The organism is Natronocalculus amylovorans, assembly GCF_023638035.1.
Taxonomy (GTDB): Archaea; Halobacteriota; Halobacteria; order Halobacteriales; family Haloferacaceae; genus Natronocalculus; species Natronocalculus amylovorans.
In genome coordinates this window covers 1-54,676 of the sequence record NZ_JAKRVX010000001.1, presented here as the reverse complement: position 1 = coordinate 54,676, position 54,676 = coordinate 1, and the positions used below count along the sequence as shown (strand labels likewise).

The window sequence follows — 54,676 nt, the reverse complement described above, 5'->3', positions numbered from 1 at the left end:
CCATATCGATACTGCACAAATATACGGGAACGAGACGGAGGTTGGCGCAGGAATTGAACAGGCAGCAGTCGATCGCGAAGACGTATTCCTTGCAACGAAAGTCTGGATCGACAATCTAAGCTACGAGGACACGCTGAAAACAACCCAAGAGAGCCTTGATCGACTTGGCGTTGATACTGTTGATCTACTCTATATCCACTGGCCTGCTCGTGCGTACGATCCAGAAGAAACGTTCCGTGCATTCAATGAACTGTATGATGATGGCGTCATCGATCGAATTGGGATCAGTAACTTCGAACCAACAGACATTGAGACGGCGGTTGAGGCGAGTGACGCGCCGATCTTTGCAAATCAGATTGAGTGTCATCCGCTCCTGCAGCAAGATGCAGTTCGAGAAACATGCGCCGCACACAATATCGAGATTGTCGCATACTCGCCACTTGCCCGAGGTGAGGTGTTCAATGTTCCTGAACTTACCAAGATCGCGGACAAACACGACGTCTCAGAAGCGCAAGTCAGTCTTGCATGGCTCAGAGACAAGGGCATTACGGCAATTCCAAAAGCAACCGGTGAAACACACATTCGTGACAACTGGGAGTCGCTTGCGTTAGAATTAAACGATGCAGATATCAGTACAATTGACGCGATCGATCGGACCGATCGGCGCGTTGATCCTAGCTTTGGCCCGTGGAACCAGTAATTAACAACTAATATACATCCAGTAATATGACCATATACTGACACGGTACGAGTCACAAAGTTCACGTCCCCCCGCACGACAGTATTCATCAATGTCACGTGGGTCACCAGGATTGATAGGGGCAATCCGTATCGATATCATCCGTCTGTATGAGACGTGGATGGAGGTGTTGTTCCCGCGCCAGTTGAATCCGAGCCAAGTGCTCGGCAAGTGGAAGCCGGAAACTGCACCACAAAAAGCAGGTTACTATGGTTGGGGTGCATTGGGCCTCCCGCTCGTTCTAGTTGGCTATCCACTCTTGCTGGTCGGGTTTGCAACACGATTTTACGCCGCAAAATTCAATACTGCCGCGACGCGGCTTGGTATCTTAGGCGTCATCCTTGTCTCGGTGATTGTATGGGGGGCGTTGTCAGCCGTTGCACACCTCCAACTCTCATCAGCCGGATTCATTGCTGTGTTTGCAGCCAGCGTTGTTGCAACGTTTGCATCCGGCTTGGCAGTCTTTTTCAGCCGAGTTGGTGGACGGATTACCACGGTTGTATTGGCGTATCCAGCAGCAATGACTGCGTTATTCTTACCACCTGTTGTTGCTGCAATATCGTATCCACCGCTTGGAGATATTATCCTTCCCGCAAGCTATGACTTTGCTGCATGGATGCTTTCGAATCCACTTTCGATTGGTGGTCTGAATGAAATCCTGCGTGGGGCTGGCGACCTCGACACATTTGGTGAGGAGTATGGGCTACCGGGACTTGGCTACGTTCTCATGTGGCTTTCAATTGCCGTGCCACTTGGATGGGGGCTCGGACTGCTTGTCGCGCTTGCAAATCTAATCCGGCCAAAAAACAGCTAAATTAGGCTCAAGCCAATCACGTCCAATTTCCATACCCTTACTATTTTACAGCCCTTACAATCGCGTATGGAGTTCAATACTGTAACAACAGCAATTGCCTTCCTCGGGCTCATTGGAGTTGGTGCCGCAGGGATGATTGGTTCGAACATGATGGTTACCTCGACCATACTAACGATGGTTGTTCCATCAATGGCAGTCTTTGGTGTGATTATGCTCGCACTTGGTGTCAAACACGGTGAGTACCGCGCAGTAAACTGACGAACTAACAGGACACGTACTGCTATTTTTTAGTGTCCATCTCATTCTCTGCCGGCAGCTCAACCGAATCATCGAGATACATTACCGCTCGGACACCAACAAGACTGATAACAATCCCTAAAACAATAAATAGCGCAAGACGTTGGCTTGCCGTTGCGGCGATCGTTCCCATCTCGATGCTGTGGCCAAGAAAGTATCCAGAAAATCCACGGATGACGATTCCAACCGCGATGATCGCAATCGGGAGGTTTAGATACGGTGTTTTGTTTCCACCAGAACCGAGGATCTCATCTAATACACGGCCCGCACTTGCAGTGACACCTGCGACGGCAATCCATGGGACGCTGCTGTGAACAAACTGAATCGCAGGGAGAAACACCGCATCTTGACCGATCGGCTCCGTAACCGCAAGAGCACCAAAAAAGAGCCCAACCAGCCCAAGTCCCGTTGCAACTACGTACGTCACAACCGATACCTGCCCTGAGTATAGGGCGTCTTGTGTTCGCTCAGGGATCGACTCGATGAACGTGTCTATCCCAAGTCCTTTATATAATAGTGCAGCGCCCAACAACGCTGCAAATCCTGCAAGCGCAACTGTGATAGAGAACTGGATGAGCAACGCAGGAAGCAACAGCAAGCTAATCCCGAGCGGGACGAGGACAGTTGATCGGAGCTCTTCATCCGCGAGGAACTGTTTAAGCAGGTAGTATGTAGACTCAATATCTCGTGCTTGGCGGACAACAACGCGGTCAACACCATCGACCGGAAGCCGGCTCTCGATGACCGGAATCACACGCTCGTCTTGAGCGCTATCGGTTACAATGATTGCACTCGTCGGCTCATATTGTGCGATTAGCTGATCGATCTGTGATGCGAGCGAGACGTCCTTACCAACAAGCGAGTCTGACTGTCCAGAGACAACCGCAACCACCGCCGCCTCATTCGCATCTCTCAGTTCACGGGTGACTCGTAATGCCTCAAGGAGACAATTAACTGCGGAATCCTCCGGATCAGCTAATCCAACATCAGTCACAAGCGATCGAACCGCCTCCCATCCAGCAATCGGCGGCTTGATCCCGGTCTTGCGTCCGATATCATTTGCTCGATCAACACACAAAACGAGCGTAGTCACATGCGCTCGAAGTACGCGTGATCATAAAAATCCATCAGGTCTCTCTCCATGTGTTACGGTGTGTGCACTCAGGGAGTGTTGACTAGCGGTCGTGGCCGTTGTAAAAACAAAAGACGACAAATAGGAGCGGTGTCGTTTAGAGCAGACCTGTTTTTTGGAGTTTCATCAGGTCTTCGGTGTCGAGGGTTTCGCCTTCCTTGAACTTCTGGTAGATCTCCTCGGCTTCTGCCTTCTCCTCTTCGCGTTTCTCTGCGCGTTCGTCCTTGCGCTCTTTCTCTTCCTGTTTATCGAGTTCACGGAGGCGTTTTTGGACGCGGACGAAGTCTTCGTGGTGACGATCAGCTGCTTCCTGTGCTTCCACAAAGAGTTCGTGCATCTCGTCCGCACTGTCACGGATGTCATCCGCTTTGCGGTAGGCTTCGATCATCTGGTTGTGATGCTCTTGTGCCTGGTCTGCGAGTTCAGTTACCTCTTGGTGGTGTTGGGATGCTTCCGATCGGACCTCTTCTGCCTCTGCGATGAGTTCTTCGAGTTCACCGCTGTCTTGGACTTTTCCCGTTTTGTCCGAAAGCTCCTCGCGTTTACCCTCGATTTTCTCGATGAGTTCGCGCTCATCTTCTGCAGACAACACTTCAGTCTGTTGTCGGAACTCAAGCTTTTGAATCTCCTCTTTGAGTTCCTCGATTGATTTTCCATCGTCAAGCTCAAGATCCTGTTTCATGGACTCAACCTTGTCGAACAACTTGTTGGCTTTCGCGTTGAGCTCGTTTCGGCTCTCTTTGTGCGACTGAACCTGCTCGTTCAGTGAGTCCCGCTCTTGGCGGTGCTCTTGTGCTTTATCAACCTGCTCGCGTGTTTTTGCGTTCAGATCGTCACGTTTGGACGCTCGCTCGGATGCCATCTGGTTGAGATCGTTCCGCCGATCTCGAAGTTGGCCGGCAAGTTTGATAAGCTGGCCTTTTGAGCCGCTTTCTAGTTGTTCGTCTGTCAGGTCTACGTTGTTTGATTCCTCAAGCTCTTCGATGTTGAATTCCTCAGCAATACTCATAGTTTGAACCTCGATACCATCACCGCTCCGAACGTGGCGGTGGCTTTAGAAGACGCGATCGACCGATGATAATAGTTTCCGATCATTCTGCGTGCGATGCCACCAGCGCCGGAGGCGCTCTGGTACCTACACATATTTGCCAACAGCATATAAAAGTACCGGTGGCGAATTGGCTGGGTAGAGCTATCATACTGCTTGATTTCGGGGTGTGTGACCATAACACACGGCCAGTGCTGAATATATAAACCACAACTACTTTCACTTTCACCGAGCGGTTGGCTTGTATTGATATGTTTCTCGCTTGTACCACTGCCTAATGCTTGAGCAACTGGAGATTGTGTGTGATGCAGATTGCTGTCAGAACCGCCTCGGAGAGGACACATATCGGCTCTCTATGACTACTGTCGGTGGGACACAACAGGTACATGAGTGTTCGTGCGGCGCACTCACGATCACGATCACAAAACAATAAATCGTGAGATCGTTACCCCTTTCCGGTCGGATTGCTCACCGCAGTATATGAGCAACCGATCAGCCGCAGACACATCGTCGCGGACGGTCACAATCCGTGCGTGCGGCCACGAGAATGTCTCCGCTAAGCATTCAAGTACACTCGAAGTAACGAGCGACGATTGGCTAACACCTGCTGGTGACTGTATTCTTGCTGTTGACGCAGATACAACGCCAACGGCGTTTGGTAATGAGTTTACCGCCGCCTGCGCGGATGCTAATGCAACAATCTCAATGACGATCGAAGCCGCAGGCCACTCGGACACAGTCACCGGAGCGGGTCACCCCAATCTAACACACACCGACACACGGAGTCTTGTGAGCCGGACAAGCACCTACATTGACGATCGGACACTGATGATCAATGCAGATAAGGCCGCCGTAGATATCGACCGCGAACTGGTCGATGCACTCAAAACAGGTGCTGCCGTAACCGTGACATTAACCGTCGAACCATAGCGACGCTCTTGTTTTTTAGGTGGTCCAGTTCCTACAACATGTATGCCTGAAGACCCTACGGAGCCTACAGAGAATATTAGCGGTGGCGGTAGTGGCGGTGGTGTTGCAGCAACGTTTGACCCTGCGGCCGCTGGGACCCGTGCAGAAGCCATCATCGATTCGCTTGGTGAACGATACTGGCAGAAAGCATACGGCGGTCAAGATGCATTCGAGTGTCTCGTCCGAACGATCCTCTCACAAAACACAAGCGACACCGTGAGCCAACCTGCGCATGACGCGCTTATGGAAAAATATGGTAATCAAGAGGAGGATTTGCCAACGACACTGATGGCTGTGCCACAAGATGAACTGGCAGAAACAATCGCCTCTGCGGGCCTGTACAATCAGAAGTCTCGGATGATTATCGATGCCGCCAAGGAAATCATCGATTCGTTCGGATCGGAAGCAGCATTTGACACGTACGTGCGTGAAGACGATTCATCTGTAGTTCGCGATCGCTTGCTTGAAATTCACGGTGTTGGGCCAAAAACTGCGGACTGTGTACTCCTGTTTGCTGGTGGGAGGGGAGGTGTCTTTCCAGTAGATACACATGTGCATCGGATTGCTCGACGAATGGGGATTGCAGAGCCTGCTGCTGACCACGAACAGGTTCGGGAGGCAATCGAGGCAGCTGTCCCACCGGAAAAATGTGGGTTTGGGCATACAGCAATGATTCAATTCGGTAGAGAGTACTGTTCGGCCCGAAAGCCAGCCTGTCTTGATGGCCCAGAAGCATGTCCGCTCTATGCACTCTGCGATCGAGTTGGCATTGACGAAGTCACAGAAACAGTGGCCGATCCCAGTGGTAGTGTGCAGAAATAAAACCGTGTTTGCGATCTCTGTTATGCGAAGATCGATCCAAGGTACGGCGTAAAGAGGAACTGAAGCCCGTAGTACAGCGCGTAGATGAGAACGATTGACGACGCAGCGATCGAGCTTTTTGGCCACTCAACGGTCATCTTGTTCCGAACCTCGACTTTTCGTGCTTCAAATTCGAAGATGTCGGCAATGAAGAGACCAACGATTGGAATCGCCATGATTGCACCGCTGACAGGCCGGTAAAGCATAAATGCAAATACCAAAAAGACGAGTGCAAAGTTCGTGATCACGTGTGGCAGAAACCGTTCTATTTGTTCATCGTCGCCATCTTGTGCTTGTTTTTGATGGGTACGGTGACTCAAAAACCGTGTCAGCATATTCGCAAGTACAACAACGAGGATTGCGATCGGGATGATATCCCCAATAGCATCAATCCACTCGAGCGGGACGAGAAACTGCAATGGGTCCATATGTACCTTTGAGAGTAGGACTCATTAGAGTTTTTCCAATCGCGGCGAGCAAGAACACCACTGTTAGTTTGATGCAACAACAAACGCAGGGCCGCTGTCGATGGTGAGAACGTCGGATTCTCCGACTGTTGCGACCGTTTTTCCATCTGCAACGACGTATATCTCATCATCTCGCTCCACTGTCAGCGTTAGTGGTGGGGAAAGAACCCAGCTTGTGGTGTCTGTGGTGAATGGTGAGATCGGGACAACCGCAACTCCCGCGGTTGGGTGTAGTACCGCGCCCCCTGCTGCATGGGCGTATCCGTCACTTCCAAGTGGGGTTGCAAGAACAACACCATCAGCTCTGAATGAATCCCGAATGGACTGTTTTGGTGAGACACGGTACTCGGAGATATGTGCCGGCTCCGTCGTTACAAGCGTCAAATCATGGGAGATACGCGCTAGCGAGGTATCGTTTTGTTGAACCGTAAGCAGCGTATGGACCGTTTCTGTATGCTCGTCGCGATCGATTCGATCCAATAGTTCACAGAGCTGTGTTGTGTTCACAGCCGGCGCTGATGAGACAGGAACAACAAGCGGTGTATCGTTGAAATCGTCGAGTTCCGCAGGGTTGTCCGTCACAACAACGGTTGCATCAACATCCTCTTGACAGATGCGGTGTTCGGCCTCTGTAATCGCCGCACAGATCTCTGATTGGTCACTCCGTGTGCTCACCGAAACGTCCATTTTCCCTCCATTCGCCCGTCTTGCATACTCATGCTGTGCTGTTGCATCATCAAAAATCCAGCCGTCTCGATCGAGTGCGCGCGATTCGACAGCTACACTCGATCGTATGGCCAGTCTCCAGTGATTTTCATTCCCTGTGCAGCGTCTTCTTTTTCCAGTGTGGCAGCAATCTCTGCTGGCGGCTTATGCGTCGTCGAGAGATCGGCATCGGCAAGTGAGACAACAAGCTCTGTTAGTAGAATCGCTTGCTCCCTGAGATTTCGCGGTTCGAGCTTCTCGATCGTGTCTGCAAAGGTATGGCCCCATCCACGGCCTCGGTCCTCAGTTTCTCCTGCGATCATATATCCAGGAACACCCCACTTCACGAACGGCCAGTGATCGCTGTGTGGCGCAAGTTCGCTCGACAACGAGATGGGATGGTCAAACTGTTCACCAACCGACTCAGCCGCGGTTTCAAGCGACGAGAATCCATGGTGCCATAGCTTGAGTGTTCTACCATACACGTTGCTGTCGATGTTGACGATCGCTTTGATTTTGTCGTGGTCAGCCTTCTCTGCCTCGTATGATGACCCTACGAGACCAACCTCTTCGGACCCATAACAGATAAATCGAATACGGGTGTCGAGTTCGTCTGCTCGCATACTGAGCGCGTGTGCAACCTCAACGACAGTTGCGGTTCCCGCACCGTTATCCATTGCACCCTCTGCAATATCGTGGGCATCGACGTGGCTTGAAACAAGAATTTCCTCATCAGTCTCTGGTCCAAACTCTGCAATGACATTGGCACTTGTTGCTGAAGGGGTACTACAGGTTACATTAACGGTTATTTCCTCGCCATCGAACCGCCGAGCAAGGCGTCCACCAACCTCCTGACTCACACCCACTGCGGGGATATCACCGATCGGTGCATCTGCAGTGCCGACGCTCCCAGTTGGTGGGAGACAGCCAGTCACATGATTTGCAAAAATAAATCCTGCCGCATCGTTTTCGACTGCGTAGTAGTACTTTTCACGTCGGTGAATGAACCGATCGTAGTCATCCGGGACCGTTGTTGAGACCATGACGATCTTTCCCGCAACATCTTGTTCGAAATCTTCGGGGAGCCCATAGCCCAAATCAACAAGCTCACCACTGCACTGTTCGCTTGGACTTCGAGGGAGTGCGATACAGGATTGTTTCGTCTCTCCGGCTTCGATCGAACTCTCTCCGCGCTCCCAGCCTTGGATTGCAAACTCATCAAGGTGTACATCTCGTGCACCAACTGCTGACAGTGCTTCTTTGGTTGCTTCAAGCCCCTCGTGCTCACCATCACTCCCGGCCATCCGATTGCCGATATTCACGAGCGCTTCGAGGTGATCCCAGCCAACAGTGCTTGTAAACGTTTCTCCGATCCAGTGTGTGTCGGTCATACCTATGCGTCCCACGGAGGATGTCTAACCGTTTCGGTGGGGGTGGTGTTCACCGGAAAACTGCTACAATGGGATGAAAACAATCGCTTGTGCAGCCTCGAATGTTGAGTCGTAGATGTGGTTGAGAAGCAGGTATGTGACAACACCTAGTATGAGTGACAGGAGCCACGAGCCAGCTGCAACACGACCAACTTTCTTATGTGGCGTCTGTGTGCGAAGCTCTTCTGGGGTATGTGTAAGCCCCAACACGATCGCGTAGAGAACAACAGGAACGGCCAGAATTGACAGTGCGATATGGATCGCAAGCATGATCAGATATGCGTAGTATGCGGGGTCCGGACCAACAAAGTATTTTGTCCCACCACCTGCAACACGTGGGAGATACATCCCAAGAAAAACGAGGATAAGGACAAACGAGGTGACCATTGCCGTTGCGTGTTTTTGAACGTTGCCCGATCGGATCCAGTACCAACCGAGACTCAGCGAAATGATCGTAAGTGTATTTACGGCCGCAATTGCGTGTGTGAGAAAGTCAACTTGTCCGCGGGTTAATTCAGGGAACAGTGCAGCGAACTCTGGGACGAGAAACACACCAAGCACGGCTACATAGCCAATCACTGATAAGATTGCTGTAACCGTTCCTGGTCGTTCCCGCACTGGTCCGCCGAGTACCGGGGTTTCCATAACTACTGTAAGAGCTACCGAGATATTCGTTTTGGGATTTATCTTTTGTCTACTGATACTCACAAACATACTGCGGGCACTGCTACAGCGATCTCCGAAGAATACGTCCCAGCAGTTAGTCGATGACGCCTGTTACGGTCGCGGCTTCGATCGCCGCCTCCTCGTTGACGCCGTTTCCAAGGATCGTGTACCGATCGCGGATTTCGTGCGCCGTTGTCAATGCTTCAATAATGGTTTCCGGTGGAATTCCGAGCTGTGCTGCCGTCGTCGGGGCCTCAATACTTCGAAGTGCGTTTTGGATTGCACTCCACTGCCCGTCAGTACCGCTGTGTAGGTATTCAGTGATAATCGAGCCAACACCAACTTGATGCCCATGAAGTGCGGGCTCGGGTGCAATCCGATCGAGTTGGTGTGAAAAGAGGTGCTCTGCACCGGATGCCGGTCGGGAGGAGCCTGCGATTGACATTGCAACTCCGGAGGAGACGAGCGCTTTCACGACAATCCATGAGGACTCTTCGAGACCTTTCTTGATAGAGTCCGCATTATCCACCAGCATCTCTGCGGTCATCTCCGAGAGTGCGCCTGCGTACTCCGAATATTCGATGTTTTTCAGCCGATGTGCAAGCCGCCAATCTTTGACGGCGGTGTAGTTTGAGATGATGTCCGCACAGCCGGCGGTTGTGAGCTCCCACGGTGCCTTTGCCATAATTTCGGTGTCTGCAACTACTGCAAGTGGTGGATCTGCTGCAACGGAGTGCCGAGTGTCTCCCTCCGGGATTGACGATCGGCCCGAGACGATACCGTCGTGGCTCGCAACTGTTGGGACGGAAACAAACCCGATGCCGAGCCGATCGGCCGCCATTTTTGCAATGTCGATCGGTTTCCCGCCACCTAATGCAATCAGGAAGCCCGCACCATCGCGTTCAGCAGCAGCAATCACGGACTCAACCGACTGAAAGCTCGCACGCTCTACGATGACTGTCTCCGCATCGGTGAACTGCTTGCGGACACGATCACCAGCAAGACGGTTTGGCGTTGGACTTGTGACAATCAGTGGATCTCCTGCAAGGTGCAGTTCATTAACGGCATCACCGAGCTCAGAGAGCACGTCATGGCCAACGAGGACATTCCGTGGAAGTTGAATCCATGTCGATTTTTCGAACATATTTCACCACTCGTGTGCCCGCCATTAAACCCATTTGGGTGTTGGACGACGTTGTGGATTCAATCACTGCTCAAACCAATGTTGTCCACGCATCTATCAAGAAGACGACCCCAAAGAATGCAAGCGCGAGCGCACTCCCGATCGCAACGATTGGCGTAAATGCCTCAACACGATCATCGACAGTCACAAGCGTTGCCGGAAATCCGACGATCCAGAGCGCAATTCCAACAAAAAAGCCGATAATGAGCGTTGGGCTTCCTGTTTCGACAACAAACTGCCCGGTTAGTTCACCGAGCCCACCAATTGACGGTAGCTCGGAGAGGACATCCAACTGTCCCGGCTGTAACAGCCCCACACCGATCGTTAGCCAGAAAATAATCTGATATGGGTTCGTGATGGCAAGGACGAACGCTTTGCGAAATCCTTTGGTCTCATCATCCACCGCGGCTGTTGTCTTGAACGTCTCTTTGACGCTTGTGGCTGCGCCATATGCAAAATAGAGCATAAGGAGCCCACCGATCGCAACCATCACGCCACGAAGTGTTGGGAACTGCTCGACGATCGAAACCACGCCGAGCAGTGCAAGGACAAAAAAGAGGACATCTGCGGACATTGCACCAAGACCAGCTTTGAATCCGGCACCCCATCCGCGAAAGACGCTCTCTTCGGCGATGATCGCGTTCATCGGCCCTGGCGGCGCAGCAAGCGCTAGTCCAAACACTACGCCAGCAATCAGTGTCACAGCGACGGTCACGGTTACGAACACATGTTATCGCAGGGGTGTAAAAAGCGCGCGATCGAGCGGCTACTGCTCGGCGTCTACCACTGGCGTAACACGAACCGATCGAGCAACGCTTTCTGGGAGGCTCTGTTCGGTTCCCGATGGTGTTTTAATTGTTATCATGCCAAACGGTGCGACGGCTGTTATCTCTAGCTCGGTTCCCGGAACGATTCCTGCATCCTCAAGATATGCAAGCTCTTCATCATCCCGATCGCTCACCCGCGAGACGACAACGTGGTCGGATGGTTCGAATTCAGTCAATCGAGCGGAGTCGTCATCTTCTAGCGGCGCAAGGTCCGCACCTGGGATTGGGTCTCCATGTGGGTCTACTTCAGGGTAATCAAGCGCTGCCGCCACCCGTTTTTCAAACTCTTCGGAGATGTGGTGTTCAAGCCGATCGGCTTCCTCGTGAACTTCGCTCCACGAGTAGTCAAGATGCTCGGTTAGGTACGTTTCAAGCAATCTGTGGTGTCGAATCACTTCGAGCGCGACGGTTTCGCCCTCGGTTGTAAGCTCGACACCTTTGTACTTTTCCCGATCAACAAGGCTATGATCTTCGAGTTTTCCAATCATGCTTGTCACTGTCGGAGGTGTCTTGTCGAGATACTCCGCAATTGCGGACGTAGACACTGGTGGGCCTGTTTCGGCTTGCAAGACGTAGATGGCTTTGAGGTAGTCCTCCATCACGTCACTGAACATACCTACGCTAATCGTGTTGGCGGCAAATAGCTACCGGGTCACCACCCGGTGTGGGTTTCGCCCGCAGGGAACAGCGAACGCGAGTCGTTAGATACCTTGCCCCATCAGATGGCTTCGGAGGATATCGGGTGTCTTGAGACCACTTTCGGTGTTCAGTAGGAGAATCGTCTCACCACCATCAAAACCGTGTTCTTCAGCATACGTCCACGCCCCAGCAGCGGCAGCGCCACCACCTGCACCGGCTTCGATCACTTCGTGTTTTGCGATCGTCACCGCAGATGAGAGAATATCCGAATCATCTACATGAAGTGCAGTCCCACCCGACGCTGCAAGCGCTTCCAGCGCAAGCGCACCGCCTGCGGGCTTGGGGACCTCTAGCTCTCCACAGATGGTGTCTGGGACCGCCCACGGTTCAGGCGTCTCTAATCCACGCTCGACCGCCGCAACCAGTGGTGAGCAACCAGTTGGCTGCACGGCGATGAGCTTCGGCGTTTCCGTGATGAGCCCAAGCGTCTGTAGCTCGCTGAATCCTTTTTGAATACCAACAACGAACTCGCCTGTGCTTGCTGGAATGAAAACGTGAGATGGAAGTTCACCAGCAAAATCGGCAAACAGCTCGTACGCAATTGTCTTTGCTCCTTCATGTCGATACGGTGTTCGGAACTCTTGAAGCGGATAGTACTCCGTTTTTAGCTGTTGATCGACTGCGTCTTCTGCATCGGCATATCGACCACCGACAACGCGCATTTCACCGCCGTGAACGTTGATCATCGCTTTGTTCGAGAATGCAGATCGAGAGGGAACAAACGCATACGATCGAAGGTCGAGACCGCCGAGGTACGCTGCGGCTGATTGCCCGCTGTTCCCTGTTGATGGAAGTGCGATTGGTTCAATATCTGCATCTGATGCATGTCTTTTCACCGCTGTGGCCGCAACACTCATTCCTCGATCGGTAGCGCTTCCAGTTGGGTTTCGCCCCTCATCTTTGATATAAACGGAATCAACTGTGAGTTCGTTGGCGAGCCGTGTCGTTTCGACCACTGGTGTTGCGCCCTCCGCCCCAGAGATTGCAGCCGCCGCAGTGAACGGCAACACCGCATCAAATGCCCAGACCCCGTTTCGAGGATCTGCCTCGGAAATCGCAGCTGTGTCAACAGCGTCATAGTCGTAGGTTGGATCGAGCGGCGCCCCACACGACGGACAGCGATCGTACGTCTCAACCCCGTATGTTTCCGTACACCCGGTACACTGCAACCCAGTAAACGCTGGTGTCGTCTCCATGCATACTCGTAGTGGTGGCTGTAACTAATCGCTTCCCGTCGACACCGGCCGTCGATACGCTGTGACAAGTATGTATTTTATATCTATTCGGTACACTCTCTGTAGTATGAATTCGGGCTCTGCGCATCAGCCCTCCCTCTCGAGACGTCAGCTGCTCCTTGGAGCAACAGCTGCAGGGACTGCTTCTCTCTCCGGGTGTTTGACTGAGGATCCACCAGATGCGACCCTCTCATTTGAGCTCTTAGAGACGATCGACGAACGTGCACTTCCACGGCTCACTCAGTATCGAACTCGGGATCGAACGCTCCAATCGTACCGCCGGTATGATGCTGCTTCCGGCGCCGATCGCGTCCTCATTTTACTCCATGGTGGTGCATTTGATAGTCGGTGTCTGCAGCCACTTGCCAGCTATCTCAGCGAAAACAATATTGCGAATGTGGTCACACCGGATCTTCGAGGCCACGGTGAAACACCGGAACGTCGTGGCGACGTTGATCACATTGATCATCTCCGGCAGGACATCGACGATCTACACGACCACCTACTCAACATCTATGATTCCGATTCACCACTGCTTGTTGCAGGGCATTCGTTTGGTGGCGGGCTAGCCATTCGAATGGCAAGAGAGGACTCGATTATGTTCCCCGATGGATACCTGCTCTTGTCACCGTATCTTGGTCGGAACGCCCCAACAACTCGACCTCACTGCGGTGGGTGGGCGCGATTTGATCAAGACCTCATCATCCCGCTTACACTCGCTAATGGGTTTGGAATCACCAATTTGAACGATCGTACATTTATCAGATTTGAACTCCCTGATGACGCTATGATGGATGGTGCCGCAGCAGAATACAGCTATCGGCTCGCAGCTTCATTCCAGCCGGATTGGAACGATGATGAGCTACTTGGTGTCGAAGAAGACACGATGGTGATCATTGGTGCCGAAGATGAAGCGTTCTATGCGGATCTGTATCCAGACACATTTGACGCCGTTTCCGGTGCGGAGGTAACGGTGATGGACGACGTACCGCATCTTGGAACGATCCTCGATGATCGGTGTTTTGAGCCAATTGCTGAATGGGTTGAATCGTTCTAAACTGGTTTCAAGGGCGAGTTCCCCGCGTCACCGGACGCGGGGGTGAAACCCGACACACCGCTTAATGTTTACTCTGTTCGATGTACCGCTGAACCACCTCTTCCGATACGGCACCAGTTGTCCCAATATAGTAGCCGACTTTCCAGAATCCACCAGCCCAGAAATACGACTCGCGTATTTCAGGACGCCGTTCGAGGATGTGCTTTCCAGAGTACGACTTGAACTGACGAGCGACATCAGCCGGGCTGTGTTTTGGGTCCGTCTGGACAAACAAGTGTACGTGGTCATCTGCAATCTCCACCGCAAGTATCTCGTGTCCGAAGTGATTGGCTGTCTCCGTGAACAACTCTGTCACTTCGTCTTGGACAAGTCACAGTACGGGGTGTCGGCACTTCGGACACCACACGAAATGATACTTGCACGAACTAATCGAATGTGCATGACTTCTGTACTCCTTCATCCTAATCTCTACTTTTATTATCATTTGGTTCGATGGTCAAGGTATGGGTATCGAAGAAGTCACGAAGACCACACGCACCCGGCTTTGCATAGAGTCTGGTGAGCGGTCGTGGCTCAAAGATGCCCGCTTCACCGCACGAGATATCGCCAACGACACACTCCGACTCAAACAAGACGGCTACAACAAGACCGATATTCAACGCGAGGTTGACCGCAACGACTTCCTGCGGAACAACAAGTGCGCGGTCGTCGGAAAAGCCCTACAAGCGTGGGGTTCCTACAAAGAACTTCTCAATTGGTGGCACGACCAAGACGACACCAACGTCGGAAAACCATCTCCACCAGCCACGGACAAGAAAGGAGCCTACCCGCTCGTCATGGCGCACACCGAAGGCTACCGACTCACCTACAACGACGAGACTGACCGCATTCGGTTCCGTGTGAGTCCGAAGCCGTACAAGAAAGTGAAAGGACACCTTCGAGGGCGACCGGAAGACCTCAACCTCATCGAGTCAGCCTTAGCGGATGATGAGTGGTCGTTGGGACAGGCCGAACTTCTGTCTCGAAAATCGAAGATTTTCGACGAGTCATCGAAGTGCCACGGCACTTCGAGATACCGAGATGGCGTGTACTACCTACACGTCACGGTTAAAACAGAGGTTGAAGTGTCTGAACCCGAAGACGCTGATACTCTTGTCGGCGTCGATATTAACGAGCGCAACATCACTCTCACCGCTCTTAACCGTGAGACGATGGACACACTCGGAACACTCGTGCTTGACTACGGCTCTGTGAAAGCCGAACGCCAACGCTACCACACCATCACCAAACGCTGTCAAGAACACGGCCAACACTCCATCCACCATCAACTCGGGGAGAAAGAAGAACGCTACACAGAGTGGATTCTTCACCGACTGTCCCGCGTTGTGGTCGAGTTCGCCCAACAGTTCTCGAACCCTGTTATCGTCTTCGAGGACTTGACCGGGATTCGAGACGCCATCAAGTACGGCACGTACATGAATCGGCGTCTGCACAAACTCCCGTTCCATAAGTTCGAGAAGCAGGTTCGATACAAGGCGACGTGGAATCAGATTCCGTGTGAGACTGTCGGTTCGCCGTACAACTCGAAGTCATGTTCGTGTTGTGGGCACCGTGGATACCGTCAGGGGCGACGGTTCCGGTGTACGAATGATTCGTGTGCGGTTCAGCAAGACCATGCTGACCGGAACGCGAGCGTGAACGTGGCGTGGCGAGCGTGGGCAAAACACGCTGGTGTCGATGTTGAATCGGTTAATTACCGGACTCGCAAAACCCAACCGTTTGTTCGGAAGGTGAGCCTGTCTGGGTCGGGGCGTTCTGTAAACCGCCCATCCTCTTCCCGCGAGATCGCTTTGCGTGGAGTGCTTACGACGTAGGCTGAGGGAACAACAAAAGCCACGGGCCACCGTGCCCGTAGTCGTTTACCTGAGCGATCCAACACGATCGGTGTAGCAGGCTCTTTGTATGAACCGATCAAATATGTCACTCATGAGAGGAACATCCGTTGTTGTCGCTGGTGGTGGGCTAGCAGGGTTGGTCGCTGCTCGACACCTTGCCGAGGAGGGTCTGGATGTAACGCTGTATGAGCGTCGAGAGACGGTTGGTGGTCGCGTTCGGAGCAGAGAGCAAGATGGATTCACGCTCGATCGTGGCTTTCAGGTGCTTTTTACATCATATCCGGCAGTTCAGCAGGAGCTTGATCTTGACGCATTAGACCTCCGGCCGTTTAAGCCGGGTGCAGTGATTGCGCGATCGGGTGAGCGGTCGATTCTATCCGATCCACTTCGGGACCCGAAAGCACTGCTTGAATCAGCACTGAATCGTGAGGTGACGATGTCGGATAAACTTCGGACGCTTGCACTTCGGCAAGACCTTCGAGACCGATCGGAGGCGGAGTTTTTCACTGGGCCTGATCAATCGATTCGAGACTATCTGCGTGAGTGGGGCTTCTCCGAAAAGTATATTGAGAACTTTGTTGCACCGTTCTATGGTGGAATTACGCTTGATCGATCGCTTTCGACCTCAAAACACGTGTTCGAGTATACCTTCCACGCGCTGAGTATGGGCCAAACGGCGATTCCAAAGAACGGTATGGGAGAAATTGCAACACAGCTCAAAACAGCGGCGGCGGATGCAGGCGTCAAAATCAAGACCGAAAATTCGGTGACTGGTCTTGAGCAAAAACGACGGCATGTTGTTGTCGAAACTGAAGACGATCGGCGCAAAGCCGATCGGGTTGTTGTTGCAACGACACCGAAAGCCGCCTTCCGTCTCACTGGTGTTGACGCCATACCGACAGAGGCACGTGGGTGTGTGACGCAGTACTATCGGTTCGAATCAGACACACCGCTTGGAACCGGAAAACGGCTGCTCTTGAATGCCGAGAATGGGTCACCAAATACGGTTGTGCCGCTCTCAGAAGTCGCCCCTGAGTACGGGACCGAAGAGGCTGAATTGCTCTGTGCAACATTCCTTGGGCCGAATGCACAGTCGCTGTCTGACAGCGAACTTGCAACCAAAACGCGCCGGGCGCTTGAGTCGTGGTATCCGGAACGGAACTTCAACAACGTGGAGACGATCGCAACCGACCGCATCCCGTTCTCACAGTTCACACAACCACCAGGCGTGTACGAAACACTCCCTGATGTTCGATCGCCCGGCAAACGCTGTTACTTAGCCGGTGATCTCACGCAGTGGTCTTCGATACAGGGCGCAATGAAAAGCGGTCAGGTCGCTGCAAACGCGGTTCTCGAAGATATCTGACGGCTTCGGTTACTCTTCTCGAAGGAACGCACTTTTGCCGTGACGCTCGATCGAATCGAGAAACGCCGCCTCTTGGGATTGAATTTCTGCTGGCTGCGTTGCGTACATATCCGCAAAGAGATCAGCAGGGTCGGCCTCGAATGACTCGGCGACCGAAATGAGGTCTGCAATTTCGTCATCAATCTCGTTTTCGATCGACGCGATCATTTCATCATCGAGACGACCGGTCTCACGAAGGAATGCCTCCAGCCTCTCGATCGGATCGCGTTGTTTCCACTGTTCCACGGTGGCATTGTCCCTGTAGACTGTTGGATCGTCTGCAGTCGTATGTGCACCGTATCGATATTCGACCATCTCAATGAGTGTCGATCGAAGCCGCCCTTCCGGTGGACTATGCGCAACATCTGCGGCAGCCTTCGTCACCTGGTATGCCGCGAGTGGGTCCATCCCATCGACACGAATGCCTGGGAAGCCATATGCCTCCGCTTTCATAGCAAACGATTCGGATGCGGTTTGGTCTTCAGCAGGTATCGAAATCGCCCAGCCATTGTTATGACAAATAAAGAGCGTTGCAGTGTCGAACACGCCGGCAAAGTTGAGCGCTTCGTGGAAGTCACCCTCGCTCGTCGAGCCCTCACCAAAGTGTGCCACTGACAGCGATTCGTCGCCTTTGTACTGGGCTGCCATCCCCCACCCGACTGCATGTGGGAGATGCGAGGCGATTCCGATATTTAATGGAAACACGTTTGCATCCGCAACTGCGCCGTTTCCGGCCTCGTGTCCCATCCAGTATGCAAGATGCTCCGGTGGGAACTCGCGTGCAAACAACGTTCCGTGTTCTCGGTACTGGTAGAATAGCCAATCATCATCTGACAGCGCGTACGTCGAGCCAACTTGACTCCCCTCTTGTCCAGCTAATGAGGCATATGTCCCCATTCGGCCCTGTCGTTGCAGACTGATCGCACGCTCGTCGAACCGGCGTGCAGCGCGCATGTCCGCGTACAGGCCGACAAACGTCTCGTCGTCAATATCGGGAACCGTTGCATCCGCTAGTGGAACGCCGTCAAAATCCAACACGCGGACCAGTCCATCGTCACCACGCGCAAATGAATGGTCACCGATCGATGCAGCCGCTTCCTCAGTTCGGGTCAGGGAGTGATCACCGCTCGCCCTTCGATCTCTCCATGCTCTAACTTTTCGGCTACGGCGTTTATTTCTCCTAATGAGAAGCGGGTCGTGTGGAGATCGACGTCGCCACGATCGACAAGTGCCATCAGTTCTTGCAGTTCAGTGTATTTACCGACGAGTGTGCCGCGGAAGCCGAACTCTCCGTTAACAAGCGTTTGTGATGGTTCGTGGATGTGTCCACCGTATCCAACAATATGATGATCGGCACCACCTGCGCCAATCTGTGGTCCAAGTGATGTCGTCTCATCTCGACCCACAAAGTCGATGATCTGGTGGACGCCCCCGTCATCAGTAATGTCCATGAGTTGATCGACGATCGACTCATCCGATGGATCGAGTGTGTACTGTGCACCGAGCGAATCAGCAAGGTTGCGTGCTTCTTCTTTGATGTCGAGTGCAATGATGTTAGCTGCACTCATCGAATCTAAACATTGTAAACCTATATGGCCTAATCCACCTACACCGATAACCACCGCAAAGTCACCCGGATTGAGTTTTTGTACGGCTTTTTTTGTTGCGTGGTAGGCTGTAATCCCTGCATCTGCATGTGGCGCGATGTCCGTTGGGTCAACACTGCTCGGGAGCGGAATGACTGCTCGCTCGGAAGTTAGTAGATACTCCGCGAAACCGCCATCAGTAGTTAACCCAGGGAATGCGAGATTCTCACAGTGCATGTCATTTCCGAGTCGGCACGATCGACACACCCCACAGGTCATCACTGGGTGACAAATCACTTTATCGCCGACCGAGACCGTCTCAACATCGTCACCAACTTCGACGACCTCGCCAGCATTCTCATGCCCAAGTGTCATCGGGAGCTGTTGCTCAACATAATCTGTCCACATTCCTTCAACAATGTGGTTATCAGTTTGACACCAACCAGCACCTTCAACCTCAACGACAACATGGTCGCCGCGATCGGCAGTTGGTTGGTCAACCTCGTCAATCTGCAGTGCTTCGCTCATATCGTGTGTATATTCGTGTAATCTTGCTGCTTCCATGATACAGTGATAAAATGCGTTGTATTTGCACTAAACACTTGTTGCGAATAATACATAACCAATTAACAACTGTCGATGTGGAATAATATCATTATCGACATATAACATAATTTACCGTGATAGTTATATGTGGGTGGTTCTCATTAAACAATGTTATGTATTCACATGAAGGCGAAGACATCTTCGTAATCGATGGCCACATCCATATGTGGGATGCCAGTGAAGAGAACGTTAAATCAAAAGGCGGCGAGCAGTTTATCGAGTGCTTCTATGATTATCACACTGGTTTTACACCAGAAGATCGGCAGTGGACATACGACGAATACAGAGCGTACGACGCCGATCGACTCAAAGACGACTTCTTTACAAACGGTGTCGTCGACATGGGAATCTTCCAGCCGACACATCTGAAAGACTTCTACCACGAGGGATTCAACACGTTCGATCGGCTCGGCGAGATGGCTGACACCTATCCAGATCGGTTTATTGTCAATGGACGGTTTGATCCGCGCGATGGTGAAGAAGGGATGCAGGAACTTGAGCGGCAGGCGAACGTCCGGGATATGAAAGGTGTCAAAGTGTACACCGCCGAGTGGAAAGGAGAATCGAAAGGATGGCGGCTCGATTCTGATGAATCCTACGAGTTCTTGGAGAAATGTGTCGAACTTGGTGTCAAGAACATCCACGCACACAAAGGGCCAACTATCCGCCCGCTCAACCGTGATGCATTCGATGTTGCAGACATTGATGACGCTGCGTCAACGTTCCCAGAACTGAACTTTGTTGTTGAGCACGTTGGGCTTCCACGGCTTGATGACTTCTGTTGGATCGCCGCCCAAGAGCCAAACGTTTACGGTGGACTCGCTGTCGCAGCACCGCTTGCTGTGCACAGACAGGAGAAGTTCGGCGAAATCATGGGCGAGCTGCTCTTTTGGCTCGGTGAGGACCGGTTGCTGTTCGGTAGCGACTACGCACTCTGGAACCCAGATTGGCTCGTCGAAACATTCCTTGAATCAGAGCTGACCCCAGCACAGGAAGCCGAGTACGGTGTTGATTTCGGTCTCGAAACAAAGAAAAAGATTCTCGGAGAGAACGCTGCAGAGCTGTACGATATTGATATCGAAGAACAGAAACGGAAGTTGCAAAATGACGATGTTTCTGTTGAGTACGGACTCGAATCGATGTACAGCAACACAGTCGGCGGCGCCGTTGCAGACGACTAATCATGTCCGGTGCAGACTCACATCAACGTGATGATCGAAGCGTTAGTCAGCCGGTTATCCGAGAGGCGCTCCGCCCAGTGCTTGATCCGGAACTCGACGAATCGATCGTCGATCTCGGCTATATTGACGAGGTTGTCATCGAACCAACACCAAGCGCGGATCGATCGGCAGTAACAGTTCGGTTTACGCTTCCAACCGCATGGTGTTCACCCGCGTTCGCATGGATGATGGCAAGCGACGCGCACGAGGCAGTGTCCACACTTTCGGGCGTTGAAACAACGGAGATCATCCTTCAAGACCATATGCACGAGGATGAGATTACAACCGGTATCAACACTGGGCAGCCGTTCGAAGCAGTCTTTCCTGATGCAGATGGTGGGCTAGAGGCAGTCCGTGCCTCGCTCGACCACAAAGCACGGCTTGCCCGTCAATTTGATGCTGTCGATGCGTTACTCAAAGCGGGAATGACACCCGGACAGATTGTATCGCTCACCCCGAGCGATATCACAGACTCAAGTGGCGATCGAACGCATATCTATCTTCAAGATGGCTCCTTTGCAGTCTCTGCACCCACGGAGCCGTTGACTGAATATCTTGAGATGGCGAACGAAGAAGGCTGTCTGACAGGTGACGATGAACCACTCTTTCGGACACCAAAAGGAGAACCGGTCAGTATTGAGATATTCGAACAGCTCCACCGTCGAAACCGATCGGCGAAAGTCAACGTGAATGGCCAAGGAACCGTCTGTGAAGCACTCAACGAGTCGCGACGCAAGGCGCTTGGCCGAAGCGACGACTGAACAACATAACAGACCGTGACTCACAGGAGTCGCCGAAACGCTGCTAACGGTGGAAATCGTAGCGTCTCTTGACTCTCTTTATCATACACGATTGGTTGAAGAGCTGCTGCATTAGTGATAAATGGAGATTGAAATTCGCTTGTTCGTAGTTGATTCACTTCAACACCTGCAGAGAGTCGATTAAATGCGGGTAACATCAGCAGTGGCTGCTTTTGGTACTGTGATTCACCATATAAATAGCAGGGCCGCCTCACACCTTCGATGCTAATTGCAGGATGATCGTGTCCAACGATATATCGAGATCCGGGGCGATCCAACTCCGGGATAATATCCCCATGAGTAACGACTGTTCCATCATCAAAGTGAACCGCGCGCTGGATTGATCCATCCCACACAGTCTCAAGTAGGCCATCATGGTTTCCTTCGAGCAATATTGTGGTCCGATCGCCTTCGCTTGCGATCGAAACAAGGTCTGAGAGTATCCGTGACGTGGTAATGCTTGCTTCCGAAAAACTGTGGAGAATATCCCCTGCAAACACAACCGTCTGTGGATCAAAGTGCAAACAGAGCGATTGAAGCCGCTCTTTGAGATCAGTCCGTTCTCCAAGCGGAAACTCGATACTGGACGATTCGTCTCTTCCGATATGGATGTCTGAAAGGACTAACGTCTCCAATGAATCGAGATAGATCGCTCGCTCGCGAAACGACACGTCTTGCACAGTGTACCATTCTCTGTCAATAGTGAAAAACAGTACTGCCAACTTCGTCGTCGACCATCCTCCCGGGCTTTATATATTTCGCAGGTGGAATAGATGGTATGAGTGACGCCCTCTCAGACAAACGTACAGCAACTCGATTTCGGGTACTTGTCGAGATTGCCGATCGCCAGCCAGCGGTGAGTCAAGGAGAGATTGCGTCGGCTGTTGGCGTCACAAGCCAAGCAGTTAGCGAATACATCCGTGCACTCGTTGAAGATGGGCTAGTGACCAAGGATGGGCGATCAAGATATCGAGTCACAAAAGAGGGTGTTGATTGGCTGTTCCAGGAGGCTAAATCTCTCCGCCGGTACGCGGATCACGTAACTGCGGATATTTTAGGTGACGTTCAAGAGGACGCTGCGATCGCAACCGATAATATTGAGCCAGGGGATGTGGTAACCCTCTCGATCGATGGCGGGCTGTTACGGGCCACACCCGGCGATTATGGGCCTGCGACAGGCACCGCGACAACAGCTGCCGCTGCTGGAACAGATGTGAGCGTAACTGGGTTTGAAGGCGTCATTGAGATGGAACCCGGTGTTGTGACCGTTGTTCAGGTGCCAGCTGCACGGGCGGGCGGGAGCCGTGAGATTGATCAAGCGAAGCTACGTGTCCTCTGTGAGGATGCGGATCTACTTGTTGCCGCTGGTGTTGAGGCAGTTGTCTCGCTCCGATCGATCGACAATGAGCCAGCAGTCACCACCGCTGCCGGCTCTGTCGCCGCAGAGGCCGCTGCTCGAGGCATGACTGTTGTGGTTGTGGCAACGAGCGACGCAATTGGTCGAGTTACGGATGCATTGCGAGACAACGATATCACATATGACCTGCTTGGAATGGGCGATAGAGCACAGGTTGCTTGATTAATCGGTGCTGTTGTACTGTTATGCAGTCGCTGGCTCGGCGTGGTTGAGCGCGGTTGTATACGCTTCTTGTACCTGTGTGAATTCTGCCTGAGTCCCACCTTGGTCAGGGTGAACTTCCTTGACCAAGCCTCTGTAGGCTTTCTTGATTTCTGCTTCAGTTGCAGATTGGTCGATACCCAACTGATCAAAGGCGGCCTCGACTTCATTCCCACTCGGTGGCCTGACAGTAACTGTTGGAACCTCGAATGGGAGTCGTCGACCGATCTGATGCCCGGGCATCTCATGCTCACAGAGAATTACGTAGGTATCTGTCGACTGTAATCCGAAGTACGAAGCGACATTAAACGTAATTGCAACATCACGCGGTGGAAGATAGAACGCAACCTGATTTCCGTTGATCAGCTGGTTCTCTTTAAATGGTTCGTCGATCAGCCGGAGATACTCACGGATTTCATCTCGACGACGTGCAGTTCCGTCATAGCTGTATGAATGTGTTTGCTCGGCTGGTGGAAAGAGTCGGTCTCCAAAATAAAACACCCCGCCAACCAAGGCAGAGGCTCCAAGACCACCAACAACTCCGAATATCAACCACGCTGGAAGCGCCGACAGAGACTCTAACGGCACAAGTCACCATTGGGGATGAGACATTAAGAACTTCTCGACACTGGTCGAAATCGAAAATAAAATCTTGTGTTCGATCTTACAGAACGTCTTCTGCTTTCAAGCCTGCAATCACATCGTCGACAAGCGACTCAACATCTTCATATGGGAACTCTTGATGACCACCGAGCTTTGCTGCCATCTCCATCGCGGTCAGCGTGACATCACCTGCTTGGAATTTTGTACCAGGTCCGTTTGGGAGCGCAGGGACCAGATCCATCTGGTTGTTGACTGGGTAGCTTGCACCTTTAAATGCGTCTGTAAACTGCTCGCGGAGTTCCGCTTCTACATCTGCCATACTTTCACATGAACAGATCAGGGCCAAAAACGTTCCGGAACCACACTAAACTGTGTGTTAGTTTTCATCTACGTCTCCGCAAACTGAGTCTTTTTACCGGTTCCACTGGTGGTCGATAGTATGACGATGGATTTTGATTTTGACCTCCTTGTTGAGCTAACAGAAGCCTGTGGTGTGCCTGGATACGAGGACGATGTACGAGCAATCGTCCAGCGAGAATTTGCTGATGCCGTTGATGAGGTTCGGACTGACGCAATGGGTAACGTTATCGGAACCATTCACGGTGACTCCGAGTATAGTGTTGCGATCGCTGCACACATGGACGAGATTGGGTTCATGGTTCGACACGTGACAGATGATGGGTTTGTTCAACTTGACCCATTAGGTGGATTTGACGCTCGCGTCCTTCGTGCACAGCGTGTGACAATCCACACTGATGATGGCGACCTCACAGGTGTCATTGGGTCGGTCCCCCCGCACACACTCACTGAAGAACAGCAATCAAAGAAAGATGAGGTGAAAAATGTATATGTCGACATTGGTCGTGATGGCGATGCAGTCTCCGAGCTGGTCTCCGTTGGCGATCTTGCGACGCTCGAGCAGACGACTGTTGAGATGGGAGACTGTGTGACTGGAAAGGCGCTTGACGATCGTGTCTGTCTCTTTTCGATGCTGGAAGCCGCAAAACGGATCGAAGATCCTGCGGTGACAATCCACTTTGCTGCAACCGTCCAAGAGGAGGTTGGTCTCCGTGGTGCAACCGCGCTTGGGGTTGACATTGACCCGGATCTTGCGATCGCCCTTGACGTGACGGTCGCAAACGATGTTCCAATAATCGGGAGTGAGGCAGACGCAGTCACAAAGCTTGGTGAGGGCACTGCGATTAAACTCAAAGACTCCTCGGTGATTACGAGTCCAAAAGTACACAAACGCCTGAAAACAGTCGCTGAAGACGAGCAGATCAACTATCAGTTAGAGGTACTCCCTGCTGGTGGAACCGATACTGCCGGTTTCCAAAACACACATGGTGCAAAGCCGGTTGGCGCAATCTCGATTCCAACCCGATACCTTCACACAGTGACCGAAACTGCCAACTGTGACGATATTGCCGCGACGATCGACCTGCTTTCGGCGTTCTTAGCGACGGAAACCGGCACGCACGACTATATGTTGTGACGACAGGAGCGGTCAGTCGCTGTCGATCGGAACCAAAGTATTCACTACCACCCACCTCTAAGCGGGATGTATGAGTGATAGTGCAGACGTTTCCCGTCGCGGATTTCTCCGCACGGCAACCGGAGCAGCAGCCGCCGGTGCTGTAGCTGCTGGCGCATCAGGAAGCGCCGCCGCACAGTCCGAAGAGCCAGATTGGGGAGGATGGTTCAATGACGCAAACGTGAGTTCGTTCGAAGATGCCCGCGGTGAAGAAGAGGTCACCGTACAGGTTGGTGCAGGTGATGATGGGCTTGCATTCGACCCAACAGGGCTTTGGGTAGACCCAGGCACAACAATCACATTCGAGTGGACTGGTGCAGGTGGTGCACACAACGTCGTTGGTGATGATGGGCCTGCAGCAGATGACCTCGATAGTGGCGATCCGGTAGATGAGGAGGGATACACCTACGAGTTCGAAGTAACAGAAGAGCACGAAGGGATCACTAACTACGACTGTGTTCCACACATTTCTGTGAACATGTTTGGTGGGATTGCAGTCGGTGACGACGTGGACACCGTCGAATCCGGCGGTGGCGGTGGCGGTGCTGGCGGCCCACCTCCAGTTCCGGATTCAGCACTCACACTTAGTGTCGCAACCGTAGTTGCGCTGCTTTCGACGCTTGGGTTTACGTTCTTCTTCATGAAGTACGGTGGCGACTACGAAGATAGCGCATAACCCCAGAACAATTTTTTAGAATAGACCGGTTGCTTGAGTCGCAGACTCATAAACTGCAAGGTAGTCATCTACAACCGTATCGTAGCTGTAAGCATCGTACGCGTTATCTACCTTCATTCTGCTGAGCGATCGCGTGGCGACGACCTCTTCGGCTAACTCCTGTGGCGAGGTAACGAGGCGGCCACGTGTCCCCTCCAACTTTGATTTTCCTTCGACGAGCTCGTGCGCACTCGACCCAACTTGGTACTCAACGATGCCAACACAGCCACAGGCAAGCGCCCACAAGAGCTCCGATGCAAATGGCTCAAACTCCGCAGTCTGTGCAAACACATGTGCGCCTTTGAACAGTGAGACCCGATCGCGGATCGGAAGGTCCCCAACAAATCGGACTTTGTCATCAATTCGGAGGTCACGTGCGGTCCGCTCTGCGTCCTGCCGGGTGGGTCCATCCCCAATAACCACCGCATTCCAGCCTCGATTACGGAGCTCTGCAAGCGCAAGTAGGAACGTCTCAACGTTCGCATGCTCATCTAGCCGGCGGCTGTACACCATATCAATCCCGTCTTTGGGCTCAACCTCGCGGATTAGATCCATCTTCACTCCTTCCGGGATGACCTGTACCGTCGATTCGGCTGCGCCATGCTCGCGGACCATCGTTTCAATAAACCGAGAGGGAACAACGACTCGATCGCTCGATCGAACAGCCTTCTCATAGCTACGTGCTGAGTCGCCGTCAACGTCTGACCACCAATCAACGACGATCGGTGTTCGGCGAAACGTTGTTGCTGCACGTGCAGCACGAACGAGTGCTGGGGGGCTGTTGAGTAGATGAATAACGTCCGAATTACACTTTCGCAGCACGAACGGTAGTTTGGCGGCGAACGATCGCGTGGAAGGGGTGTCCGTCACTGCACGATACTCGATATCGTGCTGTTCGAACGTTTTATGCTCTCCTTCCCACCATTTAGTGCAGCAGATCGTAATTTCGTGACCGTCAGCTGCCAGTGTCCGTGCAAGTCTACTCAGCCGGACAATTGCAGGCATGTCACGTCGGTGTGGCGTCTCCATCGACACGAACGTAACACGCATACACTGTGGGACGAACTAATCCATGAAAAACCCACACATTCTGCGCTGCTCATCGACGACCCCAAACTGTTTGCCGGCCCGCGCTGAGAGATAGATATGTCCGACTACGACATTGAACGCTATCTCAATATCCGAAGCGCGTACGGGGCAAACTTCTCTCCCGATGGCGATCGACTTGCATTTTTAATGAATACAACAGGTACTGGCCAACTCTGGTCGGTTGACGGTGCAGGACAGTGGCCGCAACAACACACCTTCTATGACGAGCGAGTGACGTTTGCTCGATACTCTCCGACGCGTCCAGAAATCATCTTTGGTATGGATGACGGAGGCAATGAGCGAGCACAGCTATATCGTGTCGAAACCGAGAGCGGTAGCATAACCAACCTCACACAGCGTCCGGGAGCGAAACACCGCTGGGGTGGCTGGTCCCACGATGGCGAGCGATTTGCGTTCACATCAAATAGACGCGACACGCAAGTATTCGATATATACGTCCAAGACCGGGATGCGACTGGAGGCGATGCAGAGGTAGTTTTTGAGGGCGATGGTTGGCTGACACTTGGGGGCTGGAGTCCGGACGACAAAAAGCTCCTTGTCATTCAATCCTACTCAAACTTCGATCAGGACCTTTCGGTGTTCAATCTTGAAACCAGCGAGCTAACGCACGTAACACCACACGAAGGGAACGTGCGGTATCGGAGCCCTGAGTGGGGACCTGATGGTGAGTCGATCTACCTTTGTGCCGATCGAGAGACCGATACCCTCCGGCTCGAGCGGATCGATCTCAAAGATGAATCGTTTGCAGCCGTTGAGACGGATGGTGCAGTTCCTGAGACAGACTGGAATGTCAACGGTGTGGCGATCGACACAGACACAAGTCGTGTTGTCTACTCCACAAATGTTGACGGCTACGGCGAATTGACTGTTGGCAAATTTACCGGTCCGGATTCAATCGATACAACCACAGAACCGCAGCTCCCAAACGGTGTTGTTGGCGGTGTCTCGTTCGGGCCGGATGCTGAGGAGTTTGCTGTCACTGTGACGGCCAGTACGCAGAACACCAACGTCTATGTGATTGACGTAGAGACCGGTGAGTCAACCCAATGGACAGATGCTGCAACTGCAGGCATTCCATCCGAGACGTTTGTTGATCCAGAGCTTGTTCGGTATCCGACGTTTGACGATCGACGGATTCCAGGCTTCTTTTCGCTTCCAGAGTCGGATACAGGGAGCGGTGAGATACCAGTTATTGTCGATATCCACGGTGGCCCCGAAAGCCAACGTCGGCCATCATTTAGCCCGGTCAAGCAGTTCTTACTCCAACAGGGCTATGGTGTGTTTGAGCCGAATGTCCGTGGCTCCGCAGGGTATGGAAAAGAGTACGCTGGGCTCGATGATGTTGAGAAACGGATGGACGCTGTTGCGGACATCAAGTCCGCAGTTGAATGGCTCTGTGATCACCCGGCTGTCGATCCCGATCGGATTGTGGCAATGGGTGGCTCATATGGTGGGTTCATGGTACTTTCAGCACTGACGGAATATCCAGAATTCTGGGCTGCCGGAATAGACATCGTCGGAATTGCAAACTTTGTAACGTTCCTTGAGAATACGGGTGAGTGGCGGCGGTCGCTCCGAGAAGCCGAGTATGGGTCGCTTGAAGATGACCGATCGTTCCTCGAATCAATCTCACCGATCAACAATATGGAATCGATCGACGCACCGCTCTTTGTATTGCATGGGGCAAACGATCCACGGGTGCCGGTTGGAGAGGCCGAGCAGGTTGTTGAAGCAGCACGAGACCAGAATGTTCCAGTTCGCAAACTGATCTTTGACGACGAGGGTCATGGGTTCTCAAAGCTAGCGAACCGGATCGAAGCGTATGATGCGATTGTTGCGTTCCTCGAAGAACACGTCTGAGCCCTACAGCGGAACCCCCATTGCATCGTAGGATCCGATGCCAATACTCGCCAGTGCAATGAGCAACCCGAGTGCTACAAGCCATGCAACAAACCCAACACCGATCGCAGTTCTCCAACTGCCAGGGTACAGCACGTTAATTACGGTAATCCATGCAGCAAGCATAAGTAGCGGTCCGATCAGTGGGATCCACCCAACGAACAGGCTGACAACAGTCCAGACAATCGCACCCAAAAGCGCAGTGACTCCAGCACGAACGACACCAGTCTCACTGTCGATGACCAACCGTGCGCCGGCGTAGATGGCTGCAGTTCCGATCGCAAAGCTCACGACGAAGACGGTGATTGCACCAGTCATGCCAGCGTCGGCTTGAAGCAGCATTGATTGTAGATGTACCATATCACCTAGTTCGGGGGGAGATCATTTCATCATTTTTTCATATTCTGTGGTTGTCTGTGAGATTGGTTGGTCCTTCTCGTTGTATTCTTCCCGATTTTCCGTTAGAGTCAAACGATCCGCCCTCGAAATCAAATGTATGAGCGCAGACGCAGAGCAACGATCAATTCGCTGTCTCGTGGCGAAAGTCGGGTTGGATGGCCACGATCGCGGTGCACACGTAATTGCACGGGCATTCCGAGATGCCGGATTTGAGGTGATCTACTCGGGGCTCCACAGAGCACCTGCTGAAATCGTCCAAGCAGCCGTTCAAGAAGATGTTGATGTACTTGGAATCTCAATTCTCTCCGGTGCTCACAATACACTTGTGCCAAAAATCGTTGATGGGTTGAAAGAGTATGACGCGTTTGATGATACGCTGATTATTGTTGGTGGTATTATTCCCGATGGCGACCGAGAGAAGCTCTATGAACTTGGTGTCGCAGAGATCTTTGGGCCAGGGACACCGATGGAAGAGACCGTCTCATTTATCCGAGAAAATGCACCTGAGCGACGCTAACGCTGTATGAGTCAGGCAACACATTCAGCTCTCATCGAAGATTTATTGGCAGGGAAACATCGAGCACTCGCTCGGGCGATTACAAAAATCGAAAACCGATCGCCGGGCTACCGCGATCTCGTCTCGGAGCTTCATTCGCACACCGGTAATGCCACGGTTGTGGGAATCACGGGGAGCCCAGGTGCAGGAAAGTCAACGCTTGTCGATAAACTTGCAAAACAGTACCGCGACCAGGGAGACACCGTTGGGATCATCGCGGTCGACCCATCTTCACCATATACTGGTGGTGCTGTGCTTGGTGACCGCATCCGAATGGCTTCAAATGTCGGTGATATGGATGTCTTTTTCCGATCGATGAGCGCACGAGGACAGCTTGGTGGCCTCTCGACAGCAACGGCAGATGCCGTAAAGGCACTCGATGCATTTGGGAAGGATCGAATTATCATTGAGACGGTCGGTGCTGGTCAAAACGAAATTGATATTGTCAAAACAGCAGATACCGTCGTCGTATTGGTCCAGCCAGGGTCGGGCGACGACGTGCAGATGCTCAAAGCAGGTATCTTAGAGATCGGTGATATTTTTGTGGTTAATAAAGCTGATATGTCCGGTGCGACAAAGACCGTCGCAGATCTTGAAGAGATGATCCATATGCGAGGCGATCCAATGGCTGGGTTAGACACCGGCCATCACGGATTTGAGATCCCAGAGCATCCTGACTCGCCTGACGGCGATGATGATGAAGATCGATGGGAACCGCCAGTCTTGAAAACGGTCGCAACACACAATGAGGGGATTACTGAATTCCGTGGCGCACTCGAAAAACACTATACACACCTCAAAACAACTGGTGGTCTCCAAGCGAACGCACGGATCCGATATGCTGAAGAGATCAGACAGCACCTTCGATCGGATGCCGCTAGACTGTTAGAATCCGAGATTGAAGCTGCCGGTGGTATCGATCGGTTGGCAGATCAGGTTGCAGATCGACGCACCGATCCATATACGATCGCAGACGAGCTGTTACAGCCACTCACAGAGTGCGTAGAAAACAGGCTCGACAGCTGATATCCCCGTGTCGTCTATCAAATTTACTGGCAGTCCCGGCCGGTTTTAACATCCCACAGACCGTAGTCGATAGTATGGATCTCCGACGCGGACTTGGATACGCTACTCTTGGTCTCGGTGCGATCGCTGCAGTTAATACCACCCTCCGCCGCCGTACTCCGTCGCTCGAACCGGCACTCGAGGGTCACCAACAGCTCTACCGATGGCGTGGAATGAACGTTGCATATACTGAAGCAGGTGACCCATCTAACCCAGATCTCGTCTGTTTACACGGAATCAATGCCGCAGGTTCGAGCGGTGAGTTCCGAGAAATATTTGACGAGCTCGCTGAAGAGTACCACGTAATTGCTCCTGACCTACCTGGATTCGGTCGATCGGACCGCCCACCGCTTCGGTACTCTGCAGCACTGTACGAGGATTTCATAATCGACTTTCTGTCAGAATTCAATGAACCAGCAGTGATTGCATCTTCGCTTACCGGTGCATACGCCGCTGCTGCTGCAAATGAGACACCGATCGCTTCGCTTGTATTGATCTGCCCAACGACGGTCGCAGGTCCAGAACCCCCAAAAGGAGCGCTGCTTGAGCTGTTTAGACTCCCGCTTGTTGGGGAAGCGCTGTTCAATCTTGTTGTTTCAAAACCATCGATTCGCTACTTCAACGCCGATCACGGCTACTATGATATGGATAAGGTTAGTGACGAGTGGCAAGAATATGAGTGGACCACCGCACACCAACCAAACGCTCGATTCGCACCAGCATCGTTCATTAGTGGCTATCTGAATACGGACATCAATCTCGATGTCGTGCTTCGATCGCTTGAGCTACCAGTAACGATCGTATGGGGGCGAGAAGCGGATATTACGCCACTTTCGAACGGGAGGGCGCTGGCTGAATCTGCAGATGCAACACTGATTGTCCTTGATGATTCGATGCTGTTACCACACGTTGAGTTTCCATCAGAGTTTCTTGAGGGAGTTAGCGACCGAATCGTCGCCATAAAAAACTAGCGCCGGTTACGCAGGTCGGAAGACGACAACCCGATCATCAGATGTCTTTCGATGTTCGACACCTACAGTTACTGTTTGTCCAGTTTCTACGTGCTCGGGATCGGCACCACGAACAATACCGGTGAGTCGGACTGGACCGAACGTGACAACTGCGGTTGCATATGGTGTATCATCCGCAAAGCCTGGTGCAGCGACATAGATCACACTATAAGTTTCGATCGTTCCCGTTTCTGGAAGCGGTGTTTCCGTGAGTTCAGTGGAGCCAGTATATGGGCAGACCCGACGTGGCGGAAGCGACCCATGGCCAGCAGGAGACTGTAAATAGTAGCCTGAGCCGTCTTCGATCGCATCAAGCCACTCATCATAGCCGGTATCTTTGATCCGATCGCTCATTTGTCCACCTCCAAAATATGGACAACCGCACTTGCAACGGTTCCCCCCGCATTGTGTGTCAGTCCAATCTCTGCATCAGAAACATGGTTGCTATTCGGGTGATCCCCACGTAGCAGGCGTGTCATCTCTGCAATCTGGCTCCCACCAGTTGCGCCAACTGGGTGGCCTTTTGCTTTCAATCCCCCCGAGAGGTTAATCGGTCGATCGCTGTCTGCAGTAGTCTCACCACGCGCTGCAGCCCCAATCCCCGCACCGGGCTCGTAAAATCCGATCGATTCAAGCGCCAGCACTTCTGCGATCGTAAAGCAGTCGTGTACTTCTGCAACGTCGACGTCATCCGGTGTGACTCCTGCTTCGGCATAGGCCATCTCTGCAGCTGCTGTTGCGGCCGGCGTCTGCGCCATGTGCTCTCGTTCACTGAGTGCTGCTCTGTCGCTTCCTTGTCCAGTTCCGGAGATGGTAACTGGTGCATCAATATCATTCTCGGTTGCATAGCTATCGGAGACGAGGACAATCGCGCTCGCTCCATCAGTGATTGGGCATGCATCAAATAATCCAAGCGGAGAGGCAACCTGTGGTGCATCTAATACCTGTCCAACCGTTATTTCACGTTGGTACTGTGCATATTCGTTCGGAACCGCATTCTTGTGATTCTTCACTGCGATGTGTGCAAGGTCTTCTCGATCGCCACCAAACGAATCAAAATATGCCTGCGCCATCAGTGCATACGCGCCGGGGAACGTTATCCCTGCACGAACCTCAAACAACGAATCAGCAGCGATGGACAGCGCGTCAGTCGCTGCTGGTGTCGAGAGGTTTGTCATTCGCTCCATCCCACCGGCAAGGATTACGTCTGCCGCACCCGATCGAATCGTCCGAACAGCCGCTCGAACGGCGACACCAGCAGACGCACACGCAAGTTCGTATCGCGTAGCCGGGCAATGAATACCTGCTGCATCAGCCATAATCGGCGCTTGATGGCTTTGTCGTTCTGCATCTGCACCCATGAAGTTGCCATAGTTGAGTTCATCAACATCCGACCGAGCGACACCGGCATCGTCAAATGCCCGCTGAGCCGCCTCCGCGAAGAGATCGCGGCCCGTTCGATCGGGTGCACTCCCAAAATGTGTGAGACCGACGCCAGCGACGCGTACCGTTTTCATACATGAATGTTGATGTGGGATACGGTATATGTGTGCCGGATCACTGGTCTCGTTGTGCTGTTCGTATGGTTGTCTGTGTTAGCCGATGTACCGGAGCTCGTCGTCGCTCGGAATCTGCGTCTGTTGACTCTGCATCTCACGGATCTTTCCTGCTACCTCTTCCATCTCCTCGGCACGCTCTTCTAGCGAGCCGAAGTCAACCTCGATTGAGAGTACAGATTGTAGTACCTCAAGCACTGCCTGTGCGCTCTTTGGATCGACAAGATAGCCGCTCGTTTCCCCCATCAAGCAGGCGACATCCAGTCCACGACGCTTTCCAAGACCAAGCAAGAGGCCACTGACACCAACGATTCCGCCAGCGGGTTCATCAGCCCGGAACTCAACGTCCACCGCTTCGAGTGATTCTTTGAGTGCAGCATCTGTCACTGCCCCGAGGACGGTGTACTCTTCGACAAGTTCACCAGTTGGTACCCCACCGAGTGCGAATGCTCGTTCAACATCGAACGACTCTGCGATCGTCAAGATTGCGTCGGTGAGTGTATAGTGACCAGCGTTTGTGGCCGCCTGGTGGTCACCTGTAAGCACGAGCAGGTCTGGTGCATCATCTGGTGTATGCACTGCATGGAACTCCGCACAGGTCAACGACGCGACGCCTTCATCGTCGATCGTCACTTGTGGGGGGAACTCCTCCGCATAGAGCCGACGGACAAGCTCACTGTCCAACTCTTCAAGAATATGTTCTGCGGCGAGTTTACCAACGTGACCGACACCCGGCAATCCCTCGATAAGAACCGGATCTGTCAACTCCGGGTCAGCAACTCGCTCAATATCGATCGCGTCCATGCACAGTACTCGTGTCCGGATAGGTTAAGAGGGCGTCGGTACGGCTGCGTTAGGTGTCGTCACGTTTCCGTGCCCTGCGATACTCGCCATACGGATCGTCCGGATTAAACGGCGCGGGAGCAGTGTTGATTGCCGTTGCACCACACTCCGGACAACTGTCCTCAAGCGTGTACACTGGTCGATCGTGCGCTTGTTCCCAAACTGAACAGATATGGATGTCGGATTTCATAAAAAGCTGCAAGAAACGACTTATTCGTCGTCTTCACGGCGCTCTCTGTGGAACTCCCCAAGGCCACCAACGGATTTGATCGCCGCAGTTGCGCGAGAGGCGCTTGCCTCAAGTTCTGCTTCAGCGGTTTTATAATCCGGCGCTCGGACCTTGATCCGATACTCAGGTGAGCCAACATAGGAGACAGATAGCTCAACCTCTTCTGGGACCTCGCCGTTGCCTTCAGCTGCTTTGAGCGCATCTTTGATTGCGTCAACACCCTCAGGCGTCGCAATTGAGAGGTCAACGTAGCCAGTCACATTAACGTAGGGCACCGACACGTTCTCACGAGCAGTCTCGACGATCGCATCGATCTCATCTTCGCTGAGTTCGGTGTCTTCGAGCGCTTCGGTGCCGTGAATTGCTGCTTCTTCGAAGGCATCATAGAGCGTTTCGTACTCCGTGAGCATTGCATTCGCAATCTCACTGTACGTTTCGTTTTCAATATCTTCGCCGAATGCAAGCAGCATCCAATTATCGGCTTTCTGCTCGTTTTTCCACTCTTGGATCTTTTCTTTGTGCTGGTGCTCGTTGACGTCCTTGATTGAGAGGTCGATCTGTTGGGACGACTCGTTTACTTCAAGCACTTTTGCAACCACTGTTTGTCCTTCACGGACGTGGTCGCGAACGTTTTTGATCCAGCCGCTGGCGACCTCGCTAATGTGGGCAAGCCCGCGCTTGTCCTCATACTCTTCGAGGTCGACGAACACACCGAAATCGGCGATTTCATCTACCTTTCCAACGACGAGGTCACCAGGTTCGGGCCAGCCACTGTACTTCATCGGTTATCGTGCCTCGACGGTCTCGACAATCTCGTGTTCGATCTCTGCTTTTCCACCGGTTGGAACTGCGAGCGTTGTTCCGCAAACAGCACAGCTGATAACGCTTGCTGCTTTCTGGAAGACGATCTGTTCGTTCTCACAGTCACCACATTTAACGCGTAGGTAATCTCCTGCCATAATTTACTCCTGGAACTCAAGTCGGCCTGCGCGCCATCCTTTTCGCATGTGGGCTTTCCCACACTCTGCACAGCGGTATTTCAGGTTCGTCTTTTTCGTTGGTTTGTCACCACCAGGAACTTTCGAGAACTTCCCGGCGTTACCGATCGACGCTTTCTGACGTTTGCGCTGTCGGTCTTGGACCTTTTTCATTCCAGTCGATCGGCCGGTTCGGACCTTCTCGACTTCGTGTTCGTGGTGTGCGCGGCAATGCGGACAGTATGTATTTAATCGGCGTGGCATCTGCATAGCTATCTACCTTAGCGGGACTTCGATATCGGGCGTTAAAACCCGTTTGGTTCGGACCCGAGTGTGTGAGTGACTCGTACACTACCGGTGACAGTTCTGTGCCAGCCGCCACACTGCATCGAAGCGGTTAAACACAGACATTTCGAACAGTGGGGTATGCAGAACCTCATCGTTAGAGGGGACCCGGGGATCCGGAAGGATGCTATCATCGAGTACGATGGGAAAGAACAAGTGTGCTTTTCGATCCAACGACAGGGCGACTGGCACGGCCCTGAGGAGGTCCAACTCTGGTGTACGATCGGCACTGAAGACGAGCGCGAAGCCTATGAAAAACGAGAGTACGTCCCGCACTGGTTGGACGTTGATACGATTGACGCCGCAGAGCTTGATGTAATTAAAGCACGCGGCGAACTGTCCGTTTAAACGCGGTCTCTGTTATCCGAATTTATTATCGTTCGAGAAGCGAGCGTTAGCGTACTCGATAGATCCGAACCGCACCGGTTTCATATGCAAGTTCAACCGTTTCAAGCTCTGTAATCGAAATCTCACCGTAGCGTTGTTCCTCGGTTGGACCAATCCAAATGTACGTTACCCCATACGCATCCAGCACTGCCTGTTGGGCTTCTGGATCACCGACAAACGCCCGATCGACCTCCGTTACTCTCGCGTAGTACGCCTCATCGCCCCGATAGCCAACCTCGTGTGACCAACCCGCAACCGTTGGCACACCAGTCAGTGTTGAGGCAGGATTCGCTCGCCATGTATAGATGCCCGGGTGCGACCCGTCTTCGGCAAGCCCTTCAGGAGAGATGGATGCCCCCGGCGCTTCAAGTAGAACATCCCCACGCTCGGATTCAGCGTCAAGCCACCGAATTGCGTCTGCTTCTTCGGGATAACGCTCCTCTGTGAACTGCGTTGCATGGAGCGTTCCTGCGTTATTGTTCGCAAAATGATCTGCGAGCGCATACCCCGCATACGGAAGCGTAACCGCAAATAGAATCACAACCACAACAATTCCGGCCGTTTTTCGTGTTTGTTTGCTCGGCCACCACTGTGCAATCTTTTCGCGTGGGGCAATGAATGAGCTAAGCACAACACCCATTGCGATCGACCAGACGATCCACACCTGAAAGTACACTTTGAATACGGTATTCAGCCGCAGTGGGCCGGCTTGTTCGACAACGTACACGAGTTCGACGATTCCGATCAGCCCCGCACCGCCGATGAGTAGCGCAGTTTCAAATCCAACATCTCGATCAAACCGGAGCGCGATCCATCCAAGCAGTAGCAGGGGTCCTGCAACTGCTAAGATCGCAAATGATGAGATGACCGCCGCAATCAGTGTCACACCAACTGCTGCAGCAATCGCAAGGACGCCAGTTCGGCTCGGGGCAATTCGTCCAATCAGATACAGCCCAAATGCCGCTACAAACGCCCCATGAACGATCAGGAGCCCACTCAGTGCGCTTCGATCGCTCCCTGCAAGCAACGAGATCTCTTGTCCGCTCGTCGCAGTCAGTAAGAAGGGCGCACCAAGTGCAAAACTCAACCCGCCAACGATCGCGGCCACAATCAGCGCGCCGCCGGTTCGCCCAACCTCTGTTGCGATCGCAGTGGTCGGTAGCCGTTTCTCAATGCTTGCGTGTGCTGACGCCCCTCGTGGGAGCACAGTGAGTGGATGTGCCGGTGCAAACGTGAGTGCGAGCCACACGACGCCGATAATTGTTGGGACGCTCCATGTGTCAACAATAACTTGTAAGCCGCCAAGTATTGGGACTGCGACAAACAGCAGGAACTGCCGCCAGCGCCGATCGGGCTCCGGCGTGAGCCAGTAGCTAAATGCAAGCGCAATACCGAGCAACAAGAACGGAATACCCATCATGTGTGCGTGAAGATCACCGTTGAGCCACGCAAACAGTGGAAACTCGTTGATTGTTCCAGGGATAATCCGACTCGGTGCCCAGTAGCTAAATCCAGCTTCACCAGCCAACACGGTGTCCGGCTCTGTGCCGACGCCCTGGGCCCATCCATCGGCGATCGCAACTGCAATTTGATCGGGAAGAGACGTGATTATGCGCCATCCAGCTGTGATGAGATTCCCTGCGAGTCCAACAAACACCGCACCACAGAGTCCAGCAAATCGGGCAGGGTACCCTCGATGCGCGGCGATCGAGGCAGCGAGATCATACACCCCAACAACAACCATCGCAAAAAAGCCAGCCAGTGCGAGGTTGTACGCAAAATCCGCACTTGTGCCGGTGAGAAGCGCAAGTAGCACCGTCATCAGGTGTCCACCGTAGTAGTACTGCACTGACTCGCCAGCGAACCACATTGACTCCGGGGGGAGCGTTTCAGCGCGGAGGAGCGATCGAAGAAGCCCATAATCAAGGAACTTCTCTCCACCTGCGGCGCTCACTGCTGGATCTGCGGTCCTAATTGCGACAACCAGGAAGAATGCAAGTGTAAACACTGTTGCCGACGCAACAACGGTATTTTGGTCCCATGTGATTTCTTCAGCTAGTGTCAGCTGTCGATCGCGCAGTGCATCGAGGTCAAAAGCACAGAGTGCCGATATAAGGGTGAGGCCGATCAGTCCTGCGGCGAGTGCAACCGGTCCAAACGTAAGATGACCAATCCAGTAGGCGATTGTTGTCAGAATAACGAGCGCGATCGGAAGTGCGAATCCAACACCAGTTGTATGAAACCGTGAAAAAAGCCGTGCAGCGATCGGATAGCCCAAGAATCCGAGTACGGCATATGCGAGGAGCCACCACGCTACGAGGAGGTATTCCATTAATCAGGGGAGCACACCGTGATCAAATACATCTTTTGACTTTCACCGACTTGGCGACAAATTCAAACGTCTTTTACTGACTCCGCCAATACCCACTCGCATGTCACAGAGTCTCGGAATCGTTATTCCTGCGTTCAATCCGGATATTGAACGATTGCGAGACTATATTCGGGGGCTTACTGAGACCGTGGACCCCAGCGTTATTCGCGTCGAAATAGACGATCCGGATCCAGAGCATATCTCTGCGGTGTCTACGTTGCCTGCAACCGTTGCAATCTCGGACACACGCCGTGGGAAAGGAACCGCAATTACGGCCGGGTTTGAAGCGCTTGAGACCGATATCCTTGCATTTGCGGATGCCGATGGGAGTACCGCACCAACTGAATTTAAACGCATTATCTCATCGATTTGTACTGAGAGCGCAGACCTTGCAGTTGGGTCACGCAGACATCCACAGTCGATCGTGAGTTCACATCAGACGTTTGCTCGACGGCGGCTAGGTGATGCATTTGCAGCTACCGCGCGACTCCTGCTTGACGCGCCGCTCTATGATTACCAGTGTGGTGCCAAAGCGATCACCGCTGACACATGGAGTCGGGTTCGATCGCACCTCCATGAACCGGGGTTTGCATGGGACATCGAGCTTATTGCACTGGCTGCTGCGACGGATGCGCGTATTGTCGAAGTACCGATCGAATGGGAAGATATGCCTGGCTCAACCGTCTCCCCGCTTTCGGATGGGCTACATATGGCGCGGGGGCTTGTTGTCTCCAGACACCGTTCTCGAGTGGTCAGTGGCGATCGAGTTCATACATATCTTAATCGAAAAACCACCGAAACACCATCACTGATCGAGCGTATTGCAGAAACAGGGGCCGGTACAAGTGTAGTCGACCCCACACATGGGGCACAATAGAATGCCCACTGAAGATGCCCTCTCTGAGCTCGTTTCTGGCAAACGGTTCGGACAGTTTGCTTCAGTTGGGGCGGTCGGGGCAACGATCGATCTCTCAGTGAGTACAACGCTTACACTCTCCGAGTGGGTCCTTCCTGAAATTGCGAAGCTAATCGGCGCAGAGCTTGCGATTATTGTGATGTTTGTGATCAACGACCGGTGGACGTTTGCTGAGAACGGCCGTACTGGTCGCTGGCATACCGTTCGGCGATTCCTAAAATCGAATCTCGTTCGAAGTGGTGGACTTGCCGTACAGTTTCTGGTTGTTCGGTTTCTCACACGTACTGATATTACGGTCGTTATCTCAGGTACAGACATCTGGCCGGTGTTGACGATGCCGATCGCAATTGGCTGTTCATTCCTCGTCAATTATATTGCAGAGAGTCTGTTTACATGGCGGGTCACGGCATGAATCATGTGACTCTCTGTGTCGCCGAAAAGTCGCATACGGCGATTGAATCATAACCCTTAACCGTCACACCCGTTTTGGTTGATACAGCGGGATGGGATAGCCAGGAGATTCCGCCGGGCTCATAACCCGGAGATCAGTAGTTCAAATCTACTTCCCGCTACTGATCACTTTTCAGCGCGTCAATATTGAAGAGCGAGAGCCCGATCGTTCAAAACTTATAGTTCGATTTTGAGCCCAGGTCACCATCCGATTCTAGCGCTCCCAACCCACGAAACTCGTATCGATCGTCGCTCAAATAAACCGTCCCGTCTTCAACAGTTATTTTCACATCGTTGAGATAGGCTCCTTCACACGGTCCGAAGTTACAGTAGCCAGTATCCGATTCAAAATAGGCTCCATGATTTGTGCAGATAATCTCCCCGTTTCGCATCTCTGCACCTGACCCTTTATCCAATTTAATATGCGTGTAATGTTGGCAGTAATTCAGCCATCCGATCGGCCCATCTTCGAGCTGTGTCAAAATTGCCTCTTTTTCGGTCTCTTCAGCAGGGTCGTACACTCGGAAAATGAACGTTGAGTCGTTTGGTATCTCATCTACCGATGTAATTCGATCGCCCGTCATTGTTCACTCTTGATAATGAACTGGCTTAGAATCCACGGAACACAGATATGAGCAGCGAGAACGTTTAGCCAGCCGACACCGAATCAATACTGTGGCTCGCTTCGATGCAGTAGTGTTCGACCTCGACGATACGCTTTGTACACAGACACAATCCGGTTCGGAAATCTATTATGGAGCGTTTCGTGAAGCAGGGATCGACTCATTTGGCACACCAGCCGATCTATGGGGTGCCCTTGTTGGCTCACCAGACCCCGTGGACGATGTCGGCTATCTCGCAGCCGGTTTTACCACTGTTGCCGCACAGTATGGACAGACGCCGATCGACGCTGAAGCGCTGGCAGATGGATTTCTTTCGGTTGTCGATCACAGTGCGGTTACATTTCTCCCCGATGCAAAGCACGTTCTTAAAACCGTTAGTGAATCTTTCTCAATAGGGCTGTTGACGAATGGCCCATACCGAAGACAGGCACAAAAAATCGCGGCGCTCAATATTGAATCAGCGTTTGAAGCGATCGTGTACGCAGGTGATCTCCCTCGTCAAAAACCCAACCGAGAGCCATTTGATCGGGTTCTGGATACGCTTGGATCGACACCGTCACGAACGATGTATGTCGGCAATTCGCTCCGGCATGATGTCGCTGGCGCACAGGGTGTCGGAATGACTGCAGTCTGGTACACACCAACAGGTGCGGATCCCGCACCGTACGAGCCGGAATACATCATCGAATCATTGGCTGAATTGCTTTCTGTGGTGAGCCGATGACACCGATCGAAGCGATTGTTGCTGCCTGTTTTCCAACCGAATCAGTGCGATCAACAACAGAGCCATCCCAGGGGAACGAAAAACGGACGTCTATTGTCACACTCAGCAGCGGCCGTCAAGTCGTCATTCAGCAATCACGATCAGAGCGTTCACTTGAGACCCAGTTTGTACTCACTCGTGAGATTATTGCTCGAACGGATGTCCCTGTCGCAGCACCGATCGCTGCAGGCGCCCTTGACGGAACACCGTATCTCATTTCTGAACACGTTGCAGGAACGGATTTGCACACCCAATTCACGCAGTACGATCAAACTGATCAGCGCGAGATTGCGTATGCGTTTGGACGCGTTCTTGGAACGCTTCATGATGCATTTCAATTCTCTCGGTGTGGAGATGTCTTTGCAACTAACGGCTCACTTGCTGTGCAACCATCCACGGGCGATTCATGGCTGCGATCGTATGCACTTGCCGGGATTGACGCACTCCCTGACGCGTTCGGTCGGTATCGAGAACCGCTCACCAGTACAATCAACGAAGCCAACAGTTCGGAAAATCTCGACGCGCGGCTGTATCCATGGGATCTCAGACCAGGGAATGCGCTCGTCCGAGATGGAGAACTCACGGCGATCGTTGACTGGAGTCAGCCGAAAGCCGCACCGCCGGGGCTGTCTGTGGCAAAAGTTTCACACCTTGTTGCTGCGTGGTATGGAGAATCACCAGCGCAGTTACACGCTGCGTTGCGATCGGGGTACCGATCGATTCGCTCGCTTCCATCAGTTTCAACTGTCGAACAGATCGCCGCACTCACGCACTCTGCAGTGGATTCAAACGGTATCATAACACGACCGGGATACCCTGAACAGCGCGGTATGGCTGCAGCCGACTTTCATCGAACACACTTCGATCGCATTCTTGAATCGTAGCAGCACACCCCTCATTTCGTCTGTTCTTGGCTATTTTCACGAGGAGAAAATCCCGTAGTTTACGGCGGAGAGGAGGGTCACGCGGTCTGTGTGTCGTAGTGCTGTGATTCAACCTGCCGATCGTACAGGATTGAAAGGAGCGTTGTCACTGGTCCGGCTCCCGCTGCCTCTCCGATCGAGATCCCATCAACACGATCGACGGGTCGAATCTCCCATGTCGAGTTCGTCACAAACACCTCATCAGCACTCCGAAGGTCATCAGGGCGATACCGACCAGTTTCAACCGGAATCGATTCGGACTCGGCGAGTTCGATCACGGTCTGGCGTGTGATTCCGGGGAGTACAGGCCCCTCGAGCGAGGGAGTTTTGAGCGCATTGTCATCCACAAAAAAGAGATTGCTCGTTGCCCCCTCCGCGATGAAGCCGTCTTGATCAATCATCACTGCTTCGTCAGCATCGCTTACACGGAGTTCAAGCCGAGCCAAAATCCCATTCAGATAGTTGTGCGTTTTTGCCCGTGCAGGGAGTGCATTGTTCGGGATTCGTTTTGTTTTGACTGTTTGTAGCGTCGCTGGTCCATCCCAAACAGGTGTGCTCTCTTTCCCTCCACGCGGGAGTGAACTCACATACACCACCACTGTTGGATCACTCGTTGGCTGTGGCGTGAGTTTCCCGGGTTGGACACCGCGGGTGATTGCAAGTTTCACATATGCATCAGTGAAATTGTTTGCATCTAATGTGTCGTCGATTCGCTGTTTTAGTGTCTCACGGGAGAGCCCATGATCCAATTGCAAAATTGTGCATGTCTCATCAAGGCGATCGGCGTGGCTGTCCCATTTAAATACGTCTCCGCCATACGCACGGAGCGTCTCAAATGCGCCATCACCGTACATAAATCCACGATCGCGAACGGAAACTGTCGCCTTCGATGCAGGGACAAGCGATCCGTCTACGTGGTAGTACAGCTCTTTTTTATCCCTCTCCTCACTCATCGTCCCACCGCCATTCATTTCCTGCGTCGTGTTCGCTTCGCCACCGAGCACAGAGTGAAACAAAGTTTTCAATCATTGGTTTTCCTTCGTCTGTGAGGATGCTCTCGGGATGGAACTGGACGCCGATATGTGGTTTTTTGCGATGTCGAACGCCCATCACAACATTCCGTTCATCTTCGGTGCTCGCGGTTTCGATTAGCTCGGCAGGTAGGTCAGGCCGGTCGACACAGAGCGAGTGATATCGCCCAACTTCGATCCCCTGTGGGAGTCCTGAAAAGACACCACGCCCATCATGTACGATCACCGATGGTTTTCCGTGAACGACTTCCGGTGCGTGACCCACGCGAGAGCCACCTGCAGCACACAGTGCCTGATGGCCCAAGCAGACACCAAGAATTGGCCGTGAAAGCGCATACAGCGCAATTGATGACCCTGCTTGCGCTGGTGTTCCTGGACCTGGAGAGATAACGATTCCATCAGGGTTTATTTTACGGACATCCGCAACATCGATCGCGTCATTCCGTTTGACGAGTACCTCATCGGCAAACTCACCGACATATTGGACGAGGTTGTACACAAACGAATCATAGTTATCAACGACAAGAATCGTTGTTTCGGATGTCGGGGAAACTTCAGTCATTGTGAGGCCTCTTTGATCGCAAACTGATGATCAGTGAGTGCGGTGTCGATCGCGGTTATGAGCGCTTTGGCTTTTGCAAGCGTTTCGTCGTACTCTGCATCAGGGATCGAATCATGGACGATCCCAGCGCCGACTCTGAGATGGTACTTCGACTCGTGACGAGTAAGCGTCCTGATCACAATATTGAGGGTTGCATTGCCGTCGAATCCGAACACACCGATCCCACCGGTGTATGGTCCTCGTTGGGTATCCTCCATCTCGTCGATAATCTCCATTGTTCGTGGCTTCGGTGCGCCAGTGATCGTGCCCCCAGGGAATGTTGCTGCGATCGCGTCTGCAAGCGACACATCGTCCCGAAGCGTTCCATCAACAACAGATACGAGGTGCATCACCTCAGAGTAGCGATCGACACGCCGATATTCGCTCACGTCTACGGTTCCATACGCACAGATTTTCCCGAGATCGTTTCGTTCGAGATCGACCAACATCGCATGTTCTGCTCGTTCTTTTTCGTCAGTCGTCAGATCGTCTGCGAGCGCAGCATCTTCTTCCGGTGTCTTCCCGCGTGGGCGTGTTCCGGCGATCGGTTCCGTAACAATCCGGTCGTCGATCCGCTCAATAAGCAGTTCGGGGCTTGCACTGACTAGGTCGACGCCACTCCAGCGCTTTCCACCGGTACCATGGGCGCGACCGGAGAACTCGATGAGTGCAGAGTACGGGGACGGGTTGACTCGGCGGAGGGCATCATACGCTTCAACGGGGTGGACCGCAGCAGGAGCAACTAATCGTTGAGAGATGTTTGCTTGGAAGGTATCTCCATCGCGAATATACTGTTTGACTTGTCGGACTCGATCGGCAAACGCCGCCCGGCCGCAGTCGCTCTCAAACGTTGCGGTATCCGTTTCGACAGGTGGTGAACCAACTGCCGGGTCACCGGTGTGCATCCGATCAGCAAATGCCAATGCCCGCTCACATGCCTGATCGTAGATGTCGTCGAGAGCGCTAGTCTTGTCCGCAGTGTCTGGTATCTGTGGACAGACCGTGATCCGAACCAGCGTCTCCTCCCCGATATCATCCGTGTGCCATGCTGCAAGACAGTCATATTTCGATAGCTTGAGGCGCGGAATCGATCGATCGTCAACTGCAGTTTCGGGAAGTGTTTCTAACTCGCGAGCAATATCGTAGGAGAGCCAGCCAATTGCTCCGCAGGGGTACGGCACCGGGCACGAGTCGGTGACGATCGTTTCGTTCGAAAGAAATCCCTCGAGTGCGCTCAGTGACGGCGTCTCACGGCGATAATCCCCAGTTGCGTCTGTGTCAGCGTGGCGCTCTCTAACCGCTGCGTCTGCGCTGACTGTTAGTGTGTCATACGGCTCTGTCGCAAAATAGCCCCATCCGGCCTGTCCCCCTGTCGTTTCCAAAAATACGCCACCAGGGCCAGTTCGTGCCCGACGGTATGCGGTAAATGGGTCTGAAACCGTCTGCCGGAACTCGATCGGTACTCGAGCCCCGGATGGTGCATCGGCAGCGATCGACCGGAACTCCGATCGATCGGTGACGACGTGTGGTTCGCTCATACCGTCTCTTTCACACCATGTGGCCTAACAGTTTCGCGGTACGATAGCCCATCCACTGGTGTCAGTTCTCTGCAGCCCGGTCAATCCATTTTGCAACGACGCTCTCTGGGACGTCGATCGCATCTGAAAGCGCAACGGCATCTGCTGCTGCAAGCTCTGTAACCGTTACAATTCCTTCATTATTGAGACGCTCTGCATATGCGGGTCCGATTCCTTTGATTGACTGGACTGGGTCACCCGAAGCTTCCGCTTCATCCGACTCTTCAGGGGTATCTGTACCCACGGCCTCCGCTGGCTCGGCTACAGTATCTGACTCATCTGACTCATCAACAAGCGAGCCTGTAGACGCAGCCGCATCGGTTTCTTCGGCAACTGCGGCTGATTCATCAGCTTCGATTTCCTCACTGGCTTCTTCTCCGTCGTCAGCAGTTTTCCCTTCGTCTTCTTCGTCTTCTTCGTCTTCTTCGTCTTCTTCGTCTTCTTCGTCTTCTTCGTCTTCTTCGTCTTCTTCGTCTTCTTCGTCTTCTGAGACCAACCGATCATTCGAATCGATCCCCGCAGCTTCTGCTGGCTCCGCTGCCTCTTCAGGTTCATCCGGCTCCTCAACAAGTGATCCAGTTGATGCGCTGGCGTCGGTCTGCGCTGCAACAGGTTCGTCGGCCTCATCAGTTGCCTCCTCGGCCGGACTCTCAGCAGCTGTTTGTTCGTCATCGTCTCCTTCCCGTTCGACAGTCACCGCTGTTTCCCTTTGTGCGGCGTCATCATCGTTACCACCAATCCCAAGAATAGATTTGAGCTTCTGTAGCAAGGCCATTGCCGATGGCTACGAGGGGCGAATATTTAAAAACCAGTCTCGTGTCAGTTATCTCACCGCTCATAGAGGGTGAATGTATGCTCGCACTCAAAGTGTTTCTCGGAGTGCTTGGTTCATCGTGTCAATTGGTGCGGTATACTCGGTCCAAATCTCAAATGCCTCAACACCCTGAAATAGCAACATCCATGCCCCATCAATTGTCGTTGCACCGATCGAGGCTGCATCTTCGAGCAGCCGCGTCTCAAGCGGTGTGTACACTGCATCCAATACCGCAAGGCCTGGGTGAAGAAGCGATTTCTCGACTGGTGTTTTGTCTGCGTTCATTCCAACGCTTGTTGCATTCACGAGTAGCTCCGCCTCCGAGAGAACATCTGGAAGAATGTCTAATCCGCCCCCGGTCGCATTTGGTACCGCTTCAGCAAGGTCGATCGCACGTGCTGCGGTTCGGTTTGCGATCGTGACTGTTGCACCCGCGTCTGCCAATGCAAACGCGGCTGCTCGCCCAGCACCACCTGCACCAATAACAACCGCATGTTTATTTTCGATCGAAACCCCATGGTGTGTGAATGATCGGGTGACGCCAACTGCGTCGGTATTGTAACCTCTTGGTCTCGAAGCGGTGAAATCAACGGTGTTTACTGCACCAATACGTTCTGCGAGCGGATCCGTCTGTACGATTGAACACACATCTTGTTTGAATGGTATCGTCACATTTAGCCCGGCAACACCAAGCGCATCAGCACCAGCAATGGCTGCTTCAACGTTGTCCACTGCCGGTTCGAACGTCACGTACCGTGCATCCACTTCGAGTTCATCATACGCAGCCTCATGCATTGGGGGCGATCGAGAGTGCCCGACTGGGTTCCCAATCAGTCCATATACGTCCATACCTCATCGATGATTGCCGATCGGAAAAACGGTGAGTATTCCAATAGCCACCTACTGTAGGTAGTTGTGATCGGAATCGTTGTCAGCCGGGCAGATTACGCCTCGACACATATTCGAGACCAGTTGCTTGAGTGTACATCTTGGGAGACGCAGACAGACGAATCCCGTCCCAACGCGGATGGCGGCGGAACCTACTATACGACCCCGGGATTCGAGCTTCGAGAGTTTGATGAGCTACATATCTATCTCGATGATCCATCAGTTGCATTTTCAGCACCCGAACAGTTGGAGTTCGTTGTCTTTGTTTCCAGACACTCAGGGAACACCGGGAAGCTTCTAACAGCACATGTTACTGGGAACTTTGGCCCTGCAGAGTATGGCGGAACAGATGGTGGATTAGCCCGTGCAGCACCGAACGCACAGAAAGCGATCGTCGCGTCCATGCAACAGTATGCACCTGACGAATACGATGTTGGGATTGAATGTACCCATCACGGACCATCAGAGATGACTGTCCCGTCGCTGTTTGCAGAGGTCGGGAGTGACGACCCACAGTGGCGTGATCCTGAGGCTGCACGGGCTGTCGCGAAGGCTGTATTAGATTGTCAAACAGACGCCGACCGAATCGATTCTGATGGAAATACACGCCACGTTGTTGGGTTTGGCGGTGGACACTACGCACCGCGGTTTACTCGGGTTGTGATGGAAACGGACTGGGCTGTTGGCCACATCGGTGCTGATTGGCAACTCGAAGAGCTTGGTGATGCAACAGCAAACTGTGATGTTATTGATCGAGCATTCGCTGCAAGCAATGCAGCACTTGCAGTCGTTGAGGGGACAAAGCCGACACTTACGTCTGTTATTTCCGAGCTTGGATATCGAGTTGTCAGTGAGACGTGGCTCTCAGTTGTTGGTGATCGATCGCTCTCGCTTGTCAAGCAAGTCGAGTCAGAACTCTCCTCGATAGACGATGGGCTTCGATTCGGGGCTGGTGAGACAGACTCCGACGAACTCACTTACGTCTCGCTTCCCGATGAACTGTTGGCAGCCGCATCCGGAATTGATCTCGATCGAACATACAAGGCAGTCAAATCCCATACCGTCGCCTTCGAAACTACAGAGGGTGCAACGAAACCAGTCGGCCGCGCAGCCATCCACAGTAATGACGCGTATGATGCACTCGTCGACGAAGTTTCTGCTATTCTCACTGAAAAATACGACTCAGTCACTCGGACTGATGGCGAAATTGTTGCAACGACTGTTGGATTTGACCCCGAACGAGCTTCGACACTCGGTATTCCAGAAGGACCGAAATTCGGCCAGTTAGCCTCTGGTAGGGCGATTGAGCACGATGGACAGACAATCACTCCCGAGACGGTCTCCACTGAACAGGTCGATCGGTTTATTATTTCTCGACGGTAGTTAGACCATACCATCACGGTAAGCCCAGCAAAAAATGGGGTTTGAGCGCGTCAGACAGTTGTCTGACGAAGGGGAAAGGTAATTAGGCTTGGTCGGTAAGGCAACTGCATATATGGACTCTATCGTCGAGGATGCAATTGACGAGGCCGAAGAAACAAGGGAGCAGCCGGCCGATTCGTTCGACAACAACGGCCAAGGTGGAAACACTGCGCCGCCGCGTACAGGCACGATGACCGATGACGAGCTCCGTGAAGTTCTTCAAGACTTGCAGACGGACATTACTGTCGTCGGCTGTGGTGGTGCGGGCGGGAACACCGTCAACCGGATGGCGGAGGAAGGAATTACAGGTGCAAAACTGGTCGCAGCAAACACTGATGTTCAGCATCTCGTTGAAATCGAGGCTGATACAAAGATTCTGATGGGCCAGCAGAAAACGCAGGGTCGTGGTGCAGGATCACTTCCACAAGTTGGTGAAGAGGCAGCACTCGAGTCACAAGAAGAAATCTATGACGCGATTGAGGGATCTGACATGGTTTTTGTCACCGCAGGTCTTGGTGGTGGGACTGGAACCGGCTCTGCACCCGTCGTCGCAAAAGCCGCTCGTGAGTCTGGCGCGCTAACGATCGCCATTGTTACGACACCGTTTACTGCTGAGGGGGAGGTTCGACGGACCAACGCAGAAGCAGGGCTTGAGCGACTGCGCGACGTGAGTGACACGGTCATTGTTGTCCCGAACGATCGGCTTCTTGATGCCGTTGGAAAACTTCCTGTTCGACAGGCATTTAAAGTGAGCGACGAGGTTCTCATGCGATCGGTCAAAGGAATTACAGAGTTAATCACAAAACCAGGGCTTGTTAACCTCGACTTTGCTGATGTTCGCACGGTGATGGAGAAAGGTGGTGTCGCAATGATCGGGCTTGGTGAATCTGATACCGATTCGAAAGCACAGGAATCTGTTAAGAGCGCACTTCGATCACCGTTGCTCGATGTTGATATCTCCGGTGCGAACTCCGCGCTTGTCAATGTAACTGGCGGTAACGACATGTCGATTGAAGAAGCAGAGGGTGTCGTCGAAGAGATCTACGATCGGATTGATCCGGACGCTCGGATCATCTGGGGAACATCGATCGACGAAGAGTTGGAAGGCCAGATGCGAACGATGATTGTCGTGACAGGCGTGGAGTCGCCACAGATCTATGGTCGAAGTGAAGCACGACAGGCACGCCAAGCACAGCCACAACAAGGCGAAGACATCGACTACGTGGAATAATCTCTCTACGGGCCTTTTTTTGCTCGGCCGAACCAACACATAGAAAAGCCCTGACCGCAAAAGACGCGGTAATATGGACGTTCCGTACGATCTCAACAGCTATATTCGTGTCCTCAAACTGGCGAGTACGCCCACCTGGGACGAGTTCTGGCAGGTTTCGAAGATCGCAGGAGCCGGAGTGCTACTCATCGGATTCCTCGGATTCATTATCTTCGCAATCATGAACTTCATCCCTGGTGGTGTCTGATGGGTATTTTTGCACTCAAAACGACCGCAAGTCAAGAACGCACAGTCGCAGACATGGTTGCAAATCGCGAAGAGGACGAAATTCATGCCGTCCTTGCACCCGATCAGCTCACAAGCTACGTGATGGTCGAAGCGGACAACTTCGCCGTTCTTGAGCGTGTTCTTGAGGAGATTCCACACGCCCGAACGATCGTTCCCGGCGAATCCTCGCTTGCAGAGGTTGAACACTTTCTGTCACCAACCCCAGACGTGGAAGGGATTGCAGAAGGAGATATTGTCGAACTCATTGCTGGCCCGTTCAAAGGCGAAAAAGCGCGCGTTCAGCGGATTGACGAAGGGAAAGACCAAGTTACCGTTGAACTGTACGAAGCAACAGTTCCAATTCCAGTGACTGTCCGTGGTGATCAGATCCGCGTGCTTGATAGCGACGAGCGATAGTCGGTTACGGACACTGTTGTACTGTACTATACTGTACTTCTTTTCCAGTTGATCCCTACTCTTCCTCTAGCGTATCGAAGACTGCCCGAAGATTGACCTCTTTCTCGACAATTTCCTTGACTCTTTCTCGTTCTCGCACAGCTTTTGAATCCGCTTCATACGCTCTGACATATTCTGCGCGGGTGTGTTCATCGAACGCATGTCGAATCGCAATATACCCATCATACGTGATCGTATTACAGACTTGACACTGATGTCGTTCGTGTTCTCGTGCTTGGTGGAGGACAAGCGACTCACCATCATCGAACATTCGATTACAGTCACCGATCGCACATCGCCACTGGGACATATCCATTCGCAAGCAGGCTGTCTGTATAATGGTTTTGTGTGGGCCGTAGATACGATACAATCATCGCTACCTGATCTTACTGTTGTTAATCAATCCGTAGTAGCTAATGGGCTGGCAATCTGACGTACTGCTGTGAGCGATCGAGACCAAACGCGGGTTGATATGCATATTAAGACCCTCAACAGCCGTGTCGTTGCGCGTGCAAAGCAACGGGGGATCGACATACTTGTGTACGCACCACATTTTGTTCGACTGCCGGAAATCACTGCCCGAGCGCAGCGGTTCAGCGATGACGAACTTCTTGTTGTCCCTGCGCGTGAAATATTCACCGGTGACTGGCGTAACCGACGGCACATTCTTTCGATCGGCCTCTCCGATCCGGTTCCGGACTTCATCACGCTTGAGGCGGCACTTGCTGAACTCGACCGACAAGGCGCAGCCGTACTTGCCCCACATCCTGAGTTTATGAATGTAAGCTTGGAAAAGCCGGAGATCACCGCACATTCAGCCCGGATTGACGCTGTTGAGACATACAATGCGAAGCTGTTTCCACATCAAAATAAGCGCGGACAGCGGATTGCTGCGGAGATCGGCGATGCCGGATTTGGCTCTTCTTATGCGCACCTATCCACCAGCGTTGGTGAAGCATGGACGTCAATTGACGAGCGGATACCAAGCGATGATGCGCTTGTAGCGGCACTCAAAAATGATGTCACGCGGCGTGCAGTCCATCGCACTGGTCCACGCCACCATCTTCAAGGGGCGATCGAATTTGCACACCTTGGTTATGAAAATACATGGCAGAAGCTCGATCGACTTCTCCTCTCAGGAACGGAGCCAACCCACCCACGAAATCTCTTATACGATGGCCGATTTGACGATGTCTCAGTATATTAACTAAGGGTTTGGTAACTGTTACCAAAAATGGGCGTGATCGGTAGTATTCGGTACCAAATCTAACCCAAACAGTTCGCCTCGCGGCGAAGGTCAACTGTCGTGGGAACTTTCCTCGTGGGCACGACGAGAAATCATCTCGAAAATCGAGTATCGGGCTGAAATCGCTGGACTGTACGTGAAGCGAGTGCATCCGGGGAATACGTCTCGGTCGTGTCCTCGGTGCGGCGCGACGGGCCATACCACGAAGTCTCCCGACCACTCGTTTGAGGTGTGGTGGGGCGGGCACTTCCGCTGTGACAACGCTCGCTGTGGCTATCAAGCCGACCGGGACTACGTTGGTGCTGTCAACGTGGCTCGTGTGTTCTTCAGTGACTCGGCAACGTTGGAACACGATTTCACGTCTTCCTATACGGGAGCCTTTGAAATCGTGCCAGCAAGCCGTTCCGCTGGTGAGTCGTTCTCTGAGCGACGATCCTCATCAGAGCTCGCCTCTGATGGTGGCCCGCGTCTCGCGTTCGGTGACGCTCCCGTAGCGTATCTCGGACAGTCGGAGAAAGATGTGACTGCTGGTGGCGGGTCGTGCGTCATAGCGCCCGCTGTCACCCCGACAGAGACGAAAAACAACAGTAGCAACCGTTGTGCATCAAGCCCAGCGATGCTTGGAACGACTCGCTTTGCACGAGTCACTCCCAATTGCTACGGAAAATAGGAACGGTTACAGTCCAACCACGGTCGTAATCTCGGCACCTGCAGTATCGAGTGGAATAATATACCAGTGAACGACTGCGAACAATGCCACTTCTGCAACAGTAATAATCACGGTTACGATATCGGCTTTACTGCTTGAAACTGGAACCCCAATCGGAAGATTGTATTCTTTTTTATACGGATAGAACAGTGCAATCCCCCGTTTACTCCCTGCTAGATCGAGGATATAGTGGGTCAAAATTCCGATCCAGACATAGTGGAGATTGTTGAACACAATTGGCCAGATAACAAATATCGCAAGAATTGGGAGGTTGTGTAGTGTTTTTCTGTGCTTACCGAAATCGGTGTCTACATCTGGAAAGAGCGCACCAAGCGTGATTGGGATCGAAAGCTGTGCAATAACAATAAATGTCTCAATGTCTCCAGACGGCTCAAGGACGTACCCCAGTCCAATTGCCAATAGGATCGCGTTGAGAACATGCCCGCGTTTATTCATCATCTAGTGACACTCGGTCAGCCCAAACAAAGGTTGTCGTTTGATTTTTGAATATATGTCAGTTGTGAACCGCCTCGGGGCTTGACACCGAGGCGTTCGCCTTGCTTATCCGTAGACCTGTTTTCTAAAGTCGTAACTCCGAAAGACCGAACACAAATGGCTCCTTCGATACCGACAGGAACATGAATATACAGTACGACACACCGCAGTTTTTCCATCTTATGCAGTATGCGAACACTGCCGATCGGGATGTCATCGATATGGTCAGCGGGAATCCTGATTGGGAACCACCAAAAACAATCCGAACTGCACTCAAAACATATGCCGATGCAGACCCAGACCAATTTCAGTACCCCCCGAGTGACGGTCTTACTACACTAAAAGAAGAGATTGCTGCACGGAGAAATGTGGACCCTGACCAAGTTATTGTCACGAACGGTACTGGTGAGGCGAACTATCTTGCAATGGCCCGTGCACTTGAATACTGCTCGGGCTCGACTGTGGTGCTTACTGATCCCGTCTACCCATACTACCCCGGAAAGGCGACTATGCTTGGCGGGAACCCCACCCTCGTTGCAACAAACGTGGATGGATCACTAGATATAGATGCAATGGTTGCTGCGATTGATGATGATACTGCGTGTATCGTTCTCAATACGCCGAACAATCCAACCGGTGCAATTTATGACCTCTCGTCGGTCCGGACGATTATTTCAGCTGCGGAAGAACACGATGCGCTTGTTATTATGGATGAAGTGTATGACCACTTCGATCTCACTGGTTCTTTTGAGAGTGCACTCACAATAGATTCAGCAAACTGTATTGTCACCTCTGGATTCTCCAAATCGATGGCAATTACTGGATTTCGAGTCGGCTACGCGATCTTTCCCGAGCCGCTTGTTGATGCTGCAAAAACTAGGCATATGCTCGTGAATGTTGCCGGCAGTCGACCGGCACAGCAAGCGGTCTACGAGGCACTCCGTGAGACCCCACCGGAATACTACGAGTCGGCAAGAGAGACAATCCGAGACCGCATTGCTGCCTTTACGACCGCACTTGACGCAGCAGGGGCAGAATATAGTCGCCCTGATGGGTCATTCTACGTTCTTGCTCGATTTGACGGCTTCCCCGGAACAATGGAAAATACGAAACAGCTCATTGATGAGGCCGGCGTTGCTGGCATGCCAGGGGCGACGTTTGGTACTGCACGATCTGATTGGCTCCGATTTGCACTTGTTACACCGCGGGTTGAAGAGGCAGCTGACAGACTCGCTGCGTACTTCGGCTAAGTAGTATCTGAATATATTTTAGTACAGTTTGATTACAGTAGTAACTCCTCTCTTCGAATGAAATGCAAAAACCCCAAAGAGAGAAACCTCTCTTCGAGGGTTGAAAGTGGTATGAATGGAGGCGGCGGTGAACGACTCCCAGAGGGTCTCCCACTC

Annotated in this window: 63 protein-coding genes, 1 tRNA gene and 2 pseudogenes (1 of these 66 cut by a window edge); 32 read left to right on the top strand and 34 right to left on the bottom strand. The window is 52.7% G+C overall.

Translation table 11 applies throughout. The annotated features are described in order from the left end of the window. The 3 genes from AArcSt2_RS00330 to AArcSt2_RS00320 all read left to right on the top strand — a co-directional run. Nucleotides 1-700: the 3' portion of an aldo/keto reductase gene (locus AArcSt2_RS00330; RefSeq protein WP_174653070.1), read on the top strand. Its footprint begins 140 nt before the window's first position; the window shows 700 of its 840 coding nt (coding positions 141-840); the start codon falls outside the window, past its left edge; its stop codon occupies nucleotides 698-700. A 115-nt stretch (nucleotides 701-815) separates the two neighbouring features. Continuing rightward, nucleotides 816-1,553, top strand: a complete 738-nt coding sequence (locus tag AArcSt2_RS00325) for a hypothetical protein (RefSeq protein WP_174654567.1) — start codon at nucleotides 816-818, stop codon at nucleotides 1,551-1,553. 66 nt (nucleotides 1,554-1,619) lie between these two features. After that, entirely contained in the window at nucleotides 1,620-1,811 is a 192-nt protein-coding gene (locus AArcSt2_RS00320; RefSeq protein ID WP_174653071.1) for a DUF7333 family protein, read from the top strand. 22 nt (nucleotides 1,812-1,833) lie between these two features. Here AArcSt2_RS00320 and AArcSt2_RS00315 read toward each other — a convergent pair whose 3' ends face one another. After that, nucleotides 1,834-2,943, bottom strand: a complete 1,110-nt coding sequence (locus AArcSt2_RS00315; protein ID WP_174653072.1) for a DUF373 family protein — start codon at nucleotides 2,941-2,943, stop codon at nucleotides 1,834-1,836. Nucleotides 2,944-3,079: 136 nt separating this feature from the next. Further along, nucleotides 3,080-3,991, bottom strand: a complete 912-nt coding sequence (locus tag AArcSt2_RS00310; RefSeq protein WP_250582168.1) for a coiled-coil protein — start codon at nucleotides 3,989-3,991, stop codon at nucleotides 3,080-3,082. 316 nt (nucleotides 3,992-4,307) lie between these two features. Here AArcSt2_RS00310 and AArcSt2_RS00305 point away from each other — a divergent pair, with 316 nt between their 5' ends. The 3 genes from AArcSt2_RS00305 to AArcSt2_RS00295 are packed head-to-tail and all read left to right on the top strand — an operon-like array spanning nucleotide 4,308 to nucleotide 5,821. Further along, the gene (locus tag AArcSt2_RS00305) at nucleotides 4,308-4,463 is read left to right on the top strand and encodes a hypothetical protein (protein WP_174653074.1); all 156 of its coding nucleotides are present in this window, start codon (nucleotides 4,308-4,310) and stop codon (nucleotides 4,461-4,463) included. Nucleotides 4,464-4,510: 47 nt separating this feature from the next. Continuing rightward, entirely contained in the window at nucleotides 4,511-4,960 is a 450-nt protein-coding gene (locus AArcSt2_RS00300) for a DUF371 domain-containing protein (protein ID WP_250582166.1), read from the top strand. A gap of 42 nt (nucleotides 4,961-5,002) precedes the next feature. Then, complete coding sequence (locus AArcSt2_RS00295) at nucleotides 5,003-5,821, top strand: endonuclease III domain-containing protein (RefSeq protein ID WP_250582164.1); 819 nt, start codon at nucleotides 5,003-5,005, stop codon at nucleotides 5,819-5,821. 20 nt (nucleotides 5,822-5,841) lie between these two features. On the opposite strand, the gene AArcSt2_RS00290 is transcribed toward AArcSt2_RS00295, so the two are convergent. The 8 genes from AArcSt2_RS00290 to AArcSt2_RS00255 form a co-directional block, all read right to left on the bottom strand. Continuing rightward, nucleotides 5,842-6,288, bottom strand: coding sequence for a DUF7313 family protein (locus tag AArcSt2_RS00290; RefSeq protein WP_174653077.1), 447 nt, complete (start codon nucleotides 6,286-6,288; stop codon nucleotides 5,842-5,844). Nucleotides 6,289-6,351: 63 nt separating this feature from the next. Then, nucleotides 6,352-7,014, bottom strand: coding sequence for an NAD(+)/NADH kinase (locus tag AArcSt2_RS00285; protein ID WP_250582162.1), 663 nt, complete (start codon nucleotides 7,012-7,014; stop codon nucleotides 6,352-6,354). Between the two features lie 92 nt (nucleotides 7,015-7,106). Beyond that, nucleotides 7,107-8,423, bottom strand: coding sequence for a M28 family peptidase (locus tag AArcSt2_RS00280; RefSeq protein ID WP_250582160.1), 1,317 nt, complete (start codon nucleotides 8,421-8,423; stop codon nucleotides 7,107-7,109). A gap of 63 nt (nucleotides 8,424-8,486) precedes the next feature. After that, nucleotides 8,487-9,107 (bottom strand): DUF420 domain-containing protein, encoded by a 621-nt coding sequence (locus AArcSt2_RS00275; protein ID WP_250582158.1) that lies wholly within the window; start codon nucleotides 9,105-9,107, stop codon nucleotides 8,487-8,489. Between the two features lie 115 nt (nucleotides 9,108-9,222). After that, entirely contained in the window at nucleotides 9,223-10,272 is a 1,050-nt protein-coding gene (locus AArcSt2_RS00270) for an NAD(P)-dependent glycerol-1-phosphate dehydrogenase (protein WP_250582156.1), read from the bottom strand. Nucleotides 10,273-10,342: 70 nt separating this feature from the next. Further along, complete coding sequence (locus AArcSt2_RS00265; RefSeq protein WP_174653082.1) at nucleotides 10,343-11,026, bottom strand: LysE family translocator; 684 nt, start codon at nucleotides 11,024-11,026, stop codon at nucleotides 10,343-10,345. A 51-nt stretch (nucleotides 11,027-11,077) separates the two neighbouring features. Continuing rightward, a complete protein-coding gene (locus tag AArcSt2_RS00260) occupies nucleotides 11,078-11,752 on the bottom strand; it encodes a metal-dependent transcriptional regulator (RefSeq protein WP_174653083.1) in 675 nt (224 codons plus the stop codon). 87 nt (nucleotides 11,753-11,839) lie between these two features. Further along, nucleotides 11,840-13,033 (bottom strand): threonine synthase, encoded by a 1,194-nt coding sequence (locus tag AArcSt2_RS00255; RefSeq protein WP_250582154.1) that lies wholly within the window; start codon nucleotides 13,031-13,033, stop codon nucleotides 11,840-11,842. A 106-nt stretch (nucleotides 13,034-13,139) separates the two neighbouring features. On the opposite strand from AArcSt2_RS00255, the gene AArcSt2_RS00250 reads away from it, so the two are divergent. Then, nucleotides 13,140-14,129, top strand: a complete 990-nt coding sequence (locus AArcSt2_RS00250) for an alpha/beta hydrolase (RefSeq protein ID WP_250582152.1) — start codon at nucleotides 13,140-13,142, stop codon at nucleotides 14,127-14,129. A gap of 61 nt (nucleotides 14,130-14,190) precedes the next feature. Here the strand turns inward: AArcSt2_RS00250 and tnpA are convergent. Further along, nucleotides 14,191-14,589 (bottom strand): annotated as a pseudogene (gene tnpA / locus AArcSt2_RS00245) (IS200/IS605 family transposase). A 43-nt stretch (nucleotides 14,590-14,632) separates the two neighbouring features. Here tnpA and AArcSt2_RS00240 point away from each other — a divergent pair. Both AArcSt2_RS00240 and AArcSt2_RS00235 read left to right on the top strand, forming a co-directional pair. Beyond that, on the top strand, nucleotides 14,633-16,003 hold the full coding sequence (locus AArcSt2_RS00240) for an RNA-guided endonuclease TnpB family protein (protein WP_250582150.1): 1,371 nt from the start codon (nucleotides 14,633-14,635) through the stop codon (nucleotides 16,001-16,003). A gap of 112 nt (nucleotides 16,004-16,115) precedes the next feature. Further along, nucleotides 16,116-17,390 (top strand): NAD(P)/FAD-dependent oxidoreductase, encoded by a 1,275-nt coding sequence (locus tag AArcSt2_RS00235; protein WP_250583122.1) that lies wholly within the window; start codon nucleotides 16,116-16,118, stop codon nucleotides 17,388-17,390. Nucleotides 17,391-17,399: 9 nt separating this feature from the next. Here the strand turns inward: AArcSt2_RS00235 and AArcSt2_RS00230 are convergent, their stop codons facing one another. Further along, nucleotides 17,400-18,476, bottom strand: coding sequence for a thiamine pyrophosphate-dependent enzyme (locus AArcSt2_RS00230; protein ID WP_425493641.1), 1,077 nt, complete (start codon nucleotides 18,474-18,476; stop codon nucleotides 17,400-17,402). Nucleotides 18,477-18,538: 62 nt separating this feature from the next. After that, nucleotides 18,539-19,579, bottom strand: a complete 1,041-nt coding sequence (locus AArcSt2_RS00225) for an NAD(P)-dependent alcohol dehydrogenase (RefSeq protein WP_250582148.1) — start codon at nucleotides 19,577-19,579, stop codon at nucleotides 18,539-18,541. A gap of 155 nt (nucleotides 19,580-19,734) precedes the next feature. Here AArcSt2_RS00225 and AArcSt2_RS00220 point away from each other — a divergent pair, with 155 nt between their 5' ends. Further along, complete coding sequence (locus AArcSt2_RS00220) at nucleotides 19,735-20,802, top strand: amidohydrolase family protein (protein WP_174653087.1); 1,068 nt, start codon at nucleotides 19,735-19,737, stop codon at nucleotides 20,800-20,802. Nucleotides 20,803-20,804: 2 nt separating this feature from the next. Beyond that, nucleotides 20,805-21,602, top strand: a complete 798-nt coding sequence (locus AArcSt2_RS00215) for a metal-sulfur cluster assembly factor (protein ID WP_250582146.1) — start codon at nucleotides 20,805-20,807, stop codon at nucleotides 21,600-21,602. A 20-nt stretch (nucleotides 21,603-21,622) separates the two neighbouring features. On the opposite strand, the gene AArcSt2_RS00210 is transcribed toward AArcSt2_RS00215, so the two are convergent. Beyond that, nucleotides 21,623-22,321, bottom strand: a complete 699-nt coding sequence (locus AArcSt2_RS00210) for a metallophosphoesterase (RefSeq protein ID WP_250582144.1) — start codon at nucleotides 22,319-22,321, stop codon at nucleotides 21,623-21,625. A gap of 98 nt (nucleotides 22,322-22,419) precedes the next feature. On the opposite strand from AArcSt2_RS00210, the gene AArcSt2_RS00205 reads away from it, so the two are divergent. Then, entirely contained in the window at nucleotides 22,420-23,220 is an 801-nt protein-coding gene (locus tag AArcSt2_RS00205) for a DUF7839 domain-containing protein (RefSeq protein ID WP_174653090.1), read from the top strand. 21 nt (nucleotides 23,221-23,241) lie between these two features. On the opposite strand, the gene AArcSt2_RS00200 is transcribed toward AArcSt2_RS00205, so the two are convergent. Together AArcSt2_RS00200 and AArcSt2_RS00195 are read right to left on the bottom strand one after the other, a co-directional pair. After that, nucleotides 23,242-23,847, bottom strand: coding sequence for a J domain-containing protein (locus AArcSt2_RS00200; protein WP_174653091.1), 606 nt, complete (start codon nucleotides 23,845-23,847; stop codon nucleotides 23,242-23,244). Between the two features lie 76 nt (nucleotides 23,848-23,923). Continuing rightward, nucleotides 23,924-24,181 carry an MTH865 family protein gene (locus AArcSt2_RS00195; RefSeq protein ID WP_174653092.1) on the bottom strand — a complete coding sequence of 86 codons (258 nt, stop codon included), beginning with the start codon at nucleotides 24,179-24,181 and terminating at the stop codon, nucleotides 23,924-23,926. Nucleotides 24,182-24,301: 120 nt separating this feature from the next. Here AArcSt2_RS00195 and AArcSt2_RS00190 point away from each other — a divergent pair, with 120 nt between their 5' ends. Then, entirely contained in the window at nucleotides 24,302-25,357 is a 1,056-nt protein-coding gene (locus AArcSt2_RS00190) for a M42 family metallopeptidase (protein ID WP_174653093.1), read from the top strand. A gap of 70 nt (nucleotides 25,358-25,427) precedes the next feature. Continuing rightward, complete coding sequence (locus tag AArcSt2_RS00185) at nucleotides 25,428-26,072, top strand: halocyanin domain-containing protein (protein WP_250582142.1); 645 nt, start codon at nucleotides 25,428-25,430, stop codon at nucleotides 26,070-26,072. 15 nt (nucleotides 26,073-26,087) lie between these two features. Here AArcSt2_RS00185 and AArcSt2_RS00180 read toward each other — a convergent pair whose 3' ends face one another. Continuing rightward, nucleotides 26,088-27,161, bottom strand: a complete 1,074-nt coding sequence (locus tag AArcSt2_RS00180; RefSeq protein ID WP_174653095.1) for a glycosyltransferase family 4 protein — start codon at nucleotides 27,159-27,161, stop codon at nucleotides 26,088-26,090. Nucleotides 27,162-27,257: 96 nt separating this feature from the next. Between AArcSt2_RS00180 and AArcSt2_RS00175 the strand changes: the two genes are divergently transcribed. After that, a complete protein-coding gene (locus AArcSt2_RS00175; protein ID WP_250582140.1) occupies nucleotides 27,258-29,081 on the top strand; it encodes a S9 family peptidase in 1,824 nt (607 codons plus the stop codon). Nucleotides 29,082-29,084: 3 nt separating this feature from the next. On the opposite strand, the gene AArcSt2_RS00170 is transcribed toward AArcSt2_RS00175, so the two are convergent. Next, nucleotides 29,085-29,480 carry a hypothetical protein gene (locus AArcSt2_RS00170; protein ID WP_250582138.1) on the bottom strand — a complete coding sequence of 132 codons (396 nt, stop codon included), beginning with the start codon at nucleotides 29,478-29,480 and terminating at the stop codon, nucleotides 29,085-29,087. Nucleotides 29,481-29,616: 136 nt separating this feature from the next. Between AArcSt2_RS00170 and AArcSt2_RS00165 the strand changes: the two genes are divergently transcribed. From AArcSt2_RS00165 to AArcSt2_RS00155, 3 genes are all read left to right on the top strand, one after another. Then, nucleotides 29,617-30,036: a cobalamin B12-binding domain-containing protein gene (locus AArcSt2_RS00165; RefSeq protein WP_250582136.1), complete on the top strand. Its 420-nt coding sequence runs from the start codon at nucleotides 29,617-29,619 to the stop codon at nucleotides 30,034-30,036. A gap of 6 nt (nucleotides 30,037-30,042) precedes the next feature. Beyond that, entirely contained in the window at nucleotides 30,043-31,101 is a 1,059-nt protein-coding gene (gene meaB / locus AArcSt2_RS00160) for a methylmalonyl Co-A mutase-associated GTPase MeaB (RefSeq protein ID WP_174653098.1), read from the top strand. Nucleotides 31,102-31,175: 74 nt separating this feature from the next. Further along, nucleotides 31,176-32,111: an alpha/beta fold hydrolase gene (locus tag AArcSt2_RS00155; RefSeq protein WP_250582133.1), complete on the top strand. Its 936-nt coding sequence runs from the start codon at nucleotides 31,176-31,178 to the stop codon at nucleotides 32,109-32,111. Nucleotides 32,112-32,117: 6 nt separating this feature from the next. Here AArcSt2_RS00155 and AArcSt2_RS00150 read toward each other — a convergent pair whose 3' ends face one another. The 7 genes from AArcSt2_RS00150 to AArcSt2_RS00120 all read right to left on the bottom strand — a co-directional run bounded on the left by AArcSt2_RS00150 (nucleotide 32,118) and on the right by AArcSt2_RS00120 (nucleotide 36,025). Then, a complete protein-coding gene (locus AArcSt2_RS00150; protein WP_425493631.1) occupies nucleotides 32,118-32,504 on the bottom strand; it encodes a Zn-ribbon domain-containing OB-fold protein in 387 nt (128 codons plus the stop codon). Beyond that, complete coding sequence (locus AArcSt2_RS00145; protein ID WP_174653100.1) at nucleotides 32,501-33,667, bottom strand: thiolase domain-containing protein; 1,167 nt, start codon at nucleotides 33,665-33,667, stop codon at nucleotides 32,501-32,503. Before AArcSt2_RS00145 ends, AArcSt2_RS00150 begins: the two co-directional genes overlap by 4 nt. Before the next feature lie 78 nt (nucleotides 33,668-33,745). Next, a complete protein-coding gene (locus AArcSt2_RS00140) occupies nucleotides 33,746-34,510 on the bottom strand; it encodes a proteasome assembly chaperone family protein (RefSeq protein ID WP_174653101.1) in 765 nt (254 codons plus the stop codon). Between the two features lie 49 nt (nucleotides 34,511-34,559). Next, on the bottom strand, nucleotides 34,560-34,739 hold the full coding sequence (locus AArcSt2_RS00135; protein ID WP_250582131.1) for an RNA-protein complex protein Nop10: 180 nt from the start codon (nucleotides 34,737-34,739) through the stop codon (nucleotides 34,560-34,562). A gap of 20 nt (nucleotides 34,740-34,759) precedes the next feature. Beyond that, complete coding sequence (locus AArcSt2_RS00130) at nucleotides 34,760-35,560, bottom strand: translation initiation factor IF-2 subunit alpha (RefSeq protein ID WP_174653103.1); 801 nt, start codon at nucleotides 35,558-35,560, stop codon at nucleotides 34,760-34,762. A gap of 3 nt (nucleotides 35,561-35,563) precedes the next feature. Beyond that, complete coding sequence (locus AArcSt2_RS00125) at nucleotides 35,564-35,737, bottom strand: 30S ribosomal protein S27e (RefSeq protein ID WP_174653104.1); 174 nt, start codon at nucleotides 35,735-35,737, stop codon at nucleotides 35,564-35,566. Between the two features lie 3 nt (nucleotides 35,738-35,740). Further along, nucleotides 35,741-36,025 carry a 50S ribosomal protein L44e gene (locus tag AArcSt2_RS00120; protein ID WP_174653105.1) on the bottom strand — a complete coding sequence of 95 codons (285 nt, stop codon included), beginning with the start codon at nucleotides 36,023-36,025 and terminating at the stop codon, nucleotides 35,741-35,743. A gap of 156 nt (nucleotides 36,026-36,181) precedes the next feature. Between AArcSt2_RS00120 and AArcSt2_RS00115 the strand changes: the two genes are divergently transcribed. Beyond that, nucleotides 36,182-36,448 carry an HAH_0734 family protein gene (locus tag AArcSt2_RS00115; RefSeq protein ID WP_174653106.1) on the top strand — a complete coding sequence of 89 codons (267 nt, stop codon included), beginning with the start codon at nucleotides 36,182-36,184 and terminating at the stop codon, nucleotides 36,446-36,448. Nucleotides 36,449-36,494: 46 nt separating this feature from the next. Here AArcSt2_RS00115 and AArcSt2_RS00110 read toward each other — a convergent pair whose 3' ends face one another. Next, entirely contained in the window at nucleotides 36,495-38,819 is a 2,325-nt protein-coding gene (locus tag AArcSt2_RS00110; RefSeq protein WP_250582129.1) for a DUF2298 domain-containing protein, read from the bottom strand. Between the two features lie 100 nt (nucleotides 38,820-38,919). On the opposite strand from AArcSt2_RS00110, the gene AArcSt2_RS00105 reads away from it, so the two are divergent. The 3 genes from AArcSt2_RS00105 (at nucleotide 38,920) to AArcSt2_RS00095 (ending at nucleotide 40,346) form a co-directional block, all read left to right on the top strand. Beyond that, nucleotides 38,920-39,735: a glycosyltransferase gene (locus AArcSt2_RS00105; RefSeq protein ID WP_174653108.1), complete on the top strand. Its 816-nt coding sequence runs from the start codon at nucleotides 38,920-38,922 to the stop codon at nucleotides 39,733-39,735. A gap of 1 nt (nucleotide 39,736) precedes the next feature. After that, nucleotides 39,737-40,186 (top strand): GtrA family protein, encoded by a 450-nt coding sequence (locus AArcSt2_RS00100; protein ID WP_174653109.1) that lies wholly within the window; start codon nucleotides 39,737-39,739, stop codon nucleotides 40,184-40,186. An 85-nt stretch (nucleotides 40,187-40,271) separates the two neighbouring features. Further along, nucleotides 40,272-40,346: transfer RNA gene (locus AArcSt2_RS00095), tRNA-Met, on the top strand. Nucleotides 40,347-40,394: 48 nt separating this feature from the next. On the opposite strand, the gene AArcSt2_RS00090 is transcribed toward AArcSt2_RS00095, so the two are convergent. Further along, entirely contained in the window at nucleotides 40,395-40,808 is a 414-nt protein-coding gene (locus AArcSt2_RS00090) for a Rieske (2Fe-2S) protein (protein WP_174653110.1), read from the bottom strand. Between the two features lie 91 nt (nucleotides 40,809-40,899). Here AArcSt2_RS00090 and AArcSt2_RS00085 point away from each other — a divergent pair, with 91 nt between their 5' ends. Together AArcSt2_RS00085 and AArcSt2_RS00080 are read left to right on the top strand one after the other, a co-directional pair. Then, nucleotides 40,900-41,571: an HAD family hydrolase gene (locus AArcSt2_RS00085; protein ID WP_250582127.1), complete on the top strand. Its 672-nt coding sequence runs from the start codon at nucleotides 40,900-40,902 to the stop codon at nucleotides 41,569-41,571. Then, the gene (locus AArcSt2_RS00080) at nucleotides 41,568-42,494 is read left to right on the top strand and encodes a phosphotransferase family protein (RefSeq protein WP_250582125.1); all 927 of its coding nucleotides are present in this window, start codon (nucleotides 41,568-41,570) and stop codon (nucleotides 42,492-42,494) included. The genes AArcSt2_RS00085 and AArcSt2_RS00080 overlap by 4 nt, the downstream gene beginning before the upstream one ends. A 77-nt stretch (nucleotides 42,495-42,571) precedes the next feature. Here AArcSt2_RS00080 and AArcSt2_RS00075 read toward each other — a convergent pair whose 3' ends face one another. The 5 genes from AArcSt2_RS00075 to aroE all read right to left on the bottom strand — a co-directional run bounded on the left by AArcSt2_RS00075 (nucleotide 42,572) and on the right by aroE (nucleotide 47,405). Further along, a complete protein-coding gene (locus AArcSt2_RS00075) occupies nucleotides 42,572-43,504 on the bottom strand; it encodes an aminotransferase class IV (RefSeq protein ID WP_425493630.1) in 933 nt (310 codons plus the stop codon). After that, entirely contained in the window at nucleotides 43,479-44,126 is a 648-nt protein-coding gene (locus tag AArcSt2_RS00070; RefSeq protein WP_174653114.1) for an anthranilate synthase component II, read from the bottom strand. The genes AArcSt2_RS00075 and AArcSt2_RS00070 overlap by 26 nt, the downstream gene beginning before the upstream one ends. Continuing rightward, complete coding sequence (locus AArcSt2_RS00065; RefSeq protein WP_174653115.1) at nucleotides 44,123-45,703, bottom strand: anthranilate synthase component I family protein; 1,581 nt, start codon at nucleotides 45,701-45,703, stop codon at nucleotides 44,123-44,125. The genes AArcSt2_RS00070 and AArcSt2_RS00065 overlap by 4 nt, the downstream gene beginning before the upstream one ends. A 61-nt stretch (nucleotides 45,704-45,764) precedes the next feature. Continuing rightward, on the bottom strand, nucleotides 45,765-46,517 hold the full coding sequence (locus tag AArcSt2_RS00060; protein ID WP_250582123.1) for a helix-hairpin-helix domain-containing protein: 753 nt from the start codon (nucleotides 46,515-46,517) through the stop codon (nucleotides 45,765-45,767). 87 nt (nucleotides 46,518-46,604) lie between these two features. Beyond that, nucleotides 46,605-47,405 (bottom strand): shikimate dehydrogenase, encoded by an 801-nt coding sequence (gene aroE, locus AArcSt2_RS00055; RefSeq protein ID WP_174653117.1) that lies wholly within the window; start codon nucleotides 47,403-47,405, stop codon nucleotides 46,605-46,607. 66 nt (nucleotides 47,406-47,471) lie between these two features. On the opposite strand from aroE, the gene AArcSt2_RS00050 reads away from it, so the two are divergent. The 4 genes from AArcSt2_RS00050 (at nucleotide 47,472) to AArcSt2_RS00035 (ending at nucleotide 50,781) form a co-directional block, all read left to right on the top strand. After that, entirely contained in the window at nucleotides 47,472-48,827 is a 1,356-nt protein-coding gene (locus AArcSt2_RS00050) for a D-aminoacyl-tRNA deacylase (protein WP_250582121.1), read from the top strand. Between the two features lie 112 nt (nucleotides 48,828-48,939). Next, a complete protein-coding gene (gene ftsZ / locus AArcSt2_RS00045) occupies nucleotides 48,940-50,097 on the top strand; it encodes a cell division protein FtsZ (protein WP_174653119.1) in 1,158 nt (385 codons plus the stop codon). 73 nt (nucleotides 50,098-50,170) lie between these two features. After that, a complete protein-coding gene (locus AArcSt2_RS00040; protein WP_174653120.1) occupies nucleotides 50,171-50,344 on the top strand; it encodes a protein translocase SEC61 complex subunit gamma in 174 nt (57 codons plus the stop codon). Then, nucleotides 50,344-50,781, top strand: coding sequence for a transcription elongation factor Spt5 (locus AArcSt2_RS00035; RefSeq protein WP_174653121.1), 438 nt, complete (start codon nucleotides 50,344-50,346; stop codon nucleotides 50,779-50,781). Before AArcSt2_RS00040 ends, AArcSt2_RS00035 begins: the two co-directional genes overlap by 1 nt. Nucleotides 50,782-50,836: 55 nt before the next feature. On the opposite strand, the gene AArcSt2_RS00030 is transcribed toward AArcSt2_RS00035, so the two are convergent. Then, nucleotides 50,837-51,130 (bottom strand): DUF7565 family protein, encoded by a 294-nt coding sequence (locus AArcSt2_RS00030; protein ID WP_250582119.1) that lies wholly within the window; start codon nucleotides 51,128-51,130, stop codon nucleotides 50,837-50,839. A gap of 162 nt (nucleotides 51,131-51,292) precedes the next feature. Between AArcSt2_RS00030 and AArcSt2_RS00025 the strand changes: the two genes are divergently transcribed. From AArcSt2_RS00025 to AArcSt2_RS00015, 3 genes and pseudogenes are all read left to right on the top strand, one after another. Continuing rightward, nucleotides 51,293-52,027, top strand: a complete 735-nt coding sequence (locus AArcSt2_RS00025; protein WP_174654575.1) for a PHP domain-containing protein — start codon at nucleotides 51,293-51,295, stop codon at nucleotides 52,025-52,027. A 94-nt stretch (nucleotides 52,028-52,121) separates the two neighbouring features. Continuing rightward, nucleotides 52,122-52,367, top strand: a pseudogene (locus AArcSt2_RS16665) (zinc ribbon domain-containing protein); the annotation flags it as partial. Between the two features lie 87 nt (nucleotides 52,368-52,454). Next, a complete protein-coding gene (locus AArcSt2_RS00015) occupies nucleotides 52,455-52,736 on the top strand; it encodes a hypothetical protein (RefSeq protein WP_250583159.1) in 282 nt (93 codons plus the stop codon). A 6-nt stretch (nucleotides 52,737-52,742) separates the two neighbouring features. Here AArcSt2_RS00015 and AArcSt2_RS00010 read toward each other — a convergent pair whose 3' ends face one another. Continuing rightward, nucleotides 52,743-53,231: a metal-dependent hydrolase gene (locus tag AArcSt2_RS00010; protein WP_174654576.1), complete on the bottom strand. Its 489-nt coding sequence runs from the start codon at nucleotides 53,229-53,231 to the stop codon at nucleotides 52,743-52,745. A gap of 182 nt (nucleotides 53,232-53,413) precedes the next feature. On the opposite strand from AArcSt2_RS00010, the gene AArcSt2_RS00005 reads away from it, so the two are divergent. Continuing rightward, complete coding sequence (locus AArcSt2_RS00005) at nucleotides 53,414-54,520, top strand: pyridoxal phosphate-dependent aminotransferase (RefSeq protein WP_425493629.1); 1,107 nt, start codon at nucleotides 53,414-53,416, stop codon at nucleotides 54,518-54,520. Nucleotides 54,521-54,676 lie beyond the last annotated feature (156 nt).

Bases quoted from the DNA above. Each gene is read 5' to 3' on its own strand.
- AArcSt2_RS00010 (WP_174654576.1), bottom strand. From the start codon at position 53,231: ATGAATAAACGCGGGCATGTTCTCAACGCGATCCTATTGGCAATTGGA.
- AArcSt2_RS00120 (WP_174653105.1), bottom strand. From the start codon at position 36,025: ATGCAGATGCCACGCCGATTAAATACATACTGTCCGCATTGCCGCGCA.
- AArcSt2_RS00030 (WP_250582119.1), bottom strand. From the start codon at position 51,130: ATGTCCCAGTGGCGATGTGCGATCGGTGACTGTAATCGAATGTTCGAT.
- AArcSt2_RS00150 (WP_425493631.1), bottom strand. From the start codon at position 32,504: ATGAGCGATCGGATCAAAGATACCGGCTATGATGAGTGGCTTGATGCG.
- ftsZ (WP_174653119.1), top strand. From the start codon at position 48,940: ATGGACTCTATCGTCGAGGATGCAATTGACGAGGCCGAAGAAACAAGG.
- AArcSt2_RS00195 (WP_174653092.1), bottom strand. From the start codon at position 24,181: ATGGCAGATGTAGAAGCGGAACTCCGCGAGCAGTTTACAGACGCATTT.
- AArcSt2_RS00135 (WP_250582131.1), bottom strand. From the start codon at position 34,739: ATGAAATCCGACATCCATATCTGTTCAGTTTGGGAACAAGCGCACGAT.
- AArcSt2_RS00105 (WP_174653108.1), top strand. From the start codon at position 38,920: ATGTCACAGAGTCTCGGAATCGTTATTCCTGCGTTCAATCCGGATATT.
- AArcSt2_RS00035 (WP_174653121.1), top strand. From the start codon at position 50,344: ATGGGTATTTTTGCACTCAAAACGACCGCAAGTCAAGAACGCACAGTC.
- AArcSt2_RS00025 (WP_174654575.1), top strand. From the start codon at position 51,293: ATGCATATTAAGACCCTCAACAGCCGTGTCGTTGCGCGTGCAAAGCAA.
- AArcSt2_RS00290 (WP_174653077.1), bottom strand. From the start codon at position 6,288: ATGGACCCATTGCAGTTTCTCGTCCCGCTCGAGTGGATTGATGCTATT.
- AArcSt2_RS00255 (WP_250582154.1), bottom strand. From the start codon at position 13,033: ATGGAGACGACACCAGCGTTTACTGGGTTGCAGTGTACCGGGTGTACG.
- AArcSt2_RS00130 (WP_174653103.1), bottom strand. From the start codon at position 35,560: ATGAAGTACAGTGGCTGGCCCGAACCTGGTGACCTCGTCGTTGGAAAG.
- AArcSt2_RS00100 (WP_174653109.1), top strand. From the start codon at position 39,737: ATGCCCACTGAAGATGCCCTCTCTGAGCTCGTTTCTGGCAAACGGTTC.
- AArcSt2_RS00190 (WP_174653093.1), top strand. From the start codon at position 24,302: ATGACGATGGATTTTGATTTTGACCTCCTTGTTGAGCTAACAGAAGCC.
- AArcSt2_RS00005 (WP_425493629.1), top strand. From the start codon at position 53,414: ATGAATATACAGTACGACACACCGCAGTTTTTCCATCTTATGCAGTAT.
- AArcSt2_RS00310 (WP_250582168.1), bottom strand. From the start codon at position 3,991: ATGAGTATTGCTGAGGAATTCAACATCGAAGAGCTTGAGGAATCAAAC.
- AArcSt2_RS00090 (WP_174653110.1), bottom strand. From the start codon at position 40,808: ATGACGGGCGATCGAATTACATCGGTAGATGAGATACCAAACGACTCA.
- AArcSt2_RS00140 (WP_174653101.1), bottom strand. From the start codon at position 34,510: ATGGACGCGATCGATATTGAGCGAGTTGCTGACCCGGAGTTGACAGAT.
- AArcSt2_RS00070 (WP_174653114.1), bottom strand. From the start codon at position 44,126: ATGACTGAAGTTTCCCCGACATCCGAAACAACGATTCTTGTCGTTGAT.
- AArcSt2_RS00165 (WP_250582136.1), top strand. From the start codon at position 29,617: ATGAGCGCAGACGCAGAGCAACGATCAATTCGCTGTCTCGTGGCGAAA.
- AArcSt2_RS00275 (WP_250582158.1), bottom strand. From the start codon at position 9,107: ATGGAAACCCCGGTACTCGGCGGACCAGTGCGGGAACGACCAGGAACG.
- AArcSt2_RS00145 (WP_174653100.1), bottom strand. From the start codon at position 33,667: ATGAAAACGGTACGCGTCGCTGGCGTCGGTCTCACACATTTTGGGAGT.
- AArcSt2_RS00175 (WP_250582140.1), top strand. From the start codon at position 27,258: ATGTCCGACTACGACATTGAACGCTATCTCAATATCCGAAGCGCGTAC.
- AArcSt2_RS00300 (WP_250582166.1), top strand. From the start codon at position 4,511: ATGAGCAACCGATCAGCCGCAGACACATCGTCGCGGACGGTCACAATC.
- AArcSt2_RS00295 (WP_250582164.1), top strand. From the start codon at position 5,003: ATGCCTGAAGACCCTACGGAGCCTACAGAGAATATTAGCGGTGGCGGT.
- AArcSt2_RS00060 (WP_250582123.1), bottom strand. From the start codon at position 46,517: ATGGCCTTGCTACAGAAGCTCAAATCTATTCTTGGGATTGGTGGTAAC.
- AArcSt2_RS00285 (WP_250582162.1), bottom strand. From the start codon at position 7,014: ATGGACGTTTCGGTGAGCACACGGAGTGACCAATCAGAGATCTGTGCG.
- meaB (WP_174653098.1), top strand. From the start codon at position 30,043: ATGAGTCAGGCAACACATTCAGCTCTCATCGAAGATTTATTGGCAGGG.
- AArcSt2_RS00270 (WP_250582156.1), bottom strand. From the start codon at position 10,272: ATGTTCGAAAAATCGACATGGATTCAACTTCCACGGAATGTCCTCGTT.
- AArcSt2_RS00125 (WP_174653104.1), bottom strand. From the start codon at position 35,737: ATGGCAGGAGATTACCTACGCGTTAAATGTGGTGACTGTGAGAACGAA.
- AArcSt2_RS00305 (WP_174653074.1), top strand. From the start codon at position 4,308: ATGCTTGAGCAACTGGAGATTGTGTGTGATGCAGATTGCTGTCAGAAC.
- AArcSt2_RS00280 (WP_250582160.1), bottom strand. From the start codon at position 8,423: ATGACCGACACACACTGGATCGGAGAAACGTTTACAAGCACTGTTGGC.
- AArcSt2_RS00065 (WP_174653115.1), bottom strand. From the start codon at position 45,703: ATGAGCGAACCACACGTCGTCACCGATCGATCGGAGTTCCGGTCGATC.
- AArcSt2_RS00215 (WP_250582146.1), top strand. From the start codon at position 20,805: ATGTCCGGTGCAGACTCACATCAACGTGATGATCGAAGCGTTAGTCAG.
- AArcSt2_RS00040 (WP_174653120.1), top strand. From the start codon at position 50,171: ATGGACGTTCCGTACGATCTCAACAGCTATATTCGTGTCCTCAAACTG.
- AArcSt2_RS00075 (WP_425493630.1), bottom strand. From the start codon at position 43,504: ATGAATGGCGGTGGGACGATGAGTGAGGAGAGGGATAAAAAAGAGCTG.
- AArcSt2_RS00225 (WP_250582148.1), bottom strand. From the start codon at position 19,579: ATGGAAGCAGCAAGATTACACGAATATACACACGATATGAGCGAAGCA.
- AArcSt2_RS00180 (WP_174653095.1), bottom strand. From the start codon at position 27,161: ATGCGTGTTACGTTCGTGTCGATGGAGACGCCACACCGACGTGACATG.
- AArcSt2_RS00205 (WP_174653090.1), top strand. From the start codon at position 22,420: ATGAGTGACGCCCTCTCAGACAAACGTACAGCAACTCGATTTCGGGTA.
- AArcSt2_RS00185 (WP_250582142.1), top strand. From the start codon at position 25,428: ATGAGTGATAGTGCAGACGTTTCCCGTCGCGGATTTCTCCGCACGGCA.
- AArcSt2_RS00250 (WP_250582152.1), top strand. From the start codon at position 13,140: ATGAATTCGGGCTCTGCGCATCAGCCCTCCCTCTCGAGACGTCAGCTG.
- AArcSt2_RS00240 (WP_250582150.1), top strand. From the start codon at position 14,633: ATGGGTATCGAAGAAGTCACGAAGACCACACGCACCCGGCTTTGCATA.
- AArcSt2_RS00260 (WP_174653083.1), bottom strand. From the start codon at position 11,752: ATGTTCAGTGACGTGATGGAGGACTACCTCAAAGCCATCTACGTCTTG.
- AArcSt2_RS00235 (WP_250583122.1), top strand. From the start codon at position 16,116: ATGAGAGGAACATCCGTTGTTGTCGCTGGTGGTGGGCTAGCAGGGTTG.
- AArcSt2_RS00115 (WP_174653106.1), top strand. From the start codon at position 36,182: ATGCAGAACCTCATCGTTAGAGGGGACCCGGGGATCCGGAAGGATGCT.
- AArcSt2_RS00155 (WP_250582133.1), top strand. From the start codon at position 31,176: ATGGATCTCCGACGCGGACTTGGATACGCTACTCTTGGTCTCGGTGCG.
- AArcSt2_RS00170 (WP_250582138.1), bottom strand. From the start codon at position 29,480: ATGGTACATCTACAATCAATGCTGCTTCAAGCCGACGCTGGCATGACT.
- aroE (WP_174653117.1), bottom strand. From the start codon at position 47,405: ATGGACGTATATGGACTGATTGGGAACCCAGTCGGGCACTCTCGATCG.
- AArcSt2_RS00320 (WP_174653071.1), top strand. From the start codon at position 1,620: ATGGAGTTCAATACTGTAACAACAGCAATTGCCTTCCTCGGGCTCATT.
- AArcSt2_RS00080 (WP_250582125.1), top strand. From the start codon at position 41,568: ATGACACCGATCGAAGCGATTGTTGCTGCCTGTTTTCCAACCGAATCA.
- AArcSt2_RS00220 (WP_174653087.1), top strand. From the start codon at position 19,735: ATGTATTCACATGAAGGCGAAGACATCTTCGTAATCGATGGCCACATC.
- AArcSt2_RS00110 (WP_250582129.1), bottom strand. From the start codon at position 38,819: ATGGAATACCTCCTCGTAGCGTGGTGGCTCCTCGCATATGCCGTACTC.